We start from the raw sequence: 57,671 nt of genomic DNA, 5'->3' as shown, positions 1-57,671 counted from the left end.
CTATTGATTTAATGAAGCTATCTATAAATATCGCCCTTGAAACTAGAGATGAGTTTTGGGAAAATTATGAAGAAAAAGATAAAAGAATAAAACCACTTGTCGCTGCTTCAATAGGTCCTTATGGTGCATATTTAGCAGATGGTTCTGAATATACAGGGAAATATGGTATTAGTGATGAAGAATTAAGTGATTTTCACAGAAAAAGACTTGAAATTTTAATTTCAACATCTCCAGATATCTTAGCAATTGAAACTATGCCTTTATTAAGTGAAGTTAAGATTATTGTAAAACTTTTAAAAGAGTTTAATAAAATACCAACATGGGTTACATTTAGTGCAAAAAATGAAAGTACTACAAATGCAAATGACGATATAAAAGAATGCATGAGTTTTTTAGAAAATGAAGATTGTATAAGTGCTGTTGGAATAAACTGTACTGCTCCTCAATATATTCCAAAACTTATTGAAAATATTAAATTAGTTAGCACGAAACCAATAGTAGTTTATCCAAATGGTGGGTCAAAATATAATCCTATATTAAAAGTGTGGGAAAAAGGTGAGATAAGTGCACTTGAGTATTCAAAGCTTTCTCATTTATGGTTTCAAAAAGGTGCACAAATAATTGGGGGATGTTGTGAAACAACTCCTAAAGAGATTTTAAATATTAGGGAAAGATTATTATAAAGAAACCACTTGGTTTCTTCCCCCATTTTTTGCTTTATATAAGGCTTCATCTGCACGATTTATAACAAGCTCTATATTTTTATCGTTTATAAAATCAATTTCTGAAACACCTATACTAATTGTAAATGTAATTGTTATTTTCTCATCGATTTCAACTGTAAGTTTTTCTATTTTTTTACGAATCTTTTCACTATAAGCACATGCACCTCGTAAAGAAGTATTTGGTAGTAACATTATAAATTCTTCACCGCCATATCTGCAAGTTATATCTGATTCTCTTTTAATTCTAATTAGAGTTTTGGCAAGTTTTATAATAACTCTATCCCCAATACTATGACCATAAGTATCATTTATATTTTTAAATTTGTCAATATCAAGCATAAGAATTGATAAAGGCTTAAAATCTCTATGGGAGATTTTAAATAGATTATTTGAAACTTCTGAAAAATATCTTCTGTTATATAGTTTTGTTAGAGGGTCTGTTTGATTTTGGAATTCAAGTTTATTTTGCAAAATATCAAGTTCTTTTGTTGAAACATTTATTAAATGGGAAAGTGCTTGTAAAGTCAGTTTAGAGTGTTTCAAAGCTTGAAACTTAACTCTCTTTTGATTGCATATTGATGATTCACTCAATGCAAGTACAGTCATACTTTGATTTAAAAGTAGTTTACTTTTTCCACAACTAAAAAATTCTCCATATGTGTAAAATCCACTAGATGGTGCAATCTCATTATAAACTAGTGTTTCAGCCTCAATAACTTCAGGAATAAATCTACGTCTTGCCATACAAGAATAGATAAAAATTGATTCAACACAATTACCAAAAAGCTTATCCACATGTTTTTGAGTTTCATTAAATATAGAATCAAAATCTGCACAACCAAATCTAACTTCGTCACCAATTTTTAAATTTCCTGCAAAAATCAATGAACCATCATCTCTTTTACCAATAGCAGCTCTTGCTATTTCTATATCATTATCTTGAATAATAAGTGGGAATTCTATCCCCACTTTTGGAAGTTTTTCACTAACGGCGCCTCCTAGATAATAGTTATATGCTTCAACAGCAGTTCTATCTTCAATTGTAAAAACTCTATTTCCAATTGCATGGGTAATTGTTAGTTTTTTCCCAATTGCTTGCCAATCGAAACTATAATCTGTAAAGATTCTAAGATCATTAGAATTTAGTGCTACACCAACAATACCATCTAGTAAAATTGCATCTTTTGTAAAAACATAGGTTTTATCAAATATACTATTGTCTCCTGATAAACCACCACATACGATAATGTCGTTTTTTATACAATTAATACCATTTAAAAAATCTTCGCCATTACCAGTTAATCCGTCAATAAAGGATATAATAACTTTTGTATCTTTTTTGATAAGTGAGGTTGCTAAGTTTTTGCCTCCTTCAAAATAGTCATTAAAATTATTGCAAATATATATTTCAAGAGTTGTTTTTTCAAAGGTAGTAAAACTTATAACTGTTTTTTTTGTGGATACTTTTCCCTCACAAATTTCTCCATCTGTTGTAGAGCCTATTAATTTTGATTTTGGAAAATGCTCTGTAACTATAGATAATAATTTTTTAATAAATTTAAAATTATTATTGCCAGTAAAAATTTGAATTAATAGTTTTTCATCATCACAAATGTTCTCTTTTTTTACAAATTCTAAAAGCTCATGCTCTGAATTAAAGTATGTATTTGTTGTTTTCATGATTAATACTTTAAATTAAAATTTGTTTCATTAATTAGCTTATGAAACTTGTACAATCTTATCTTTACCATTTTGTTTGGCTTCATAAAGTGCATCATCAACATTTTTTATAAGTTGTGATAGACTTATACCTTTTTTTGAAACACCAACTCCAATACTTGCTGTTAGATTATAGTTTTTAAGTTTTTGTGATTCTTTTATTGCAAGACGAATTTTTTCCGCAAGTAAAATGGCATTTTCTAAATCACTATTTGGATATATTATCATAAATTCTTCACCACCCCATCTACCAACTGTATCTGTGTTTCTTGATGATTCTTTTAATATTTTTGCAACAATTTTTAAAACTTCATCCCCTTGTTGGTGTCCATATTTATCATTAACCTCCTTGAAATAATCAAGGTCAAGTAAAAGTAGAACAAAAGGGATATCATTCTCATTGAAGTTATTAAATTGTAGAGTTAATTCATTGTCTATTTTATATCTATTATATAGTTGTGTTAAAGGGTCAGTTATTGATTTTTTTGATTGGTCAACATAAAGCTTATGTACCTCTTGATATTCTTTTTGTTTTCTTTTCATCATCGAAATATATGTTATTACCATTGGTATAATTGCAATTAAAAATAGTAAAAATGAAAGTAATGTTTGAATAGTATTTTTCTTTAAAATAGCATTTACATAAGTAATATCAATATCAACACCTACTACATAAAGATTTCCTTCAATACTTCTAATAGGAAGGAAAATAGAACGATATGTACCCCATTTATCACTAAATTCAGGTACAAAAAGTGGTTTATATATCTTATTTGGGCTGATGAAATTTATGCTAGGATTATCAAAACTTTTTTTCAATATTTCACTTACATCGGGATAGGCAGTAAAATAGTGTACTTCTTCATTCTTTTCTATCTCAGAGGCTAAAGCACTAGAGCTGCTAAGTCTGTATGTTCCATCTTTGTCTTTTATAACAGTATAAAGAAACTTTGTTCCTAGAAGATTATTCAATTTTGTAAGGTTTTTAATATTTTGATTGTCTTCTTCAAGGGTAACAGATGTTTTAAAAATAGCTCTATCATGAAAATCATTTTTTAATACAAAAGGTACTGCAACAGCAGCAGAATACAATTGTTTATCAATTTGTGCTATTAAACGGTTTTTTTCATAATAATAATTCCAAACAGAATAGATTGTTAGAATTAAGATAGTAAAGCCTAAAGCTGCTATCATTTTTTTTGTTTCAAGTTTCATTTTATATTTTCCAAAAATGTTTAAGTAAACAGTTTTGCATATTTTGTCTTTCAACTAAATTAAAGTATTAATACAAAACTGGAAACATTAATGGATTATTATATGTATATTTAAATCCATATTCTGTGATTTTATCTCCATCAATAATTCTTTTTTTAGTATATTCATTTAAAAATATGGGACTAATAAAATCATATTTTATACTATTTTGTTTATATAGTTCTTTTTTTGTTGGATGAATTGCAGCACAAAGGTTAAATACTCCATTTATGTTTTTTTCTATAACAAACTTTGTGGCATTTATAATATCATCTCTATGAACATGGTTTATTTTTGAATTACTATCTTTCACCTCTTTTTGCGATAACCTTTTACCTGCAATTCTATTTCCTCCAATTAAACCAGAGCACCTAAAAATTACATCTGTTTTATCTTTTATTAACTCTTCTGCCTCAAAAACCTTTTGTGAACTTGGTATATTTATGTCGTAATCTTCTTTGTAAATTCCATCATCTTTAGGGTAAATTGAAGTTGAACTAATAAAAATGATTTTCTTAATTGAAGTAATTTTTTCTTGGGAATATATTTTATTTAAAAAGTTTAAATAATTTTCAAATTTAGATGGAGGGAAGTTTATAAATAGATAATCACAGTCTAAAATTTCAGGTAAATATTTTAGTTCATTTTCATTTAATAAATATGGCATTAAGCCTAACTCTTCATAAAACGATAGTTTATCTATGGTTCTTGAAGATACTTTTATCTTATAACTATTTTGTAAAGAAAGGGCAAGTTCAAGACCTAACCAACCAGTTCCTAGTATGGATATTTTTTTCATATATTTTATTAAGCTCTTTGTTATTTTGATTTATTATACTTATTTTGAAATTGAAAATATATAAAAATAGGTAATTATATGAATTTAGAAAGATTCAAAGACTTAGAAGCTGAGTTTTTATACCAATATCCAAAGGGTTTTGAAGATTCCCATTTTTTCCCAACAATGAAAAAGTTTAATCCAGAAAAATTACAACTTTTTATTGAAGAAAATCTTAGAAAAGAAGATTTCTCAAATCCAAATTTAGTTTTAGCAAACTACTTTAAGGTTATACAAAAATCAGTTTTAGTTTCACTCTTTGATAAACTAAAATTTAAAGACATGTTATCTTCATTAAATTCTTATGAAAAAGATATGTTAAGTATTGAAGTTTATGAATTATTATATGGTAACAAAAAAGAAGGATTTGAAGGTTTAGTAGAGTTTTTGTCTCAATATAATCTTGCCAAATGGACAATTGTTTCAGTTGTACCTTATTATATGAATAGACAAAAAAACTATTTTATCAAACCAACAACAACAAAAAAGATTATCAAATATCTTGAAATTAGTGATATATTTTATAAGCCAAAACCAAGTTATGAGTTTTATAAAGTTTATAGTGATTATTTAGATAATATGAAAAAAAATGTTGATAAGTCATTGAGTTTTGATAATGCAGCGTTTACAGGCTTTTTAAAAATAGCTATTGAAATTTGTAGTGAAGATTAATAAAAGAGCCTAAGCTCTTTTATTATCTATTAAGACATAATCTCTTCAATTGTTATATAATCACCAACTCTACCAGTCATTTGCTCAACATCTGTGTTTACAGGAAGTGTTTTCTTACCTGGAACCCATCCTGCAGGACAAACTTCACCAGTTTTTTCTGCATGTTGCCAAGCTCTAACTTGTCTCAAAAATTCATGTACATTTCTTCCAACCATTGGTGCTTGTACTTCTTGAGCTACAACAGTTCCTTCTGGATTAATTAAAAATCTTCCTCTTAGTGCAATACCTTCTTCTTCAATCATTACCCCATAAGCTCTTGATACAACACCTGTCGGATCAGCTGCAATTGTAAGTTTTAATCCTTCTAAAATTGGCTCTGTTTCAACAAATCTTTTGTGAGAAAACTTTGTATCTGTTGATACAGCTGTAATTTCAACTCCTAATTCTTGAAATTCATCATATTTTGCATTCATCGCTGCAATTTCTGTAGGACATACAAAAGTAAAATCTGCTGGATAAAAACATACAACATGCCATTTTCCTTTCATATCTTCACTATTAACTTCTGTATAGTGACCTGTTTTTGAATCATATGCTTCCATTTTAAACTCTGGTGCTTTTCTTAATACTAAACTTGAACTCATTTTTTCTTCCTTTTTTTCTATTTTATTTTCTTCTGCTGAAACCTCTTTTGTTTCAATTGGTTTTGCTCCTGTATCGCAAGCCATTTTTTAATCCTTTTTAATAAGATATTTTATATCAAAGGATAATTTTTATCCTTTGTATACTGAAAGTATAATCCTTCTTTGATTAAAATTTGCTTAAAATATTATTAGTTTATCTTATGTATCTAGTATAATTATAGATTATGAAAATAAAATTCTTAAATTATTGTTTTATTGACAAAAAACTATTAAAAAGTATTTTTTATATATAATATGTTTAATATTATTTAAAAGGAATTTAATGGAACAATTACCAAATTGCCCAAAATGTGGAAGTGAGTATACTTATGAAGATGGAGAATTATATATTTGTCCTGAGTGCGCTCATGAATGGTCACAAGACTCTTCTCTTGAAGTTGATGAAGATACCTTAATTGTGAAAGATTCAAATGGCACAATATTACAAGATGGTGATGATGTTACAGTTATAAAAGACTTAAAGGTTAAAGGTAGTCAATCAGGTATAAAAGTTGGTACAAAAATCAAAGGTATTAGACTTGTTGATGGAAATGACGGGCATAATATTGATTGTAAGATTTCTGGTGTGGGAGCAATTAAATTAAAACAAGAGTTTGTTAAAAAATCTTAGTACGACTCAAAATTAAAATGGGGAAGTCCCCATTTTAAAAAGTTATACTTATTTATAATATATCTATCTTTCCCATTAGATCTTCTGGTTTTGCATAGTAAAACCCTTGTCCATAATCAATACCCAAATCTTTTACTACATTGTGAACTTTTTCACTATCAATAAACTCTGCAACTGTTTTGATTTGGGATTTCTTTGTAAGGCTTAATATTGACTCTACAATATTTCTTGAGTTAATATCTTTATCAATATTTTTTATTAAGCTACCATCAATTTTTACAATATCAGGTTTCATATTTAAAAGTTGTGTATAGTTTGAATAACCACTTCCAAAATCATCAATTGCGATTTTGCAGTTATATTTTCTTACTAGATTTATAAATGAATTGATTTGTTCATAGTCTTTTATCTCAGAGCTTTCAAGTATCTCAAATGTTATTAGACCTGCAATATCTTCATTGCATTGTAATAAAATTGCAATATAGTTTAGTACATCATTGTTAATTATGTCTTCAAATGAGATATTAATAGATATAGGAATATTTGTTGATTTTAAAAATCCAATCGATTTTCTTAATACATTTTTTGTTATATCAGAATACATTTTTGATTTTTTTGAGATTTCAAGAAATTCATAGGGAGATATTACTTTGTTTTCTTTTTCATCAATAAGTCTTACTAGGGATTCGTATTTTACTACTTCTTTTGTTTCTAAAGAAACAATTGCTTGGAAATAGGGTAGAATCCTATCATTTTCTAAAGCATCTTTTATCTTTAGCAACATATCAAAGTTTTTTAGATCACTTGTTTTTTTATTTATATCATGATTATAAGTAGCTATTTTATTATAACTTTTTTTATTTTTTGAGATTGTTTCTTCTGCCGTTAATATATATGGCACAGAATCAGAAACTCCTATATTTATTGAAACGGGTACTTCAAAATTATCATATATAAATTTATGGGATTCAAATTTTAACATCAAATCAATTGCTTTTGTATTTACATGCTCAATTGTTTCATTTTCATAAAAAATTGCAAAAATGTCACCATAAAGTCTATATGCAAATTTAGATTCTTCTTTTAATAAATTGGCAACTGATTTTAATATTTCATCTGCTCCTTCATAAGTAAGCAATGAATTTAATTTTTTAAAATCAATTATATCTATTAATAAAAGAGTTCCTTTTTTATCTTTTAAATCATTATTTAAAGTATTTCTACCTTTTAGTTTAGTAAGTTCATCATAAGATAGAAAAAATTCTTTTTCTTCTTGGTATTGAATAACTTTTGTAATGTCAACCCTAATAACCATAAATTCTAATATATTATTATTCTTATCTTTTAGTGGAACGACAGTTGTTATAAAGTGTTTTATCTCGCCATTTTTGCATAAGCCTTTAAGTTGACCTTTCCAAACCCCTTTGTCTTCTATAATTTTAACTCCATTTAATATATATTCTTTTTTTATTTCACTTGGGAATAAAATTTGATGATCTCTTCCTATTAATTCCTCTTTTGCGTATCCAAATGTTTGACAAAAAAGCTCGTTTACGTGAAGTATTTTTAAATCTTTAGACAATCTTAATATAATGGTTGTTTTATCCAATGTCTCTTCATATAGTTTTGAGATATTATTTATATCTTCAAGTTTGTCATAGGTTATATTAAATTGTTTTTTTAAAAACTCTTTTCTTTTCTCAAGTTCAGTAATATCTGTTCTTAAAGCAATATATTCAATAATTTCACCATTGGAATCTAAAATAGGATTAATAATAGTATATACCCAATAATAATCCCCATCTTTTTTTTTATTTTTAATCTTTCCTTTCCAAACTTGCTTTAAATCTTTTATTATATGCCACATTGTTTTAAAAGTTTGAGAACTCATATCTGGATGTCTAATTATCTTGTGAGGTTTACCTAATAATTCATTACTACTATAGCCAGAGATTTTACAAAATTTATCATTTACATAAGTTATGATACCTTTGCTGTCTGTTTTAGAAACAATTGAATATTTATCTATAGTCTCTTTATATTGATTTAGTAATTTGTGCTTGGATGCAGTTATCTTTAACTTATTTAGAATCTCAAAACAGTTATCAATCTTGTAAACTATCTCTTCCATTGTAATAGGCTCTTTTACAAAATCAAAAAAATCAAAATTTAAATCTTTTTTTATATTTAAAAATTGATTTGAGGTTTTTTTTACAACAACAATTACAAATAAATTTGGTTTAATTTTTAATAATGATTTTAAAAGTTTTAAATAATCTTCGTTCATATCAATTATGAGTAAACTAATATCTAAACTATTAAATAAAAAATTTATTTTTTCTATTTCTTCTAAGACAAATGAATTATAGTTTTTAGTAGATGATAATGATTTAAATTTTTTGTAATTATTATTAATGTTTATAATATTACTTGAGATTAAAATATTTTTATTATTAATTGTTCCTTCAACTAAAAAATGATTTATATCTTGCATGTATTGACCTCAAAAAATATTATTTTAAACTTATCGATTTTAAACAACCCCTTTACAAAACAATCTAAAAGTTTATAATAGTAATTATTTTATCAAGAAAATAATCATTATTAACTTAAGTTAAATATATATAGAAAAATTAATTTGATATTTTAAATAATTATCCTCAATATTTTTATTAAATATAAAAATTCTAAACCTTTTATATTGGTTTTTATCAAAATTTATGGTTAGAATATAAATAAAAAGAAAAGGAAAAAAATTGAGTTTTTTTATTAGCAAAGAGAATATAAATATCCCAAATATGATATATGGTACTGCATGGAAAAAAGATAAAACTTCAAATTTAGTTTATGAAGCATTAAAAGAAGGTTTTAAAGGAATTGATACTGCAGGACAACCAAGACACTACAATGAAAAAGGTGTAGGTGAGGGAATAAGTAAATCTATTAAAGATGAAATTATAACAAGGGATGATCTATATATTCAAACAAAATTTACTCCCATAGATGGTCAAGATAAAAATAATATGCCATATGAAATAACAGATGATTTGAAAATGCAGATTAGAAAATCTTTTGAAAACTCAAAAACAAATCTCCAACTTGAATATATAGATTCATATATCTTACATTCTCCTATTTTTCCTGGGAAAAAACTAATTGAAGCTTGGCTTACTATGGAAGAGTTCTATTTTTCAAAAGAAGTTGGACAATTAGGAATTAGTAATTGTTACGATTTGGATGTTTTAAAATATTTATATAAAAATAGCAATATTAAGCCTGCAATTTTACAAAATAGATTTTATGCTCAAAGTGGGTTTGACAAAGATATTAGAGTTTGGTGTAAGCAAGAGGGTATTGTATATGAAAGTTTTTGGTCCTTAACTGCTAATCCAGAGATTGTGAATTCATCACTAATTAATCAATTGTCAAAGAAATATAATAAAACTAAAGAACAGATATTTTATAAATTTTTAAATGAGCTTGAAATAATTCCTCTAAATGGAACAACATCAAATGAACATATGAAATTAGATTTAAACATAAAAGATTTTAATTTAGAAAAGAGTGAGATAGAAACTATAAATAGTTTGTTATAGGGTAAAGGTTATTGAACCTTTACACCATATTTTTGAAGCATCTCTACCCAAGATACTTTATTACCTTTTGTATCAAATACAGAAGGTGTTCCTCTAACGCCCAATTTATTTGCAATTTCCATTTGTTCTTGAAGAGTTTTTTCTAATTTTGCTAACTCTTTTTCGTCAATTTTTCTATTTACAAATGCAGGTGTGTCAGCTTTTGTCGTTGTCATAGCTTTTACTTTATCTTCATAAGATTTTTGACTCATAATATAAAGTGAAATATCTTTTGCATTTGCATGACTTGGTAAAGGATAGAAAAATACTCTAATTTTTACTTTATCTTCAATTTGAGAAAAGTATGATTCAAATTTTTTACAATATGGACACTCAGGGTCTGTAAATAATACATACTCATCAGTACCTTTCCCAAAAGTAAAGGCTTCTTTGTCTAATGTAAGTTTTATATCAACTGGTAAATCAGGAATAGCAAGTGCTCTTCCAGAGTCTGTATTTACAACATCCCCAGCAATTAAATATTTTTTATCTTTAGTTAAGTAGATTTTACTTTGTTGACCTCTCACATTTACATTTAAAAGATACATATCTCCCGAATCAAAACCTCTAAGAACTTTTACTTGAGCACCTTGAAAAAGATTTAATGATTCAATCTCTTTAACTAATTTATCTGAAATTTGATCCATTGCATTTGCAAATGATGTTAATGCAAAAAGAACTAAAACGGTTTTCATAAGTTTTAACATTTTTTTTCCTAATTTTAAAAATAGCCAATATAATACACTTTTTATGTTTAGAAATTGTGAAGTTTTTTCTATAAAATCAATTTTGCAATAATATAAGTGGTGATAAATGAAAATAAAATACCATATCCCACAATTGCAGAACTTAATCTTGGTGCTAGTCCTGCCATCGATGCAATTGCACCAGCAGTTATCATAGGTGCCATTCCAGCTTCAAATATTGAAACTAGTGCAGATGTTGAGTTCCATCCAAAAAGCTTGATTATAAAGAATGCAATTATTGGTGCAATTACTAATTTAATAAATAAAGACACACTAAATGGCTTTATTTCATGCCCTGGAAGTTTCAGTTGTAATTGAAGACCTACAGCTACAAGGGCCACTGGTACAATAGTACTTGCAAAAGAGCTTAGCACTGAGCTTATTATAGGATTATATTCAATGCCCATTAAAAATAATGATAAAACCAAGGCAATAAATGGAGGGAAAGTTATAACCTTAAAACCAATTATTCTTAATGTTAAGTTTTCTTTACTTGAATAAAATGAGGCGATAAAAGTCCCATATGTAGCTAGGGCAATAAATGTTCCTAATTGGTCATAAACTAAGACATAGGGTAAGGCTTCTTCTCCCATATATGCATTTACTATTGGTATCCCCATAAATGAAGAGTTTGTTAAAATAGTTACCAATAAAAGAGAACCTGTAATCTCCTTAGAAAAAGAGAATAGTTTTGAAACTATCAACGTTAAAACAGCAGTTATAATCATAACAAGCCATGAGATAATAACTGGGATCATCATATCCATTGAAAAGTGAAGTTTTGGTATTTGTAATAAAATCATCGCAGGTAAGGATATATAGATTAAAAACTGATTTAATACTACAGGGGCATCTTTAGGTAAAACCTTTAAATACTTTAATAAATATCCTGCAATAATTGCAAGTAGGATTAATGCAAAGTTTTCCATTCTTGTTTAATTACTTAATTAAATTTGTATCGCAATTATCTTCATAGGTTGTTTTTCCATACTCTTCAACATAATCTATTCCCCATTTATACATTTCGTCTAAAATTGGTCTTAGTCTATTACCTGCATCACTTAAAGAATAAACTACTTTAGGTGGGACTTCTGCAAAAACTTCTCTTATAATTATATTTTTTTCTTCTAATTCTTTAAGTTTTACGGTTAATGTTTTTTGTGTAATTTCAGAAATCTCTTCATGAAGCTCTTTAAATCTTTTATTTCCATCTAAAAGATGCCAAATAATTGCAAGTTTCCATCTATCATTAAAAATATCAAGAGTTACAGATACTGAACACTTATATTCTTTATTATTAATTAAATACATAATATTTCCTTTTCTTGAATAATTATAACATAAAAGAATTAAATCTCTATTACTTACCTAAAGTAAAGTAAGATACATTTAAGTTTGTAAGGTATATAATTTTCAAAATGAAAGGATTTATATGAGGAATGTATTAATTATAAATGGACACCAGCATTATGATAATGTTGCTGAAGGTAATTTAACTAATGATTTAATTAAGTGTGCTAAAACTTTTTTTGAGAAAAATGATTTTGAAGTAAAATCTACACATATAGATAAAGCTTATGATGTAGAAGAGGAGAAAGAAAAATTGGTATGGGCAGATTATGTATTCTTTCAATATCCTGTTTATTGGATGGGCTTACCTTGGATTACAAAAAAATATTTTGATGAAGTTTTAACTGCTGGAATTCATTATGCAAACGATGGACGAAGTAGGGAAGATGCATCAAAAAAATATGGGAGTGGTGGATTATTAAGTGGTAAATATATGCTTAGTTTAACATATAATTGTCCCACATCAGAGTTTTCAAATAAAGATGGATATTTTGAAGGTTTATCTTTAGATGAAGCAAATTTAAGTACTCATAAGATTTTTCAATTCTTAGGTTTAAATCCTCTAAAAACTTATTCTGTTCATGATATTTTTAAAGGTGATTTAGATTTAGATTTAGAAAAAGAAAAATTAAACAATATACTAAAAGAAAATTTTCTTTAAAAACAAATAGGTAAGATAATATGAATCAAACAATAGAACAATTAACTTCTAGAAAATCTATTAGAGAGTTTACCGGTCAAAGTGTTGAAGAAGAAGATTTAGAACTTATTATGAAAACAGCACAAAGATGTCCCACTTCAGTAAATGGACAACAAATATCTTTAGTGTATACAAGAAATAAAGAAACTATAAACAAGATTGCTAAATTAGCAGGTGGACAAAAACAAGTTGAAAATGCAGATGTTTTTATAACTGTTGTTGTTGACTTTAATAGGACTAGTTTTGCAGTATCCCAAACAAATGAGATTCAAAATATTGATAAATCAGCAGAAGGTATTTTAGTTGGTGCAGTTGATGCTGGGATTATGTTAAGTGCCCTACAAGTTGCTGCTGAATCTTTAGGTTATGGAACTACAGCAATTGGCGGAATTAGAAATAATCCAGATGAGATGATTGAACTTCTAAATCTACCAAAAAAGACTTATCCTATTGTTGGAACAACTATAGGTGTAGCTACAAAAGAATCTAAAGAGTCGCCTCTTAAGCCTAGAATTCCTTTTGAAAGTTTTGCACTTAAAGAGGTTTATGATAATGAAAAAATAAAGGAAGGTGTACTAAAATATGAAGTTCAATTAAAAGATTTTAGAGTTAAAAACAATATGAATTATATGCAATCATATTGTGAACAAATGTCAAATTATTATAAAAAAATATATAATAGAAAAGTTGCAAAAAGTTACCAAAACCAAGGTTTTGAGTTTATAGACTAATTTGTAGAACAACTAGTTGTTCTCTTTAGAGTTTGCTACTTTAGTAATTTTTTATAAATTACGTTAAAAGTAGTTAATATTAATTTGGTCCCTGAAAAAATGGGACATTTTTTAAGGAAGATATATGGAAAAAACATTTATGGAAGCTATGGACTTTAGACATGCTTGTAAGATATTTGATGAGAATAAAAAGGTTTCTGATGAGGACATGAATTTTATTTTAGAGGTTGGTAGAAAATCACCATCTTCTTTTGGTATGGAAGCTTGGAAGTTTTTAGTTATAACAAATGAAGAATTAAAAGCAAAATTAAGACCTTTTTGTTGGGATCAACCTCAAATTACTACTTGTTCTCATTTAGTAATTGTCTTAGCAGGAATTGAAGGTGTTAAACCAGAAAGTGGAATCCCTGAAAAAAGATTTGCTAGACGTGAAATGCCAAAAGAAAAATTAGATTTTTATTTAGATCTATATGCAAATCATTTAAAAGATGTATTAAGTAGTGATGAAAATATTTACTCTTGGACAGCGAGACAATCATATATTGCAATGGGTAATATGATGACAGCCGCAGCAGTAAGAGGAATTGATTCTTGTCCTATTGAAGGTTTTGATAAAGAGGGTGTTGAAAAAGTTTTAGATTTAGATACAACAAAATATCAATTATCTTGTGTCTTACCTTTTGGATATAGAATTAATCCTCAATCTGAACAGCTAAGGGTAAAACTAGAAGATGTAGTTGAATTTATAAACTAGCTTTTAATAGCTAGTTTATAAACCATTATGATGAAAATTATAATAAATAAGCTAGCTCCAATTATCTCAAAAAAAGTTTGTACCCCAAAATTTGATACTAATGGATGAAAAACAATTGGTGAACAAAATTGTCCAAGAAACATAGAACTTGTCATATACCCAGAAGATTTAACCCTTCTTTCAAAGGTGGTTCGACTTAACATCCAAGCAGTTACATTTGTCATCATTACTCCACCACCAAAACCTAAAATAGCACTTGTAAAGAAAAATAGTTTTAGATTATTTACTAATCCAATACCAATAAAACCAATAGCAATAATTGTTAATGCTATGATATAAATTGAAAAAAAGTCAAATCTTTTTTTTAGTTTAGAAAAGCTTATTGCACCTAAGGCATTAGCAAAAAATGCCAAACCTATAATAAAACCTGCAACTTTTCCTGAAGCTTCGAATGTATCTATTATTAAAAATGGAATTTGTGTTGGTAGAATAAAAAATATTAACATATAAAAAAAGCCTAAAAAATATATTCCAATTAGTTTTCTAGGTACAGTAATTTCTTCTTCTGAAGAGAATAACTCATCTTTTCTTTTTTCAACTAAGAACATATATGCAATAGGTATAAGTAAAAACCCCATTAGATATATACCAAAGGGAAATCTCCAGTTTATATCTGATAAAATTCCACCTCCTATGACAAAGGTGATACCTCCAATTGCCATAAAAGCACTTTGGAAGCCCATAAACTTGTGTCTTGCTTCACCTTGAAAATAATCACCTACTAAAGAGGTTGAAACTATCATTAATATGGCAACAGAAATACCAAACATTGCCCTTGATAATAAAAATGCTTCAATATGGTCTAAAAATAGTCCTGCACTTCCTGTCATTGCAAAGATAAATAAAGCAACTAAGGCTGAATTCTTTTTACCAAATCTAAAAACAAAATGGCCTAGAAATGGTGCAAGTAAAGCAATAGAAAGGGAAGGTAAAGTCAATATTAATCTTGAATAAAATTCTATATTTTTAATATCACTGAAATAATCTTGTAATCTTGGTAGGGCAGTTACAATAGCAACATTGGACATCATTGTTGTCATTGAAATTAGAAGTAAGGTGAAGATTGCTGTTTTTTTTATTTTTTTGCCTTTTATGGTCATATGTTCTATTTGTGAAACTTTACTACTCTTATGCTATAATTTCCCTTACAAAAAATCAAAGGTATAGTAATAATGGATAAAATTGAGGTTAAAACTCAAAAATTTATAATTAAGTTTTTCCCAGAGATAATGGTTAAGGGTACAAAAGCTAAAAGACAAATGATAGATCAACTTCTAGGAAACCTTAGAAAGTTAGTTGGAAGAATAGATGAAACGGCAAGCTTCAAAAAGTTTTTTGATAAGATTGAAGTTGTTTGTAGTATTGAATATGTAACTGAAATTAGATTGAAGTTACAAGAAACACCAGGTATAGAAGTTGTTCAAGAAGCTATACAAATTGATAATATGCATTCTTTAGATGATATAAAAATTGTTGTAAATGAATATCTGTATAAAGAGATTATTGGGAAGACATTTGTTGTAAGGGCAAAAAGAACAGGGACTCAAGAGTTTAAATCAATTGATATAGAACAAACTGTTGGCGGTTATATGCTTGCAAAAAACCCTGATACAAAAGGAGTCAAGCTAAAAGGTGCTGAAGTTACCATAAATGTAGAACTTGTTCATTCTCAATTAAATATCATTACCAATAAGTTTAAAGGACTTTCAGGTTTTCCTTTAGGGACTCAAGGGGATATTTTATCTTTAATGTCAGGTGGTTTTGACTCAACAATTGCTAGTTATCTTATGATGAAAAGGGGTGTGAAAACACACTTTATTTTCTTTAATCTTGGTGGAACTGCACATGAAATTGGCGTTAAACAAGTGGCATATTATTTATGGAATAAATTTGGCTCTTCACATAAAGTATCATTTATTACAGTTCCTTTTGAAGATGTTGTAACTGAAATATTTAATTCTACAAGTGAATCTTATATGGGTGTTACCTTAAAAAGATTAATGCTAATGGCAGCTGAAAGATTAGCAGATGAGAGAAAAATAGATGCTTTAGTTACAGGTGAAAGTGTTGCTCAAGTTTCTTCTCAAACTCTTAGAAATCTTGCTTTAATTGATAAAGTTACTAATAAATTAGTTTTAAGACCTCTTGCAACTATGAATAAACCTGAAATTATGGAAATGGCTGCAAAAATTGGTACAAGAAGATTTGCTGAAGCTATGCCTGAGTATTGTGGAGTTATATCAAAAAACCCAGTTACCCATGGTTCTTACGATAGAATGGAAAAAGAGGCTAAGAAATTTGATTATTCTGTTTTAGACAAAGCAGTAGAGAATGCAATTGAAACAAATGTGGATGAAGTTGTAAATCAAATTGAAGATATAGGTCAAATTGAAATTATAAATGATTTAAGTGGCGCAGATTATACAGTTATAGATATTAGGCAAGGTGATGCTTGTATTCAATGTGATTGTGAAACTCTAAAAATTCCATTTTATAATTTAAAAAATGAGTTTAAAAAATTACCTCAAAATAAACAGTATCTATTTTATTGTGATAAAGGGATATTAAGTCAATTACATGCACAATATTTAATTGATTCTGAAAATTATAATAATATTAAAGTTTATAGACCTATAAAATAGAAAAAAAGAGTATATTTACTCTTTTTGACTGTGTGTTCTCACTTTAATATGATAAAATATTTTTGAATTTTCTTAGGAGTTATTTTATGATAAAAGTAAATGAACACAAAACAAATAATAGTCCACGTTTTTTAATGGTTTTATCAGTACCATTGATTCTTTTTTTAATATTGCTATTGGGGTACAATAGTTTTATTCCTTTAAAAGTTGAAATACATTCAATAATCATAATCTTTTTTATACTTGTAATATTTATTTCATTTATTACACACAATGCCTGGTATTCTTTTGCACAATATAAAAATACAATTTATGATGTTATTGAAGAGGTTGATACTTATCTTAATCAAAACCAATTAGTTTTAGCAGGGAAGAAAAAGGCCTTAGCCAATATAGAACCATTTTTTCAAAGACATTTTGAAGAGATTAGGAATGACAATTTCGCAAGTATAGCAACATCAATTTTTCCTACACTTGGTATTTTGGGAACTTTTTTAGCAATAGCAATCTCAATGCCAGATTTTACTGTTGAATCAAAAGAGGCTTTAGAAAGTGAAATTACAGTTTTATTAAGTGGAGTTGGAACTGCTTTTTATGCTTCTATTTATGGTATTTTCTTATCAATATGGTGGGTTTTTTTTGAAAAAAGGGGATTAACAAAAATTGAAAATGAGATGAATGAGATTAAATTACAATATAAAGAGTTAATTTGGGAAAAAGAGGAGATTGAGTTATACAAAATTTTAGAAGCTCAAGATCAAAATCAAAAGTTTATTGAAAAAATTGAAAATGTTGTTACACCTGAATATATAACTAAGCTTGATAAAATTGCTCAAGAAAAAATTGACAAAATAAATGCCTTAGATGATGAGTATAAAGTTAGTGAACAAAGGTTAACAAAAAATTTAGCATCTTTAGGAAAAGTATTTGAATTAACCTCAGTAAAACAAAATGAACTATTAGAAAGTTTTGAAAAGATAGAAAACTCATTAAATAAGTCAAGTGAGGTTTTTGATAAAAGTGTAAATGAACAAAAGTCTAATTCTAAAGCTTTAAATAATGAAATTTATTCTGTTTTATCATCTTTTGAATTAGTTTCAAGGGATTTGAAAACTTTAGGGAAAGAATTAATTGATGCAAAATAAAAACAATAATACTAATTTTTGGATATCTTATGCTGATTTAATGGCAGGACTTCTTTTTGTTTTTATCCTTTTAATTGGTGCAATTATTGTTAAATATTCTTTACTACAAAGTGAATCAAAACAGTTGGAACAAAATCTTCATAAAGAAAAACTTGCCTTGGAAAAAAATAAAGAAGAACTAGAGAAAAATAAACAAGAGTTAAATAAAAAAGAGGAAAGAATCAAAAATGTTTTGACTAATTTATCTTTATTGGAAATAAAATATAAAAAAACAAAAGAGGACTTAAAAGATTCACTTATATTAAATGAAGAGTATAAAACACAAATAAAAAACAAAGAAGAGTTACTAGTAAAAAGTCAAAAAAATATTGATGATTTAAAAGATAATATAAATGAAACTAAATTAAAGTTAGACATAAGTTTAAAAGAAAAAGAGCAATTAGCTTTATCTGTACAAGAGCTAAAAGAGCTTTCAAAACAAAAAGATCAAAAACTAGATGAACTACTAGAAGAGGTTTTAGCAAAAAGAAGTTTGATTGAGTCTTTTGAAGATAAAACAAAAACGTTAAATGATGAAATTGCTTTAATGACTCAAAAACTTAAAACTTCGGAAAAATTGCATGATGAATTATCTTCTCAATTACAAAACACAAAAGAGAAAATCAAAAGTTTTACAGGTATAAAAGTAAAAGTAATCACTTTACTTAAAAAAAGTTTAGGTGAAAAGATACAAATTGATCCAAAAAATGGAAGTTTAAGATTATCATCAAAGGTTTTATTTGATGAGGGTGAATATGTATTAAAAGAGGATTCAAAAAGTGCCTTAAAGAGTGCCTTATATGACTATTTTCAAACAATCTTAGATAATAATGAGATAAATAAACATATTGATAAAATAGTAATTGAAGGGCATACAAATTCAAAAGGTACATACCTTTATAATTTAGAATTGTCTCAAAAAAGAGCATTTTCAGTTATGGACTTTTTATTAACCCTTGATTTTAATAATCATGAAAATCTAAAAGAGTTAATACTTGCAAGTGGTAGGTCATTTTTGGACCCAATTTATAAAGAGGATGGAACAGAAGATAGTGATGCTTCAAGAAGAATTGAGATAAAACTTAGGCTTAAAAATGAAGATGCAATTAAAGAGATTGGTAAACTTTTACAATAAACTTGTTTAACCTTTCATATATTTTTTTTTGATATAATCGCGATAGATTAAGATAACGGAGTTTAGAAATATGGTTCAAGTAGTAAACTTAAAAAAAGCATTCGGACCAAGAGTGCTTTTTCAAGATATAAATTTAAAACTAGATGTTGGGAAAAGATATGGTCTTATTGGTGCTAATGGTGCTGGTAAATCAACTTTTTTAAAGATTCTTTGTGGTGAAGATGATGCAACTGAAGGTGAAGTTCAAGTCCAAAATGGCAAAAAAGTTGGTACATTAAGCCAAAACCAATTTGCATTTGAAGAGTACAGCTTATTTGATACTGTTCTTTTAGGAAATAAAAGACTATACGATGCAATAAAAGAAAAAGAGGAACTTTATATGAGTCCTGAGTTTACTGATGAAGTAAATAGTAGACTTGCAGAATTAGAGATTGTCTCTGTTGAAGAGGATCCAACATACGAATATGATGTAAAAATTACAAAAATTTTAGAAGACTTAGGTTTCCCATCATCAATGCATCAAGATTTAATGAGTTCATTAACAGGTGGAGATAAATTTAAGGTATTATTAGCGCAAGTTTTATATCCAAAACCAGATGTTTTATTTCTTGATGAGCCTACGAATAACCTTGATATTAAAACAATTGGATGGTTAGAAAATCAATTACAACACCATAATGGTACAATGGTTGTTATCTCTCACGATAGACACTTCTTAAATGCAGTTTGTACACATATTCTTGATGTTGACTTTAAACAAATTAGAGAGTTTACAGGGAATTATGATGATTGGTATATTGCCTCAACAGTATTAGCAAAACAACAACAAGCTGATATGAATAAAAAACAAAAAGAGAAAGATGAATTAGAAAAATTCATCGCTAGATTCTCTGCAAATGCTTCAAAAGCAAAACAAGCTACTTCTAGACAAAAACAACTTGACAAACTTGATTTAGGTTCAATTCAAATTTCAAGTAGAAGAGACCCTTCAATTATCTTTAGACAAAAAAGAGAAGTTGGTAAAGAATTACTTTTTGTTAATAACATTACAAAATCATATGATGGTAACTTAGTATTAAATGATATCTCTTTCTCATTGGAAAAAGGTGATAAAATTGCATTAATTGGACCAAATGGTATTGGTAAAACTACTTTATGTGAGATTTTAGTTGGAAATGTTGAAGCTGATTCTGGTGATGTTCACTGGGGAGCAACAATTCAAAATGGATATTTCCCACAAAATGCAACTGATATAATCAAGGGTGAAATGACACTATATGACTGGTTAAGAGGTTTTGATAGAGATGCCGATATTGCAGAGATTAGAAACTGTTTAGGTAGAATGTTATTTAACGGTCAAGAGCAAGAAAAACAAGTAAAAGCTTGTTCAGGTGGAGAAAAACACAGAATGATGCTTTCAAAAATCATGTTAGAACAACCAAATTTTATGGTTTTAGATGAGCCAACAAACCATCTAGACCTAGAAGCAATTATTGCACTTGGTGAAGGATTATTAGAATATCCTGGTTCTGTTATTTGTGTATCACACGATAGGGAATTATTAGATGCCTTTGCAAATAGAATTATTGAGATTCAAGAAGATGGTTCAATTATCGATTTTAAAGGTTCTTACGAAGAATTTATCGAGAGTAAAGAAGAGGCTTAAGCCTTTTCTTTAATGAAAATGTACCGCATGCCTAGAAGACATTCTTTGTTCTCTTCTTTTTATGGCATCTTGATATCTTCTCTTTTCATCCTCTGTTTTAGGTTCTAACTTAGGAACTGATACTGGTTCACCTTCTTCATCTACTGCAACCATTGTAAAGTAGCAAACATTTGTATTTTTTATTGTATGGTCTTTGATATCTTCTGAAATCACTTTAATACCAATCTCCATTGAGGTTCTTCCGCTATAATTTACCGATGCATGAAAAGTTACAAGTGAGCCAATTTTTATAGGGTCTTTAAATAGTACCATGTCAACAGATAATGTTACCGCATAAGTTTCAGTATATCTAGCAGCACATGCATATGCCACTTGGTCTAACATTTTAAGAATCTCACCACCATGTACATTTTTACCAGTAAAGTTTGCTTTTTCTGGTGTCATTAACATAGTCATAGTTAATGATTTTTCTCTTTTCTTTTCATTCATTTTTTTACCTTTTTAGATAATTAATCTATTATAAAACAATTGGCTATAAAAAAAGATGATTTTATAGTAATTATTTTATAATTTTTCAAAACTATATAAAAAGGTAACATCGCAACTTATCATATAATTGTAGCTTCTAATTATAATTTTTGTAATATTGATACTTTATTGATACACTTCTTTGTTATTATAAAATTATAAATGATTAATTAAGGATTTATTATGAAGTTAAAAAGCCTACAGAAAATATTATCAGTTCATTTTTTTAGATATTCTTTAATACCAATTTTTATTGTTGAAATCACATTATTAGTTATGTACTTTTCTATAAATGCTTATATTTCATCAAAAAATACTGATCTATTATTAACTGAAGCACAATCTCATACACAAGAGGTTTTAAAAAGTGAATCTATTATTATAAGTGATAAATTAGAAGAAGTCAGCAGATTAGCTAAAATCTTACAATTTGAACATCAAGAGTTATTTAAAAAACCATATAACTTTACATTGCCAAATGAATTACCTACTTTTAATGTAGCCAAAAATGGAGTTTTTTACAAAACAAATAAAATAGGTTCGTCATTATATTATTCTTCAAAAACTAATATTACACAAGTTCAAAAAGATAAAGCAACTTTTACAGAATCTATGGATACTAATTTTAAAAGTATGGTTGATACAAACCCAAATATCGTTGCAGCATATTTTAACTCATGGGATGATATGAATAGACTTTATCCTTTTATTGATGAAGTGTATACTCAGTATGGTCCCCATATTCATATGGAAGATTATAATTTTTATTTTCTAGCAGATAAAAAACACAATCCTAAGAAGCAACCAGTTTGGACTGGAGCATATTTAGACCCTGCAGGAAATGGTTGGATGTTATCTTGTATAGTCCCTATTTATAATGGTGATTTTTTAGAGGGGGTTACAGGGATTGATATTACAATTGATAGTTTTGTAAAAAATATTTTAGATAGAAAATTACCTTATAATGCAAATATTTTCATGGTTGATAAAGAGGGTATGATTATTGCGATGAATGAAAAGATAGAAAATCTATTGGGATTAAAAGAGTTGAAAGAGCATTTATATACCGATGCAATATTAAAAACAATAGAAAAACCAGAAGAGTTTAGTATCTTAAAAAATAAAAGTCCATTTGCTTCACACTTTAAAAAACTTATTGAAAATGATGGAGAAATTTCTTCTTTAAAAATTGAAGATAGTGAATATTTAACACTACAACAAAATGTTGATGAAACTGAGTGGAAACTAATGATTTTAGTGGATAAAAACGAAATCTTTAAATCAATTAATGAATTAAAAAATCTATCTGATAAAATAGGTTATTATGCAATAGGTTTATTGCTTTTATTTTATGTTATATTCTTCTATTTACTATTAAGAAGAATAACTATCTTTTCAAAAACTATTACAGAACCAGTTGCAAAACTTTCTGAACAAACATCTAAGATAAAAGATGCAACTAAGATAAAAGTTGAACTTGTAGAAACTGATGTCTTAGAGATGCAACAGCTAAATGATAACTTTTCAAAGATGATAAATGAGTTAAGTATTAAAACAAAAGAGTTATACAAAGCGGTTAATATAGCAGAAGAGCTATCTAAAGCAAAAGATGAGTTTTTAGCAAATATGAGTCATGAATTAAAAACCCCTTTAAACTCAATTAATTTAATCAGTTCTATTATGCTTAAAAATAAAAAAGGGAACTTAGAAGGTAAAGACTTAGATAGCTTAAAGGTTATTAATAACTCTGGTAATGACTTACTATTTTTGATAAATGATGTTCTAGATATCTCAAAACTTGAAGCTGGTGAAATAAAATTAAAATATGTAGATATAAAATTATGTGAATTTATTAGTGAAATATATAATGGTTTTAAAGTACAAATGGAAGAGAAAAACTTAGAATTTACTGTTAATTGTGATAACTCAATTGGGTATATATATTCAGATGAAGACAGAATTAAACAGATAGTAAAAAACCTACTTAGTAATGCCCTTAAATTTACTGAAAGTGGTCAAATTAGTATTAATGTAACATTAGATAATGATATATTAACTATTGAAGTAAAAGATACAGGTATAGGAATATCACAAGATAAATTAGAGTTTATCTTTGATAGATTTAAACAAGCTGATGCTAGTACAACAAGAAAATATGGAGGAACTGGTTTAGGGCTTTCAATCTCGAAACAACTTGCAAATTTACTTGGTGGAGATATTAGTGTTGAAAGTGAAGAAGGCGTTGGTTCAATATTCAAAGTCACACTACAAGCTAATAAATATAAGATAAATGAAGAATTGTTAGAACAAAATAGAGATTTACATATAAGAAGAAAAGAAAAATTGATTGTTTTCAATAATGATCCAGTAAATTTTATAACCTTAGTTGTTAGTCTTAAAAAAGATTATGAAGTTGAAAATTTAAATAGTTTTAATGAGTTTTTATATAAATTAGAATATGAAAAATATAAATATATAATTGTTGATGCCTCAGATTTAAAACATTTTGAACTTTTAAAATTAAAAGATTTTAAAAACAAAACTTTAGTTGTATATACGGATGGACAAAGTAACCAATCACAAATTCAAGAAGAGTTTAATTTTAGCTATAAAAAGCCAGATGAATTAAAGTTAATCTCTGATTTTATTGAAAAGGAAAAATAATGGATAAATTCAATATTTTAATTGTTGATGATATAGAAGCAAATCTATTTTCTTTGAACTTGTTGTTAGAAAGTAGTTTTGATAATTTAAACATTATAGAAGCAACAAGTGTAAAAGATTCAATTAAACAAATTATGAAACACAATGTTGATTTAGTTTTAACTGATATCCAAATGCCAGAAGCAAGTGGTTATGATTTGGCTGAATATTTGCTAAGTATTGAAGAGACAAAAGATATCCCTATTATTATGATTTCAGGGATATATGAAGATGATATTTATAAAAAGAAAGCTTTTAATAGCTCTAAAAATGTAGTTGATTTTATAACAAAACCAATAGATGATGAATTATTAGTTCAAAAATTAAAAGCATTTATGAACATAATAAATTCTATGAAGGAAAATAAAATTAAGTTAAAGCAAAAAGAATTAGAACTAAAAAGAGATAAAAAAATCACTAATATGCTTGGTACAATAGAGCAACATTTTGATAATAAAATAGAAATTAATGAAGAAGAGGTTTATGAGTATCTAATTAAAGAAGATGATTTAATCAATCTTGATGATATTATTAAGAAATAAGTTTTCTTATCTCTTCTTCGTTAAAAGGTTTTTCAAAAAAAGAATTAAAATTTGTTGAGATAATATTTTTTGAAGTAGAGTTTTTATCTGTAATTGCAATTATCTTCTTTTCATATTCTTTTAGTTTTAGTATATCTACCGTTTCTAAATTACTAAAGTCAACTATAATATAATCAAAATTATCATTAGCGATATTTTCAAACAATTCCTGTGAAGTTGATACTGAATTAACAATATAATCATTTTTTAACTTGATAATTAAATTGATGAAATTTAAAGGGTCATGGTTAAGAACTAATATTTTTTTATCTTTAATTTTATTTTGGTTTTTTATCTTTTCAATTAGCTTATGGTCTAATTTATTTTCATTTATAAGAATTGAAAATTTAAATGTAGAACCAAGATTTTTACTACTTTCAACACTAATATCTCCACCAAGTAGATTTGCAAGTTGTTTCGAAATTGCTAAGCCAAGACCAGTTCCCCCAAATTTTCTAGTGGTACTTCCATCTGCTTGTTTAAATCTATCAAAAATCTTTCCAAGCTTTTCTTGAGGAATACCAATCCCTGTATCTGTTACAGTTACATCTAAAAATTTATTATTTTTTTCAACAGAAATTTTTATAAAACCTTCATGTGTAAATTTAAATGAGTTACTAATGAGGTTTTTTACAATTTGCTTTAATCTTAATTCATCGGAATGAATAAATCCAATATCCTTATCACATATTAATTCAAAATCAAAAGACTTAAGATTGGCCTGCATTTTAAAGCCATCATATATTTCTGTAAAAAAGTTAAAAACATCAATATCGACATTATTAATATTAATCTCACCCGCTTCAAGTTTTGATATATCTAAAACATCATTTATAAGTTCCAATAAGTCTTTACCTGCTTTATTTACTATATTAATGTTTTGTATATCTTTTTGGCTTAGATTCCTATTTTTGTTTTTTGACATAACTGAGCTTATTACATTAATAGAGTTTAAAGGGGTTTTTAATTCATGACTCATATTTGCTAAAAAATCATCTTTTTCTTTGTTTGCCAATTCTAACTCTTTTTTTTGTGATTCAAGTTTATTGGTTAAATCTTTAAGTTTTTTTGTTCTATTTAAAAGATTTTCTTGCATATAAACAAAAGATTTAGATAAAGAACCAATTTCATCATCGGTATTTGTATATGGTATTTGGGGAGATTTGTTTTTACCAATATCTATTGCTATATTAGATAGTCTAGTTAGTTTTTTTGTTAGTTTTGAACCAATAAGATAAGATAAAATTGTTGAAATTAATATTTCAATAAATATGATTATCAAAGTTTTTTCTTTATTGTTTTGAATGAATTGATTAGTTTCAGAAAGGTCAAAAACTAAGTACATTGAACCTAAAGTTGTATCTTCTTCTTTGATACTAATATGTTTAACCTTATAAACTTTATCTTCAAAATTCAAGGTTTTATCTTGTTTTATTCTTATTAATTTTTCAACATTCAAATTTTCAAGTTTGTAATAAGTTGATACTATTTTTTCTTGGGCATTTAATATAATTATTGAGTTGAGTATTGTATCATCTTGAGCTTTTTCAATTATATTATCTAAGGTTGCTAAATCATATATACTTAAGGGTACTTTTACTAAATCCTTTAAAAATCTTGTTTTTGAGTCTATATTATCATTTATTAGTTTATTTGATGAATCAACAATGGCTATAAAGTTTATTGAAACAATTAAGGTAATAAAAAATATCTCAAGTAAAACAAAAGATATAATAAACCTATATTTAAATGACATTTTATCTCTTTATAGTGATTTTACAGATTTTATAATTTCATACTCATCTGAACTTGTTTTTATAAATTTTTTAATACTTAAAGTTTTAGTTAAATCCTTAGGCATTGATAAAAAGGCATCTTTTATTTTTTTTACAATATCTTTATTTAATCTTGGATGAAAAGCAATTGGATGACTTGGATATTCATTTGTTTTATAGATAATATTTAGCTTATCTTTATCATTCTTATCTATAAAGTTATTAAAGGTTCTAATAATTCCTCCACCTATATATCCAATATCTCTAGAGATTCCTTTATAAACAGAATCATGGGAATTTACATACAAAACTTTTGCTTCCTTATCAATATCAAAGTTAAATTGATTTTTTAATTCAAACTTTGTTAGAAGTGTTGCTGCAAAGGCATTTGGAGCAGGGAATAAAAAAGTTTTTCCTTGTAGATTTTCTTTCGTAAAAGGTATACTTTTTTCTTTTGCTAATAAAATACCAACGATATTTTTATTTGCTCTTGTAAAAGCTTCATAATTTTGTTTCTGATTTGCCACTATAAAATGGTAAGGGTTCATATAAGCTATATCATATTCACCACTATATAGTTTTTTTTCAAAGGTTGGTATCGATTTTTCAGTTTTAAAAACTATATCATAAGCAGTTTTTTCTTTTAAATATTTTGTTACCTTTGACCATTTTTTAGCTAATTTTAAAGGACTTTGTTGGGGTACTACACCTAATGTTATAGTTTGTGCAAACATTAAAGTTGAGACACTTAAAATTAAAATTAATTTCTTCATAAAAAAGTTCCTTAGTAAAACAATTAATATAATTTAGCTAAAAAATGTATCATAATAATATCATTATAACTTAAATCATTGAATTCATTTGTTCTTCAGTTAAAGTCTTAACCCCCAAATCAATTGCCTTATCATATTTACTTCCCGCGTCTTCACCGAAAATCAGATAATCTGTTTTTTTAGAAACAGACGAACTAACCTTTGCTCCTAATTCTTCAAGTTGTTTTTTAATTATTCCTCTACTAACGCTCATAGTCCCTGTTAAAACTATTGTTGTACCTTTAAATGCATTTTCACTAATTTCTTTTTTTTCTTCAACTTCAGGGTTGATTATCTCAATTAATTTTAGAACTAAGTCATGATTTACTCTCATAAACTCTACATATGAATTAGCCATCTGTTCACCAATTCCATCAAGGGCTATTAATGAATCAATATCTATATCAATAACTTTTAGACCAAACTCTAGACAGATTTGTTTAGATGCTACTTCTCCAATATGTTCAATTCCTAAAGCATTTATTACTCTATGAAGAGCAGTGCCTTTTGTCTTTTCTATTGCATTTAAAAGGTTATTGATTTTTTTCTCTTTAAACCCCTCAAGGTTTTCTAAATCTTCATATTTTAAAGAGTATAAATCTAAAATATCTTTTATTTTTTCTTGTCGTACTAGTAGTTCAACTATTTTATTTCCAAGGCCATCAATATTCATACAGTTTTTACTTGCAAAGTAAATGATTGAATTAACTACAATAGAGGGACAATCTAGATTTTGACACTTAATCATAGTCCCTTCATCAAGTAGTTCACTAGTACATTGTGGACATTGTGTTGGTCTTGAAATAGGGTGTTCATCGCCACTTCTTCTGTCAGTAAATACTTTTGTGATTTTAGGAATAATATCACCACTTTTTATAATAATTACTTCATCATTGATTCTTAAATCTAGTCTTTCAATCTCATCAAAATTATGTAGTGTGGCACGGCTTACTGTACTTCCATCTATAAGCGTTGGTTCAACTGAAGCCACAGGAGTTATAACACCAGTACGTCCTACTTGTAAGATAATATCTTTTATCTTTGTAGTTTTTTCAACAGCTGGAAATTTATAGGCACAAGACCATCTAGGGAATTTAACTGTATAACCTAACTCTTCACAAGTTTCGATGTCATTTATCTTTACAACCATACCATCAAGCATCATTGTAATTTCATCTCTAGAAGCTATGATTTTATGATAAACCTCTTCTATTTGCTCTACATCTGAAACTAGTGTTTGAAGTGGGGGTTTAACAAATCCCAATGAATAAATGTAATCCATTTTGTCTTTTAATTTTGTATGTTCTAGTGAATTTTCTCCAATTCCCCATACATTAAAAAATAGTTTTCTTTGAGCTGTTATATTTGGGTCTAGCTGTCTTAAACTTCCTGATGCTGCATTTCTTGGGTTTGCAAATAAAGCTTCATTGTTTGCCAATCTTTGTTCATTTATCTTTTCAAAATCTTTTTTTCTAATAACAATCTCACCTCTAATTTCTATTAAAGATTTCTCTTTAATTTCTAAAGGAATAGAGTGTATTGTTTTTACATTATTAGTAACATCTTCTCCGATACTACCATCACCTCTGGTGATAGCTTGTTTTAATAAACCATTTTCATAAATAAGATTTAAACTTGCTCCATCAAATTTTGGTTCACAATAAAACTCTAAATTATTATTTACTTTTTTAGCTCTTTTGATCCAGTCTTCTAACTCTTGTGTATTAAAGACGTCTTCTTGTGACCACATTCGTGATAGGTGCGATGCTTTTTCAAATCCATCTAAAACAAAACCACCAACTCTTTTGTTTGGCGAATTTTGATGTGATAAAGTAGGGTTTTCTTGCTCAAAAGCAAGGCAAGTCCGTGAAAGCTTATCATATTCTTCATCCGTTGCAATAGGGTTGTCTTCCACATAATATGCATGTGCCCAACTAATTAAAATTTCTATTTGTTTATCATATTCTTCTTTAGTCATTATATTCCTAGATTATATATTTTCTTCAATTGATTTAATTATTTTCTTTTATGAAAACTAGATTATACAAAAACTAAGATATAATTAACTTTTGGAGGGGAAATGACTTACGAAGAGATATTTATACTTGGTTGGAATTTGAATTTATTTATGTTTTTTTTAAATTTTTCAATTGCAATTGGAACCATGAGTAAAAGAAGTAAAGATCAACTTTACAGAGAAAATCAAATACTTAGTAACTTAAAAGAGGAGTTTGATAAATACTATCCTTATAGAAAATATGAAACATTTGTAACATATCTTATTCCCTTTACAGCTTTTTTTAGAATGTCTTATAGACTTTTAGAAATGGGAGCTTTTTTTAATAGAAATAAAGGATGTACAATATTTGATTATATGGTTTACAAATATGAATCAGATATTACATTGGCAAAAAATAAATTAAGATAATGTCATCTATTTTTATAAAGAGTAATCCCTTTGATAATGACTCTTTAATTAAAGAGGTTCAAGGGCTTAATCTAATAAAAGAAAGTCTACTAAAAACTAACAACAATTATCTAAAAATACCTGAGATTATTAGTGTAAACAAAGATGAAATTCAAATGAAGAATATTCAAACTTCATTGACAAATGAATACTTGGTTGAAAAACTAGCCCTTGGATTAGCAAAACTACATGAACAAAAAAATAGATCATATGGTTTAGAGTATGATAATTATATTGGTTTAAATCCTCAAAAAAATATTATTATTGATAATTGGGGTGAATTTTTTACTAAATTTAGATTAGCCTATCAAATAAATTTAATAAAAGACAAACAAATAAAACAAGATTTTAAAACTTTTTTAGATGAAAACTTTAAAAAAATAGTAAACTTTTTAAATGATACTACAAGCTATGCATCACTAGTTCATGGTGATTTATGGTCAGGAAATGTTCTTTTTTCAAAAAATGATGTTTATCTTATTGATCCAGCTGTTTATTATGCAGATAGAGAACTAGATATTGCTATGACAGAACTTTTTGGTGGTTTTAGTAATTCTTTTTATGAAATCTATAACAGTTATTTACCATTAAGTAAGAGTTATAATATTAAAAAAATAATATATAACCTATATCACTATTTAAATCATTATAATCTATTTGGCAGTTCATATTTAAATAGTTGTTTATCTAGTATAAAATTTATAAATGAAAAAATATGAATAATATTCTAAAACAATTTTTAGGCTTTTATGAAACAAATTATTTATTTAAAGATTTAGATGGTCTTAAACAATTTGATTTTGAATCAATAGATTTAGCAACTATTCAAATTGATAAATTAAAAATAAATCAAAAACTTCCTTTAGGTAAAAGGGTAGAACTTTTTTTTGAATACTATTTATTTTTATCAAAAAGGTATGAACTTTTTAGGAAAAATATTCAAATAATTGATAATAAAAAAACATTAGGTGAAATAGATTTTATAATTTTTGACAATAAAGAAAAATGTTTCAAACATATTGAACTTGTATATAAATATTACCTATATGATATTAGTTTTGAAAAAGAATTAGATAGATATATTGGACCAAATAGAGATGATACATTAGTTAAAAAATTAGATAAATTAAAACATAAACAACTTCCCTTACTTTTCAATGAAAAAACGAAACCTTATTTAGAGGAAATTGATTTAAATAATATTAAACAAGAGGTTTGTTTTAAGGCAAATATTTATATGCCTTTTTATGAAAAAATTTTAAATATTCAATTTAATGAAAATATCCGAGGTTTTTACGTTAGTTTTGATGATTTTAAAAGGGATGAATATTTTAGAAAATGTGAGTATATAATGCCCCATAGGTATGATTGGGTTGATTTTACAATATCTCAATGTTCTTTTGAAACATTTAATGAAACATTAGCTCAAGTGGAGTTTTTTATAAATTATAAAAAATCTCCACTTTTGTGGTTAAAAAATAAGAACAAAATTTTTCAAGTGTTTATTTTATCTTCTTGAATATATACTTCACTACCCATTTCTTTAAAAGTCATTGACATCTCTTCCATTCCTTTTTTCTTAGCAGTTTCAACATCTTCTCCGATTGATTCTGCATAGTCTCTTACTTCTGCAGAGATTTTCATAGAGCAAAACTTTGGTCCACACATAGAACAAAAATGTGCTACTTTTGCAGAATCTTTTGGTAAAGTTTCATCGTGATAATCTCTTGCTCTTTCTGGGTCTAAACCTATATTAAACTGATCTACCCAACGAAACTCAAATCTTGCTTTACTCATAGCATCATCTCTTGCTCTAGCACCTGGATGTCCCTTTGCAATATCTCCAGCATGGGCTGCTATTTTATATGTAATAAGACCTTCTTTAACATCTTCTTTATTTGGTAACCCTAAGTGCTCTTTTGGAGTTACATAACATAACATTGCACAACCATACCAAGCAATCATAGCTGCACCAATTCCAGATGTAAAATGATCATATCCAGGAGCAATATCAGTTGTAAGTGGTCCTAAAGTATAAAATGGAGCTTCATGACACCATTCAAGTTGTTTTTCCATATTTTCTTTGATTAGATGCATAGGAACATGTCCCGGACCCTCAATAATTGTTTGAACATCATGTTTCCAAGCTATTTTTGTTAATCTTCCAAGCTCTTTAAGTTCTGCAAATTGTGCTTCATCATTAGCATCTGCTGCACTTCCTGGTCTTAAACCATCTCCTAGAGAAAATGTAACATCATATGTTTTCATAATCTCACAAATCTCTTCAAAATGAGTATTTAAAAAATTTTCTTTGTGGTGATGAATCATCCATTTAGCCATAATAGAACCACCTCTTGAAACAATTCCTGTAACTCTTTTTGCCGTCATTGGTACATGATGAAGTAACAATCCAGCATGAATAGTAAAGTAATCAACTCCTTGCTCTGCCTGTTCAATCAAGGTATCTCTAAATACTTCCCATGTTAAATCTTCTGCAATTCCATTTACTTTTTCAAGTGCTTGATATAAAGGAACTGTTCCAATTGGAACTGGCGAATTCCTTAAAATCCAATCTCTCGTTGTATGGATATCTTTTCCTGTTGATAAATCCATAACAGTATCTGCACCCCATCTAGTAGACCAAACCATTTTTTCAACTTCTTCTTCTATAGATGAAGTAAGAGCTGAATTACCAATATTTGCATTTACTTTTACTAAAAAGTTTCTTCCTATAATCATAGGCTCAACTTCTGGGTGGTTGATATTACAGGGAATTACAGCTCTTCCAGCAGCAACCTCACTTCTTACAAACTCAGGAGTAATAGCTTCAGGAAGGTTTGCCCCAAAGTTTTTACCTTTTAACCTTTTTTCTCTTTCTTCATCATTTAAATACTCTTTACCCATAGAAAGATTTTGATTTTCTCTTAAAGCTATAAATTCCATTTCAGCAGTTATGATACCTTGTCTTGCGTACCATAATTGAGATACATTTTTATCTTTTTTTGCTCTTTTAGGAGTTCTTGCAAGTCCTTTTGAACCTGCTACAACTTTATTTAACATGGTCTCTGAAGTATAGCCATTGTCATTGGGAACTAAGATTCTTCCTTCATATTCTTCTGTATCACATCTGCTTTCAATCCAAGTTTTTCTGATTTGGGGGATACCTTTTGTCACGTCTATTTCTATACTTGAGTCTGTATATGGTCCAGAAGTATCATAAACACCTAAAGTTGTTTTGTTTGTTAGTTCAATTTCCCTAATAGGAACTTTTATATCTTTATAGATATTACCTGTTAAGTATATTTTCCTAGAAGCTGGTAGAGGCTCTCTTGTTAAAATACTATTTGAAGCCGTTTGTAAAGTTTCTTTTTTTGTCATTTTTTTTCTTTCATTTTTTATTTTTCCATGAAAGAAGAGAGAAGTTATTATAATATAAAAGAATTGCCAATATAAAATTGACAAAATAATAGTATAAAACTTTTACAATCTCTTCCTTACGCTAGTATTAACTAGTTCAAGTTCAATGGGACAAGCAGTATGCAATCTCAGCCATTAAGGCACCCCAAGAGTTGATGAAAAATTATAATTCAATGAGTCTAAAGTTTCACTTAAGCTTAAAAATAAAAATTTATATATCTTGCTTTTTAAAATAAAGTAATTTTTTATTTTTTCTAGTAACCCCAATGTAATTATGTTTTAGTATGATTCCCTAGAAAAAATAATCTTAGGAAAATATATGAATTTTTTAAACAATATCACTTTACGAAATAAAATACTTTTTACTTTAGCAATACCAATTCTTTTAGTTATACTGCTTTCTTATACACTTTTAATAGAAAAAATAGAAAAACAAAATTCAATTAATCATACAAAAGAGTATCTAGGTTTTACTATTAGTTCAGCAAAATTATCACTTAACCTACAAAAAGAAAGTGAATATAGTATTGCTTTTACTGACTCATATGGTAAGGGGAGTGCAGATAAGTTAAAAACAATTCAAGGTGAAGTTGATAAAAATATTTTAACTTTACAAAATAGTATTAAATTAATAGAAAATGATGAAGAGCATTTTAATAAGAAAATAACTCAATTAAAAAAACTACTTGAAGAGAAAAGCAATATTCGAAAACAAATAAATGAGCTTTCAATTAGTAGTGAGGAATTGAATAAATATTATAAAAATTTTGTAGAGATATTGTTGTCTTTTATGGATGATGTTGTGACTTATAGTAATGATGGTGAATTATCAAAGAAGTTACAGTCTTATATATTTTTAGTACATTTTTTAATTAATGCTGAAGAGGAAAGAATGTTGGTTAAAAATATTTTTGATAAAGGAGTTTTATTAAATAAAGAAAATATTGAGTTTAATAAACTTGTTACAAATCAAAATATATTTTTAGGACAATTTAAAAAAATTGCTTCAGTAGATAGTGTTAAATATAGTGAAGATGAAAAAAAATGTGAAAAGTGTAAAGAACTAACAAGGTTTAGAACAATACTTCTTGATAAAAGTTTAAAAGACCAAATTATAAGTAATATCTATGCAAATGCTGGATTTGGTGGCCTTATTCATAATTATAAAAACTATTTAGTTAGAAATGATAATAAATCCTTAAATAATGTTCAAAAATACCATACTGCCATAAAAAGAAGTGTTAACAAATATAGAAGATTAAAAGGTATAACAAAAGAAGAAAAGAGACTATTAAAAGTTATTAAAAATAGTTTTGATTCTTATATGGGAAATATATTAGATATTTCAGATGGATTAGCACAAGGTAAAACGATTAAAGAAATTGATGGAATTGTTAAACTTGATACTAGTAAAACAGTACAATCTTTAAAAAAGTTAAATCAAAATATTTTTGGAGCACAAAAAGAGAAATGGATTGAAGTATCTACTTCTAGAATCAATTATTATGAAAAGTTAGTGGATAGATTAACCTTAAATATTAGTAAGTATATAGAAATGAAAAATGCTCAACTAAATACTGAATTTATCTTCTTTGGAATATTTTTGATTGTTATGTTTGTAATTATCTTTATCATTAGTACACTTATGACTAAAAAAATTGTTTCAAGCCTCAAAGTATTCAAATTAGGACTTGAATATTTCTTCCAATATGTAATTAGGGAAAAAGATTATTTAAAACCAATGGAGGTAAAAGGAAATGATGAATTTGCCCAAATGACACATGATATGAATGTTCAAATTGAAAAGATTCAAAAGATTATTGAGCAAGATAAAAAAGTAGTAAATGAGATTACTGATGTAATTGTGAAGGTTTCTAATGGATTTTTAGAATATAGTTTACATGAGAAAGGTGCAACACATGAGGTTGAATCTTTAAGGTTAATTATTAACAAAATGATATCTTATACAAAAAATAAAGTTGATAATATAAATCTTTTGCTTGATAACTATGCTCTTGGTAAATACAATTTTAGACTAAGCGATGAACAAAGAGTAGGAATGTATGGTAATTTTGGTACCCTTTCAACTAGAACTGTTTTATTAGGACAATCTATTTCTCAATTAATTGCAATGATTACAAATGCAGGAAATGAATTAAAAAATAATACTCAAACACTTACAGATTCATCTCAAATGTTATCAAATAGTTCAAATGAACAAGCAAGTTCATTAGAACAAACAGCAGCTTCAATTGAACAAATTACTTCAAATATGAAAAGTAGCTCAAAGGATGTTACTGAGATGTTAAGAATTGCAGATGATTTAAGTACTAGTGCAGATTTAGGAAATGAGTTGGCTTCAAAAACTTCTAGTTCTATGGATGAAATAAATGAAAAAGTAAGTGCTATTAGTGAAGCTATTGCAGTGATTGATCAAATTGCATTTCAAACAAATATACTCTCACTTAATGCAGCAGTTGAAGCAGCAACTGCAGGGGAAGCAGGAAAAGGTTTTGCAGTTGTTGCACAAGAGGTAAGAAATCTAGCAAATAGAAGTGCTAATGCAGCAAATGAGATTAAAAAGCTTGTAGAAGATGCAACTGTAAAGTCTAATGAAGGTAAAAATATTGCCAATGATATGATAAATGGATATGATAACCTTTCTTCAAAAATTATTGATACAAGAAAAATAATTGATAATGTAACAATTGCTATAAAAGAGCAAGAAAGTGGTATGATTCAAGTAAATGATGCTATTAATTTAATAGATCAAATGACACAAAAAAATGCACAAACTTCACATGAAATAGATTTATTATCACAAGAAGTTTCTAAGTTATCAAATAGACTATTAGGAATAACAAAACAAACAAATATTAATGATAAGTATTATGATATGGTTGATGATATACAAATTATTTCAGATGTTTCAAAATATAAAAATGATCACATCAATTTTAAAAGAAGATATTTTAAAGAATTAGATTCATACTCTTCAACGAAGGTAGTTGATTGTAAATCTTGTAACTTAGGTAAGTGGATTGTAGATAATGAAAATATGCAAAAAGAGTTTGTATTTTCTAATGAATGGAAAAAATTAAAAAATCACCATGAAACATTACATAATGAGGTTCAAAATTATATAAACTTAAATCATGAAAAAGTAGATAACAAACAGTTAAAGAACTCAGCTTCATTAATTGAAAAATATACAGAAGAGATATTTCAAAGTTTGAATGAGATACTTCATATAAATACTATAAATATAAGAAATAAAGCTAGTTGAAAAAAGTAATTAGGTTCTTTTTCTTTTCTTAATTAACAAATAAAGAAATTTTTAAGAAAAGAATAGTAAAATAATTTTGTAACTAATTAAGGTTTAAAATGACTATTTTCCCAGTAGACTCAGTAAGTGAAAACTCAATAATTTCTACTTCACTAGAAAAATCAAAATATTTTGTAATTTATGATAAAAATAGTATAAAAATCGAGCCAAATCCGAATACATATGGAGTGGAATTACTTCAATGGCTTAATGATAAAGGTGTAAGCTCAATTATAATTAAAGAGATGGAAATAAATCCATATAATAAATTAAAAAATTCTCGTATAAAAATATATCATGTGGGTGATGAACTTAAAAAAATAAATGAAATAATCCACAGTTATAACAATAAAAAGCTAGAACTTTTAAATAATGATAAAATGCTAGAGATAGTAAAACTTCATGAGAATAGGGTTTAAAATTTTGGCATATTGATTTTTAAAATAAGCGCTATTTAGTATTATTTTGAACAAATCATATTTTTAGGGTTTATATATTTGTCAAACTCTTCATTTGTAAGAAAACCTAAACTTACAGCTTCTTGTTTTAAAGATGTTCCATTTTTATGGGCAGTTTTTGCTATAAGTGCAGCATTTTCATATCCAATATATGGGTTTAGTGCAGTTACTAACATCAAAGAGTTATTCAGATATTTTTCTATATTTTGCATATTTGCATCTATACCTATTGCACATTTGTTATTAAATGAGATCATTGAATCACTAAGCAGTCTTATTGATTGTAAAATATTATAAGCAATTACTGGTTTAAATACATTTAGTTCAAAGTTCCCTTGACTAGCTGCTATTGAGATAGTTGTATGATTTCCCATAACTTGAACTGCAACCATAGTTATAGCTTCGCTTTGTGTTGGATTTACTTTCCCTGGCATTATAGAACTTCCTGGTTCATTTTCAGGAATATTTAGTTCTCCTATACCACATCTAGGACCAGAGGCTAACCATCTTATATCATTTGCAATTTTCATTAAATTTGAGGCTAGGGCATTCAAAACTCCACTTAACATAACCTCTGCATCATGTGAAGTTAGAGCATGAAACTTATTTGGATGGGAAACAAATGGATGTCTTGTTTTAGTTAGATTATTTAAAGTGTCACATACAAGCTTTGAAAAATCTTTATTGCAATTTAGCCCAGTACCAACAGCTGTTCCTCCAATTGCAAGTTCAACTAAATATTTCATACAATCATCTATTTGATTTAAAGCTTTATTTAACATCTCAACATATGCAGAAATCTCTTGACCTAAAGTTAATGGCGTTGCATCTTGAAGATGTGTTCTACCAATTTTTACAAGATCATTAAATTTTATACTTTTTTGTTCAAGTGTATATTTTAATTTATTAATAGAAGGGATTAAATCTTTTTGAACTGCTAAAACAAATGCAACTCTCATAGCTGAGGGAAAGGTATCATTTGAACTTTGTGATTTATTTACATCATCATTTGGATGGATTAGTTTTTCAATTCTAAAATCTTTTCCTAATATTTCAGTAGCTTTGTTTGCTATAACTTCATTTAGATTCATATTTGATTGGGTTCCTGAGCCTGTTTGCCAAACAACTAAAGGAAAGTTATCATCAAGCTTTTTTGAAATAATCTCATCACAAGCTTCACATATTGCATCTGCTTTTGTTTTATCTAATTGATTTAGTCGATTATTTGTCATAGCACAAGCTTTTTTTAAATATGCAAAAGATTCTATTATTTCTTGGGGCATTTTTTCTTCACCAATAGGAAAATTTTCCAAGCTTCTTTGAGTTTGAGCTGACCAATACTTATTATTAGGAACCTCTATCTTACCCATAGTGTCTTTTTCAATTCTTGTTTTCATGAGGTACCCTTTTAAAATAATGCTTTAGATATGAAGATTATAACATAGATAAAAAAGAAGTAAAATAATTTTGATTTTAGTTTATAAGTGAAAGTTTAAAACAAAGGTTTTCACCTTTGTTTTAAGGTCTAAATACTAAATTGATCTCCATTTTTGTGGACCAGTAGTATGAATAGAAACACCTTCTGTGTCAACAGCCACAGTAACAGGCATGTCTTTAACTTCAAACTCATATATAGCTTCCATTCCCATCTCTTCAAATGCTAACACTTTTGCATCTTTAATCGATTGTGAAATTAAATAAGCTGCTCCACCTGTAGCAATTAAATACATAGATTTGTACTCTTTGATTAAATCAATAGTTGGTTGCTTCCTTTCAGCCTTACCAATCATTCCCATAATCCCAATTTCCATCATATCTTTTGTAAATTTATCCATTCTAGTTGATGTTGTTGGTCCTGCAGGTCCAACTTTTTCATCTCTAACTGGATCAACTGGTCCAACATAATAAATAAATCTGTCTTTTAAATCTACTCCATTTGGAAGTGGCTTACCTGCATTTTTGTACTCAACTATTTTTTTATGAGCTGCATCTCTTGCAGTTAAGATTTTTCCAGATAATAGTAAAGTATCTCCTGATTTAAATTGAGATAAATTCTCTTTTGTCAAATCTTCAATATTTACTTTTTTAATTGTATCCATTGGTAATTCTAAATCTGGCCAAAGGTCTAAATCTGGTTTTTCAAATTTAGCTGGACCATTTCCATCTAATTCAAAATGAATATGTCTAGTTGCTGCACAGTTTGGAATCATAGCAACTGGAAGTGATGCTGCATGACATGGATAATCTAAGATTTTAACATCTAATACTGTTGTTAATCCACCAAGTCCTTGTGCTCCAATACCAATTTTATTAATATCTTCATATAATCTTAGTCTTAACTCTTCTAATGCGTTTTGAGGACCTCTTTCTTTAAGTTCATGAATATCAACATGACCCATTAAAGACTCTTTAGCTAATAGCATTGATTTTTCTGGATTTCCACCAATACCAATACCTAAGATTCCTGGAGGACACCATCCTGCTCCCATTTGCTCTACATTTGACATAACCCAATCATATACACTATCACTTGGGTTTAATACAGCAAATTTAGATTTGTTTTCAGATCCACCACCTTTAGCAGCAACTGTAATATCTAATTTATCAGAGTTTGCATCAACTGAAAAGTGAATAACTGCTGGTGTATTATTTTTAGTATTTGTTCTAGTACCTGCTGGGTCTGCAACAACAGAATATCTTAAAGTATTATCAGGATCAGTATAACCTTTAGCTACACCTTCATTTAATACATCTTCTAACTCTTTTGAAATATCTAAATCAGCTTTTAAACCAACTTTTATAAAGATATTTACACTTCCTGTATCTTGACATAAAGGTCTATGTCCCATTGCACACATTTTAGAGTTAATTAAAATTTGTCCAATAGCATTTTTTGCTGATTCTGATTTTTCATTTTCATAAGCTTCTACCATCCCTTTTACGAAATCTTCAGGGTGATAAAAAGATATATATTGACATGCATCTGCTATACTTTGTACTATATCTTGTTCTGTGATTTTTCCCATTCTCCAAGTCCTTTTATAAATTTTAAATTTCAATGATTATATCAAATATGAGATTATTAAAAAGAATGAGAATCATTAAAAGAATAGGAACAATTTCTCTTAGTTACGCAACTTCTCATTTAAACTAAAATTAATTTTATTATAATCTTAGCACCTATGAATTTTTTATTGTTATAATAATATTCATGGTTTTGTATATCTATTGTACCATTTAAATGTTTTGTAATAATCTCTTCTGTCATATAAAGTCCAATTCCTGTCCCTTGAGATTGGTGTTTGGTTGTAAAGTATGGTTCAAAAACATGTTCAATAATCTCTTCTGGAACTCCCCCTGCATTATCCAAAATAGTTAATATGATCTCTTTATTTTCAAGATATGAATCAATAAAAATATATTTCTCCTCTTGGTTTATTTTTTCTAATTCATCTTTAGCATTATTTATAAGATTTATAACAACTTGAATAAGTTCATTTTTCAATCCATAGGTTTCAAAATCTTTTGTATTATTTACAACTATGATATTTTTATCTTTTAGTTGAGGGCTTACTATATTTAAGGTAGCTTCAATAACATCTTTTATGGAAAACTCTACTTTTTCTTTGTTTTTTGAGAAGTAAGTTCTAAAATCTTCAATTGTATTAGATAAGTATTTTGTTGCATCATTAATATGTTTTATACTTTTTTTAAAATCATCATCACTTAGAACTCCAATCTCTTTTTTCAGTTCCATTCCTGTGGAAGTACTAAGTATGATTGAAAGTGGTTGTCTCCATTGATGTGCTATATTATTTATCATAGAGCCAATCGCAGCCATCTTTGATTGGTGTGCTAAGGTTTCATTTTGTTTTGTAATATACTCAAGACTATCATCTATCTCTTTTTTATATCTATCAAATTTACTTTTTAAAATTCTAGAAAGATTAATAGAAAGAATAAGTAAAAATAAAGAGAAAATAATAGTTGTTATAAAAATTTGTTCTAAGTCATCATGAAATTTCTTTTTTAGTAAATTTTTTTCTTTTTGTACTTTTTCTTTGATATCATCTTCATAAAAACCTTTACCTATTAACATATCCCATTTATCAATACCTCTTACATAACTTGTCTTTTTGACAGGCATATTGATACCAGGCTTTTTATTTTGTATATAACTTATATAACCACTTCTATTGTTTTTTGAAGTATTAATAGCATCTATAATTGTTTGTTTATTTTTTGTATCTTTTTCTTCAATGGCATTTAAACCAATAATATCTTTTTTTATATGACTTAAATAATTGCCATTATAGTCAAGTGCAAAAATATATCCATTATTTGGAAATTTTAAATCACTAATGAAATTTAATATTTTTGTTTTTTGGTCATTTTCAAAATCTTTAATATATTCACCTGTACCAATAACCCAGTTAAAAGGTTCAAAGTGTTTGTTGTAACCAATTTTTTTGTATTGTTTTTTCTTATCAGAGGGTTTATAATATTTCCATTGAAAAAACCCTTCTTTATTTGATTTAACAATATTAATAATACTTCTAATAACATATACTCCATTTGCATCTTGATAATTATAAAAATTTGTTCCTTCAAGTTCTTTTGCTAAGGGAAGTAAAATACACTCATAATCAAAGTTATAAATAAAAAAATATCCTCTTTTATTGTTGAATCTAATCTCCCTTAAAGCATCTGAAATCATTTTTTTGAGTATATTATTATCAAGTTCTTTGTTTTCATTATATATATTCATTGCAATAGAGTATGCCTCATTAACCCTATGTTTGAGAGATGTTTTTAAGTTATTTTCTGTGGAGTGTTGCTCATTTTGAATAAGATGATAAATTCTATCAACTTGGCTTTTAGTAATTTCTTTGTTGTTTTTTATATATTCTTGTTCAATAAATTTTTCTTGATTTTTAAAATTAACTTCATTATTTATATATAAAGATAGAGATAGAAGAATAGAAATTGTTATAGCTAAGATAGGAGGAGTATATTTGATAATCCTAATTATCTTATCTTCATTTTTTGTATTCATATTGTATTTCTTAATTGATTAGTTAATTATACAATAATTTGATTAAAAACCATTTTCAAGTTTTGAAGAAATAAAAATATTTAAATCTTTTAGAAATGTAGAAACTAATTTGTTTTGGGCTTTAACAAAACCAATAGCATCTATAGTTTTAGATTTCTCTTTATAATTGAAATTTTTATAAGAAATTTTTTTATTCATGTTATTGATTAGATAAACTCTTATTGAAAGTTTTGCAAATGATTGATTGTTTTCTATACTTTGATTAAATTCAAATAATTCACTATGTAAAGTATAGTCACTTGCAAGTTTTATTTTCGATGTCGTTATATATTTGAATCTGTTTTTTGAATTTAGATATGAAGCAATACTTTGTTGAACAAGTTTGGTTGGTTTATCACTCCAACGACTTAATACATATGAGTCACTAATAAATCCATCTTTTTGATAACTAATTGCCTTACTATTTAAACTCTCTAGGGTTCTTGGCTCTAAAATCATAATACTTTTATCAAAAAAACTTTGTTTCTCTTGTTTTATATCAAGGTTAAGATTATAAGTTTTATAAGCTGGTAATTCCTTTGTAATACTGATACATCCTGTAAATAGTATTGAAATAAATAAAATGGATAAAAATTTAAACATTATTCTAGTTCTCCTGGTCCAAAGTTTTTTTCTCTTGTATTAAAAATCATATCTCCTCCATTTGAGTTAAAATCTTCAATTGTAGAATCAATTTTCTCTATGGTTTGTTCTAAATCCCCTAACACTTTTTCTATACTTTGAGATGATTTTGCTGTATTACTAAAATCATTAATTAAGTTTTTAACATCATTTTTTAATACTTCATCAATATTTTTACTTAATAAACTTAGATTTTTAGAAAGCTTTTCTATCTCTTTTATGGTTTTTGATACATCATTTTTTACTACATTATCGATTGTTTTAGTCATCTTATTTACATTGTTAAAAGTTGTTTTAACATCATTTTTTAAAAGATTATTTGAATTTGTAATTAGTTGATTAAAGTTTTCCGATGATTTATTTAAATTCGCCAATAATTTTTCAATATTTTCAATATTTTTGTCATTAAGTAGTAGTTCAAATCTTTTTAAAACCACTTCAATTTGAGAGCTTATATTTCCTGCACTAGAAGTAAGTTTATCAATAAAAGATTTTTTTAAAGGTAAAATTGCAAATGAGTTTTCTTTTACTTCTACTTGTTTTGCTTCTTGAGTTCCACCCTCTATCTCTATTAGTTTATTCCCTGTAACCCCTTGAGACTGAATTATTGCATAAGAGTTTGTTTTTATGATTTTTGGTTTAGTGATTTTTAAGATTATCTCTATTTGTTCAACATTATTAGGGTTGATTCTAATATTATCAACTAAACCTATATCTAGACCTTTGTATTCAACAATTGAGTTTTTATTTAAACCAGCTATAGAAGTTTTACTATAAATTCTAAACTCTTTTGCATTTAATTCTTCAACATCATATCTTGCAAGCCATAATATAAAAATTATCATTGCAATTGTAAATGTAAGAACAAATATCCCCACAACTGTGTATTTAGCTTTATTTTCCAAACTCTTCCTTTTGAATTTTTAAAAACTTTTTTATTGTATCATCATTTGAATTTAATGCATCCTCATAGGTTCCAAGCATTGATAGTTTACCATTTGAGAGAATTAAAAATCTATCTAAAACATTTTTTATAGTATTTAATTCATGGGTAATCATCACAACTGTTAATCCTAACATATCCCTAAGTTGAGCTATTAGTGTATCAAAAGCTTTTGCGCTTGCAGGATCTAGTCCTGAAGTTGGTTCATCTAAAAAAACTATCTCAGGGTCTAAAGCTAAACTTCTAGCTAAGGCTACTCTTTTTTTCATCCCTCCACTTAATTCTTGGGGATAAAGTTTACCAACTCTTGAATCAAGACCAACCATTTTTAATTTTGTATAGGCAATATCATTAATTAATTCTTTAGGTAAATTAGTGTTTTCTTTTAACATAATACCAATATTCTCAATTACATTTAAAGATGAAAATAAAGCTCCAAATTGAAACAAAACACCCCAATTCCTTTTTATATTATTCCTATCTTTCATATTTAAATTTTTTATATTTTTACCAAAAATTTCAATATCACCTTTTTGTATGGCATCCAACATTATTATTTGTCGAAGCATTACCGTTTTTCCACTACCGCTTCCACCTAAGATACCAAATATTTCACCTTTTTTTATATTAAAAGAGATATTATCATGAACAATTTTTTCTTTAAATGAGGTTGAAATATTTTTAACTTTTATCATCTTAAAATCCTAATTGTATTGAAAGTAAAGATATTATTGCATTGATTATAATTAACCAAAAAATTGAATCAACAACTGCTTTTGTAGTATATTTCCCAATATCAGTTCCACTTTTAACTTGTAAACCTCTATAACATCCAATTACAGCAATTAAAATACCAAATAATGGAGCTTTGAAAATTCCAAGTAAAATATGTCTAATCTCTACATATTCATAAATTCTTTCTATAAATTGGGTATATGAAATGCCAAGATGAATCTTAACTATAACCATTTCTCCAATAAGCGAAGCCATATCAGCAAAAAATACAATTAAGGGTAAAACAATAATTAATGCAATGATTCTTGGAATTATTAAAAAGATATCAATATCAAATCCCATTGTTCTCATGGCACTTATCTCTTCAGTTATTTTCATTGTTCCAATTTGAGCAGTATATGATGAAGCACTTCGTCCTGCAATTATAACAGCAGCTAAAAAAGGGGCAATTTCTCTAAACATACTCATTGTGGACATCTCAATAACTATTATTGCTGCACCAAATCTATTTAATTGTTCTGCACCTTGATAAGCTGTAACAAAACCAACTAAAAATAAAGCCAAAGCAATAATTGGTAAGATAGGAATTGCTGCAATTTCAATTTGATGAATAATAGATTTGAATCTAATTTTAGAAGGATGTTTTAAGAGATAAAAAATGTAAACTATTAACTTTCCTATAAAGTATAAAAAGTTTTTAAAAGAATTTGATGAATGAAATACCTCTTTCCCTATTTTTTCTAAAAATGGGGATTCTTTTGAGATAATCTCATCTTTGTGTACATAATTACTTTTATATAAATCAAACATTTTTTTATGTTTTGATGAGATGTTTTCAATTAAAACTTCTATATTGTTCTTCTCAAAATTTATTACATATTTTATTAATAAAATAATTCCCGATGAATCAATCTGTTCAAGTTTTTGAAAATCAAAACTTACAGTTTTTGAAGTGATGTTTTTTTTGAAAAAATTATCCAACTCTTTTATTTTAGGTGTTAGTGTAGTATATTCCCAATCTTCTTTAACTGTAAATTTATTAATCAAAAATTCCCTTTAAAAAGTATTAGCTATATCTTTTACAATTTTACCAATATTTAGTATCGATTTGATTTCAACTTTTTCTCTTGTTGAGTGTGGGTTAAATATATTTGGACCAATTGAAGCGATTTTCATATGTGGAAATTTGTCTTTAAATATTGCACACTCTAAGCCTGCATGTATGGCCTCTAATGATGCTTCTGGATTGTGTTTTTTATAAATATCTAAAATCATATTAGTAAACTCATTTACATCAGGTTTCCATGCTGGATATTTGCCATCTGTTCTAACTTCAAAACCAAAAGATTCCAATAATAAAATTGTTTCTTTTTTTAGCTGTTCAAGGTTTGAATTTGACATCGACCTAGCACTTAGTTCAATCTCAATTTCATCTATTTTTGTTGATATTTTAGCTAGATTAATAGAATCTAAAACTACATTTAAATCTTTATCATATCCTCTAACACCATTTGCAAATGTATAAATGAAATCACAAATATCACTTGACCAAACATTTAAATGTTCAGCTTTAGTATCAATTTCACTTATACAAATATTTTCATTTGGTATTAACTTTGGGTCCTCTTTAAAAGCAACAATTGCTTTTACATTAACTGGAATTGAGTTGATTCTCTCTCCTCCATTTATGTCAAGAATTAAGCCATTGTTTTCTTTTATAGTTTGTGCAATTAGTTTAATACCATTTGGTACATTTAAGTGGATATCAACACCACTATGACCACCAGGTAATTTAGAGATTTCTATTTCATAAAGTTTATAATTTTCATTGTTTTCAATTATTTGTTTTGAAGAGTTTTTTGCAAAGAAATCTACTCCTCCAGCACAACCAATGCAGATTTCTCCTTCTGCTTCGCTATCAATATTTAACATATATTGTGCATCTAATTTATGCTCTAAATTATTTGCTCCAATTAGTCCTATCTCTTCATCACTTGTAAAAAGAAACTCACAATCATAAGCTTGAGTCATTAGTGAAAGCATATAAGAACATCCAATCCCATTATCCGCTCCTAATGTTGAGTTTTCAGCCTTTAAAAACTTTTCTTCTTCAACAATTTTAGGAATACAATTATCACTTAAACAAACAATATCATAATGGTTTTGTAAACATAAATTTGCCTTTGAGTTCTCTTTTTTACATAAAATATTATTAAAGTTATCAACTAAACAAAGGTATCCATTTTTTGAAGCAAATTTTTTCATATAATTTATAAATGGTTCATGATTCCCACTACATCTAGGAATAGTTGTGATTTCTTTGAAAATATCTAAAATATTATTCACAAATAGCCTTTTTTAGGCAATATTATAACGAAGAATATAAAAACTTTCCTTATGTTTTTAAGCTTTGTTAAAAAATATTATATTAATATAAATAAATTAAAATTCAGGGAAGATAAATGATTATAGATTATAAAGATGTAAATGATTTAAATAGATATAAAATAATGTCTGATACAGTTGTTCCAAGACCAATCGCATGGATTGTTACAGAAGATGACGGTGTTATAAATGCTGCGCCTTTTTCATATTTTGTACCATTATCAAGTAATCCTGCTGTTGTTATTGTTTCTATTGGGGTAAAAGAAGAGGGTGTACCAAAGGATTCTTTACACAATATTTTGAAACATAAAAAAGCAACTATTTGTTTTGTAAATAAAGACAATACAGAGCAAGTAAAACTTTGTGCAAATATGCTTGATAAAGAAGAAAGTGAAATCGAAAAGTTTGAAATTGATGTTCAAAAACCTTTAGATGATTTTCCTCCAATGATAAGTTCGACTCAAACTGCTTTGTTTTGTGAATTTTATCAAAAAGTAGATATCCCAGGGAAAACTACACCAATTATTTTAGAAGTAAAAAAACAATACATTGAGGATGGAAGATTAGATGAAAGATCACATGTTCATGTGGAAAATATTGGAAGAAGTGGAGCTTTCTTTAAAGCAATGGTAGACTTATAAAACTAAGAGATTAACTCTTAGTTTTATTAAAATTTATTTTCAGATACTTTCTTAACAACATTTTGTGCAATATTATTAGTTTTTATTGCAATTGTATTTGTTATTTCAGCAATAGCTGCATTTTCTTGTGTAAATTTATCTAATTGACCAACCGCATCAGCTATTTGATTCATTCCTACACTTTGTTCTTTTGCAGCATTTGCAACATCACTTATAAGATTACTTGTATCATGAATTTTTGATTCTAATTCATTAAAACCTTCAATCATTTGATTACTAATATTTTTACCATTATCAGCTTTTGTTGTTGCATTTTCAACTAAATCTTTAATCTCTTTTGCTGCTTCTGCACTTCTTGCTGCAAGATTTCTTACTTCTTGTGCAACTACAGCAAAACCTTTTCCTGCTTCACCAGCTGTAGCAGCTTCTACCGCTGCATTTAGTGACAAAATATTTGTTTGGAATGCAATTTGGTCAATTACTGAAATTGCTTCATTTATATTCATAACTGTGATGTTAATATCTTCCATAGCATTTACAGTATTTGTTGCTAAGTTTTTACCTTCTGTAGCGGAACTTCTAGTTTCGTTTGAGATAATAAGCATCTCTTGAGCTTTTTGACTTGTACTATCAATATTACTTGTAATTTCATCAATTGATGCAGCAGTTTCTTCTAAAGAAGCAGCTTGAGAAGTTGCATTATTTGATAAAGTATTTACATTCGATGTTAATTCATTTGCATCATTTTGAAGTTGCATTCCATCACTATGATTTGTTTTAAGCATCTCAGTAATCATGTCGTTCATATTTGATATTTCATTTCCAATTTTACCTGAAGAAGATTTATCTAGTTTTGCGGTAAAGTCTCTTTTTGAATAATTTTCTAATACCATACTTATAGTATTTAAATCTTTTCCTAAAATTGATTGAAGATTATCAAGCATTTGATTAAGTAAATCTTTTAATTCATTTAGGGAATCGGTAGATGTAGTTTTGTTGATACGTTTACTTAAATAACCTTGGCTTACATTATTGGCTACTGTTTTTACCTCTTCAATAATTATGTTATCTTCAGTCATTGAAGTTTTTATATTTTTTACATTTTCATTAATGTTTTTAGCCATTTGTCCAAACTCATCATTTGAAGATATATTTATAGTATCAACATCAGAAGATTGTTTATTTAAAAATTTAAAAAATGATTCCATTCCACTTGAGATAGAAGAAAGATTAGATTTTAATACTTTTATAGAAAAGTAAATTACAATAGCTATGATTATTATTCCAACCAATGAGAAAATAATTGAAATATTTCTAATAAAATTTGCGTCTGCTAAATATTCATTTTTAGGAGCATTTACAAAAATTGACCAATTAGTATCTTCATCTACTTTAAAAGGTTTTACAACATAGTGTGAATTAAATCCACTTCCAAAAGATTCTTTTTCAAAAGAGTATGATTTTAATTCTTTCACATTTTTTAAGGCTTTTATGTAATCGGGGTCATTTTTAGTAACTTCTAAAAGTTTTTTGTTAACAACATCCTTTTTTGGATGTCCTAAAATAATTCCATGATTATCAACAATAAAAAAATAACCATTATCATATATTTTAGTTTTTATTGTCATTTCTAAAAATGTATTTAAATCGATTTCAGCTCCAACTGCACCTGCAAATTCACCATTTTTTTTATACAATGGCATTGCAATTGTTGTCATTAGTGTATCAACTCCAGCTACAGGATAAACGTAAGGTTTTGTAATAAAAAGTTTCCCAGCATCTTTAGGTCCCTTAATCCAACCATTTTCTTCATTATAAGATGAGCCAGGGTCAACTACAATACCATCTTTCCCCCTTGTTATATATGGAGAGAAACTACCATCTTTTGCATACCAGTTTTTTGGATACATACCATCTTTTACTGTAGTTTCGTATAAGATATTAGCTTCTTTTGTAGACCACCAGATACCAAGTAATTGTTCATTGTCTTTTAGCATAGCCTTGAACATTTGGATTGATTCTTTTTCTTTAAGAATAGTATCGTGATTTATAGCTTCTTGAAATTTAGCCCATATTGTCTTAACTAAACTTATTGATAAGTTAACATCACCTTGCACTTTTGATGTATTATTGTTGGAAACTTCATTAAGATAGGTTTCTGCACCTTTTTGTGCTGTCTGGGAAGAGTATTTTTCTAAAATAAACATAGTTAAAGCAAACACAATTGTAGTCGCACCTAATACTCTAAACAATAACTTATTACCAAAACTAGAATTTTTCATAGTATACCTTTTTGTTATTTTTTATATATTATATAATAAAAAAGTACTAGTATAGTATTATTTTTTAACTAGTTTTCAAAATTTTCATCTTGTCTTGGGTCCATTTCCGGTAATTCAGCCCCTGATGCAACAGGTATATTTACAAAAACACTCATATCTTTTGCTGGGACTTTATCTTTAGTAAGAGCATAAATACTTAAAAATAAACCTAAAACTGCAAAACTTAAAAATAAAAAATTAGGTTTATAATAACTAATACCAAAACCTATAAGTAATGGTGAGATAAATGAACCAATCCCATATGTAAAAAGAAGTGTTCTACTAATTTCAATAACATCTTTATTTTCATCAACTACATCATTTGCTCTAGCTACAGATAATGGATACATAGAAAATATTGTTAATCCTAATAGAAAACCTAAAATATATAAATACTCATTAATATCGGAAAATATAATAAATAAAACAGAGGTTATTGCAGTTAAAAAAGCAGTAATTGATATAAGTTTTCTTCTACCATATTTATCTGATAGTAAACCTATTGGCCATTGAGCTAATAATCCACCAACTAATCCTACAATCATAAAATTAGAAACTATTTCAAGGGAATCACTTTTTAATAAAATATAAACTGGAATCATAGCAAAAAATCCACCAACAAAATATCCACTAATAAAACTTGATACGGTTGCAAGTGGTACCACCGAATAAATTTTTGGGAAACTATACCTTTCAAAGGGTTTTAAAACAGGCTCTTTTATTTTTGTTAAAGATATAAATATAACTGAAAATAGAACTAAAACAGAACCAATTGCAAATATAAATTGCTTAAAATGCTCATCAATATTTAAAAATAATTGTCCAATTGCTGTCGAAAGATAAAAGATGATTGTATAAATTGCTAAAATTTTACTCCTATCCTCTTCGCTACTTTTTTCATTTAGCCAGCTTTCTATTATTATTAATAGTGCATAAAAAGAAAATCCAGAGATTACTCTAAGTATTGTCCATAAAATAACATCAAAAAATAAGGAATGAATTAAAAATGTTATAACCATAAGTGAAGTAAAGGCAGAAAAACTTCTTATATGTCCAACTGTTGAGATAATTTTTTGACTAAAAATTGAAGATAAAACTGCACCTAGAAAAAAAGAACCATTAATTAATCCAATTAAGGAACTACTAATACCCATCTCTTTTAAATATACACCTATAAAGGTAAGTATCATTCCATAACCAATTGCCAAAAAAGCAATTGCAAAAAACATAGAAGAGATAGGGAAAACAATTTTTTTTAAACTCATGTTGTTACTCATTGTAGAAAATATTTAATTTAGTAATAAATTTTCGTATTATAAAACAATAGAGATTAAACTCTATTATTTTTGTTCAACATTTTTTTTAAGTTTGTGTAATTACTTAAAAAAGTATTTATATTTAATGGATTTTTTAGGTGATATTTTATTTCATATTGTTATAACAATTTGAACCAATTTTAAGTTTATTAATGTATAATCCTTCTCCCAAATCACTACAGAGGAGATAAATGCGAATTACAATTACAGAAGCTGAGTTTGAGGCTATTCAAAAAATATTAGTTCAAAATGATACAATGTTATATAATAGGTTTAATGAGGAGTTTAAAAAATCAATTTTATCATGTACTCCAAAAAAAATAAAAGCAACAACAAAAGCTAATAATGTAAAAAGAAAGAGAAGTAGAACAGCGATAACTAATGCTGTTAATATGTTAAGATTTGAAAATAAAAAAATTACTATATATAATGTAGCGAAAACAGCAGAAATTAGTTATAACACTGCAAAACAATATAAAGACTTTATACTAGCTCAATCAGCATAAACTCAAATACTTTATAATATTCATTTTGATAGTTTCTTCAAAATGATAAAACAAAATGAAACAAGAACATCCTTTTTTCTTATAAAGAAATTAAAATATATAAGTTCTATTTATTTCAAAATGATATATCGTAATTGAAAAAAGAAAAAAATCTTTATCTAAGCCATTATGGACTAGTTTTATCTTTTTTTCAAAATGTTTTATCAAAGTGAAAGAGTATTGTGAAGTTAAATTAATGCAAAAGAATAATGGTTTTAAGAAATTGAAAGCTAATTATTTCAAAATGATAAAATGTTTTATCATGTTAAGTAAGGCATTTAGCCTTACTCTACAATTTGATGTAATTTAGAACATCTACTTAAAAAAGTATCCATCCCACACATATCATTGTACATATCATCAAAAGAATGAAAGTGTGCATCATATATGTATACAAAGATTTCATCATCTTTTTCTAAAAAGTGTTTTTTACCAAATTCTGCATATGCTGTTGCCCCAGCCGCAATTAATAAGCCTTTTGCATCTTTTGCTTTTTTTGTAAATTGTGTTAACTCTTCTAATGGTCCCATATCATCTTGGGTATTTAGTTTTTCAATCATCCAATCTTTTAATTGTGTGAAAAAATAGCTATATGAATTAACTGCAGAAGTGGTACCATAATCATGAACAACACCATTTCTTTTTATAAAAGAAGCAATATGGTATCTATTTAATATTCCTTCTTCTGTGAAATTATCAATTTTTATTGCATCTCTAGAGATACCCTTTGTATTTTTTCCCCAGTTTTTTTTAGTACTTAATTTATTTCCATCTTGTACTCGTATTGAAAAATCATTAAAAGCTGAAAAATATTTTGGAATAATATCAACAACTTTTTCATTTTCATAAATAAAGTCACATATTAATGCAACTTCAGCTTCAACTTGTAAATTGTCCTCTTCTCTTCCATGGGTTTTGATAGTCTCATCACATATTGGAAATGTACCTAAAAATGACTCATGACCTGGAATATAAAAAGGGAACATACCCTTTGGAGCATCTTTTTCTTTTGTTTGTATAACTGCAAATTCATCAGCTTCTCCAGCTTCTCCTAAATGATTTGCAAAGTTTCCTGCAACACCAAACCCTAAATAATCTTTTAATTCTTCTAAATCTATATATATTTTTTCCATTTTATTACCTTTAATATTTTTTCTTTTAACAGTGAATTTTTTGATTGTGATTATTTAAAATTGTGAGGTTTGTGGTTAGTTTACGTTAGATTATTTTATTTTATCTTTGACGTGTATAGCGACTCTCACAATTTTTTACTTTTGCTTTCTTGACTTCAACGAGCCCAAGGGCAATAGCAAGTTTTGTTGTGACAGTGACAATTAAGTTTTTCATTATAAATCCTTTTAATAAATATAGATAAGAAGTTTAACTTCTTATCTATAACATAATCTTAATTTTAAATATTAAGAGAAAAATCTAGTGTTTACTTCATCCATTAATTTTGCACCAGAGAAATGTGCTCTTTGAACTAATTCCCAGAAATATCTATATGTAGCTCTATCATGTAATTCACCATCATACTGAATTGGTCCCCACTCAGAATCTTGTGCTGCTAATAAAATATTTTGAGCCGCTGCTAATTCCGTAAAGTCTGGTTTCATAGCATCAACGATTGCTTGTACTTGTGTTGGGTAAATTGACCACATTCTCATAAATCCAAACTCATTTCTTGCTCTTTCCGCATCTTTATATGTTTGGTATGGATTTTTAAGGTCAAGTGTAACATTATGACAAGGGATTACATGGTTTTGAATAGCTGCTTGACAAACTTTTGCTTTAGCTGCACCAATTAATCTATGATCAAATTGACCAGGACTTCTCATATTAGATGCAGGGATTGCACCTTGGTAACCAGAAACAAAGTCCATTAAACCAAAGTCTAAAACTTGAAGCCATGGTAAAGTTGCGATTTTTTCAACATCTTGTAAAGCTCCATGAGTTTCAATTAAGATATGAATTGGAATCTCTCTTGTGATACCAGATTTTTTAGCTACTTCTTGAATATACTCAATTTGAGTTTTAACATCTTCATAAGAAGTAGATTTTGGTAATGTAATATATGCTAATTTTTCTCCAGCTCCTGGAACTAAAATATCAACATCTTGTCTCCAATCTGGATGTGAAAAATCGTGGATTCTTGTTCCAGCCATTGCATATGGATTATCTTCAGAGTTTACAACTCTAACTATCATCTCTGCATGTTCTACTTCTTTTCCAGTCTCTGCTCCATCTTCGCAGTCACAAGTAATATCAAATACTGGTCCTAGTTTTCTTTGCATATCAAAACCTTTTTTGATAAGCTTCTCACTACCTGCAAAGTGTTCACAAGTTGGGATAATTGGTAAAGATTTACCAGATTCAAATAATGCTTCGTTTGGATGTGTCATAATAATTTCCTCTCTTTAAATTAAATTTATTTTTTATATTTTTATTTCTTCTTTAGAGCTCTCATTGAGAAAACCCTAAAGAAGGCAATGAATTGCCTTATAAAGTCTATTGCTTCTTAGTCTTTTTCTTTGGAACGATTACAGTGTAATCTAAATCAAGTACTACATTTTTTAAGTACTTACCATCTTCACCTTTTGGATTTTCAATTTCAGAAGATGCTTGGTTTTTAATTGCAACTGTTCTTAATCTTAATAATCCTAAATCATCTCTTTTATGGTCAATTACATCAATAATCTCAGTATATGCATAGATTGTATCACCTGCATATGTCGGATTACAATGAGCACCTGAGTTAATTGCATAAACCCATTGAGCATTTTGTAAACCATTAAAAGAGATTGCTCTAGCAATTGAGATAACAATTCCACCATACATCAATCTTTCTCCCATAGGAGTAGATTTCATCATATGGTCGTTAAAGTGAACTTTTGCATTGTTTTGATACAACTTAGTTGCTAGTGTATGGTCACTATCATCAATTGTTATACCTTCAGGATGATTAAGTCTTTCTCCAATTTCATAATCTTCAAAGAAATACTCTCCACCTGTTGCATTAGTATCAACCATATCAATCTCAGGGATATTGATATCATCATCAATAGGAGTTGACTCTTCAAAAGTTGGTATCTCTTTAATCCCAGTTGTTGTAGTTTTGTCCTTTTTATGAACCATAACCCATCTTTTGAAATTTAATACCTCTTTGTTTAGTTCGTTATATCCAATTGAATGAACATAAACAACTCCAGATTTACCATTTGAATTCTCTTTTAATCCAATAACAGTTGATTCCATTCTAACTGTATCCCCAATAAAAACAGGGTTTGGAAAAGAGATTTCAGCATAACCTAAATTTGCAATTGCATTTAAAGATATATCTTGAACTGATTTACCAAATGTTAAATGGAACATTAGAATATCATCAACTGGTCTTTCGTTGTATCCAATCTCTTGAGCTAATTCATCAGATGAATGTAAAGCAAATCTAGAACCAGTGAAGGCGATGTATAAAGATACTTCACCTTCGGTTATTGTTCTTGGAAGAGGGTGGATAATCTTTTGCCCAATTGAAAAATCTTCAAAAAAGTTACCAATATTTATTTTTGTACTAATTTTAGACATCTATTTTCCTTATTTTCCAAATAGGTTTTGACCTAAAGATTTATATGTATCATAAAGTGTAATCATTTTCTTAGCCCACTTAATTCTACATTTATCAACAAGTTTATCTTTATATTGGATAACCTCTTTACCATCTTTTTCAGCTTCTTCGTATTTAGAAATCATCTCTTCAAACTCTTGAACTTCTTTTTGAGTTGGAGTAAAGATATCATTGATATATTCAACTTGAACTGGATGGATTAATGCTTTACCATCAAATCCTAAGTTAAATGCATCTTTTGTTGAATCTTCACAAGCAAACTCATCATGTACATCATTATGTGGTCCATCAATTACAGTTTTACCATATGCTTTTGCAGATAATGCAATACGTGCTAGGTAGTTAAACATAGCTTTAGAACCTTTTTTAATATCAATTTGAAGTCTATTTGCTAAACTATTTGAACCAACAACGATAACTTCAGTTTTTTTAGAAGCTTCACAAATATCAGGTGAATTTAAAATTGCTAATGGAGTTTCAATCATTACCATCATTGTTAACTCAGGGTTTACTTCATTTAACAATTTTTCAGCTTCTAAAACTTGCTCAACTGTTTCAATTTGTGAAAATAAAATTGCATCAATCTCAATCTCACGTGCAAGTTCTAAATCTTTTGTTAATTCTTCAGTTCCAATATTATTAACTCTTAAAACTCTTTCAGATTCACCAAATTTTGGTCCCTCTTCAGCATAAACTTCTCTAAGTACAGTTCTTGCAATCTCTTTTTGTTCATGTAAAATAGCTTCAATATCAAATGCAACTGAGTCTGCTAAAACAGTTTTTGCTTTTTTTACATATTTTTTATTATAAGCTGGAACAAACATCATAGATCTTCTAGCTTTGTATTCAATAATCTCTTCACCTGTTTCTTGTGAATGATATTGTTCATGTAATTGTTTTACAAGTTGCTTTCTTAATACTTTTCCATTTTTAGTTCTTGGATAATCTTTCATTCCAAAAATAACTTTTGGAGCTTTATACTTAGCAAGATTTGCTTGAGAAAATGCAAGAATCTCTTGCTCTTGTTCTTCAGTCAAATTTTCATGTCCAATAACAGCAATAGCAACTAAAGTTTTATCTTTTTCTAAATCAAGACCAAAGGCAACACAATCAGCTACTAAATCGTGAGTTTTTACAACTCTTTCAATTTCATGAGGAGATACTCTAAATCCAAATGTATTAATGATGTCATCTTTTCTACCAATAAACCAGATATATCCATCTTTATCTCTTTTAGCATAATCACCTGTAAAGAAATACCCGTCATGTCTAGCTTTAGCTGTTTCTTCTTCTAATTGCCAATATTCTAAGAATAAACCTGGATCATCTTCACCGATACAAATCATTCCTTCTTCTTCTAATCCAACTTCTTCTAAAGTTTCTGGATCAATTAATTTTACAATATGTCCTGGTTGAATAAATCCTGCACTTCCAGGTCTAATTGGATTGTTTTTAGAATGAGAAATATAATATGAACACTCAGACATACCAATTGCTTCAAAAATATCTTGATCAAATCTATCTCTCCATAAACCTAACATTTCGTCAGATAAGTGTTCACCAGCAGACATACAATATCTTAATGATGGACAATCTTTGATCGAGAAATCAGTTTTTTGGATGATTTGTCTATAAATTGTTGGAACTCCAATAAAAATTGTACATTGGTGTTTCTTAATTAAATTAATCCATGTTGAAGCATCGTTTGCCCCTTCATATGCAATCACAGTATGACCATTAAATAATGGATCCATTAGTGCAGAACCTAATACATAAGTCCAGTTAAATTTACCAGAGTGCATGATTCTATCATTTTCTTTAAAATCAAACCAATATTCAGTTGCAGGAGTTCTACCAACTAATGATCTATGAGAGTGTAATACTCCCTTTGGATAACCAGTTGTTCCTGATGTATATACTAAATATGCAGGCTCACCAGATTTTGATGGGTAATGATTAGGCGTTTTATCAGTATTTGCTAAAATTTCATTTAAAGCATATACTTTCATACCCTTTGGTACTTTATAATCTGCAACACTATTTACACCAGCAACAATAATTGTTTTTAGATTATCAACATTTTCTAAATATGGAACTAGATTTTCAAACATAGTTGCACTCATAACAATTGCACTAGCTTGAGAATCTTCAGCAAGATATTTAACTTCTGAACCACTTAAAAGTGTAGACGTTGGTACTGCAATAATTCCAGCTTTAATCGCACCAAAAAATGAT

At 27.4% G+C, this 57,671-nt stretch carries 48 protein-coding genes and 1 riboswitch (2 of these 49 only partly in view); of the genes, 20 read left to right on the top strand and 28 right to left on the bottom strand.

Annotation, left to right across the window (positions count from 1 at the left end; all coding sequences use genetic code 11):
- On the top strand, window positions 1–683 hold the 3' portion of the coding sequence (gene mmuM, locus AC2TY9_RS12275) for a homocysteine S-methyltransferase (protein WP_489777795.1). Its footprint begins 253 nt before the window's first position; only the last 683 of its 936 coding nucleotides appear in the window; its start codon lies off the left edge, out of view; the stop codon is at window positions 681–683.
- Here mmuM and AC2TY9_RS12270 read toward each other — a convergent pair.
- From AC2TY9_RS12270 to AC2TY9_RS12260, 3 genes are all read right to left on the bottom strand, one after another.
- Complete coding sequence (locus AC2TY9_RS12270) at window positions 678–2,405, bottom strand: sensor domain-containing diguanylate cyclase (RefSeq protein WP_489777794.1); 1,728 nt, start codon at window positions 2,403–2,405, stop codon at window positions 678–680. The two genes, mmuM and AC2TY9_RS12270, sit on opposite strands and share 6 nt — an antisense overlap.
- 39 nt (window positions 2,406–2,444) lie before the next feature.
- Entirely contained in the window at window positions 2,445–3,659 is a 1,215-nt protein-coding gene (locus AC2TY9_RS12265; RefSeq protein ID WP_489777793.1) for a GGDEF domain-containing protein, read from the bottom strand.
- Between the two features lie 67 nt (window positions 3,660–3,726).
- Window positions 3,727–4,497 carry a Rossmann-fold NAD(P)-binding domain-containing protein gene (locus tag AC2TY9_RS12260; protein ID WP_489777792.1) on the bottom strand — a complete coding sequence of 257 codons (771 nt, stop codon included), beginning with the start codon at window positions 4,495–4,497 and terminating at the stop codon, window positions 3,727–3,729.
- A 78-nt stretch (window positions 4,498–4,575) separates the two neighbouring features.
- Here AC2TY9_RS12260 and AC2TY9_RS12255 point away from each other — a divergent pair, with 78 nt between their 5' ends.
- Window positions 4,576–5,208, top strand: coding sequence for a hypothetical protein (locus tag AC2TY9_RS12255; RefSeq protein ID WP_489777791.1), 633 nt, complete (start codon window positions 4,576–4,578; stop codon window positions 5,206–5,208).
- Between the two features lie 29 nt (window positions 5,209–5,237).
- Here AC2TY9_RS12255 and AC2TY9_RS12250 read toward each other — a convergent pair whose 3' ends face one another.
- Window positions 5,238–5,936 carry a peroxiredoxin gene (locus tag AC2TY9_RS12250; protein WP_489777790.1) on the bottom strand — a complete coding sequence of 233 codons (699 nt, stop codon included), beginning with the start codon at window positions 5,934–5,936 and terminating at the stop codon, window positions 5,238–5,240.
- A 238-nt stretch (window positions 5,937–6,174) separates the two neighbouring features.
- Between AC2TY9_RS12250 and AC2TY9_RS12245 the strand changes: the two genes are divergently transcribed.
- Entirely contained in the window at window positions 6,175–6,522 is a 348-nt protein-coding gene (locus AC2TY9_RS12245; RefSeq protein WP_489777789.1) for a zinc ribbon domain-containing protein YjdM, read from the top strand.
- 52 nt (window positions 6,523–6,574) lie between these two features.
- Here AC2TY9_RS12245 and AC2TY9_RS12240 read toward each other — a convergent pair whose 3' ends face one another.
- Entirely contained in the window at window positions 6,575–9,016 is a 2,442-nt protein-coding gene (locus AC2TY9_RS12240) for a bifunctional diguanylate cyclase/phosphodiesterase (protein ID WP_489777788.1), read from the bottom strand.
- Between the two features lie 262 nt (window positions 9,017–9,278).
- Between AC2TY9_RS12240 and AC2TY9_RS12235 the strand changes: the two genes are divergently transcribed.
- Window positions 9,279–10,118 carry an aldo/keto reductase family protein gene (locus tag AC2TY9_RS12235; protein WP_489777787.1) on the top strand — a complete coding sequence of 280 codons (840 nt, stop codon included), beginning with the start codon at window positions 9,279–9,281 and terminating at the stop codon, window positions 10,116–10,118.
- An 8-nt stretch (window positions 10,119–10,126) separates the two neighbouring features.
- On the opposite strand, the gene AC2TY9_RS12230 is transcribed toward AC2TY9_RS12235, so the two are convergent.
- The 3 genes from AC2TY9_RS12230 to AC2TY9_RS12220 form a co-directional block, all read right to left on the bottom strand.
- Window positions 10,127–10,864 (bottom strand): DsbC family protein, encoded by a 738-nt coding sequence (locus tag AC2TY9_RS12230; protein ID WP_489777786.1) that lies wholly within the window; start codon window positions 10,862–10,864, stop codon window positions 10,127–10,129.
- A 68-nt stretch (window positions 10,865–10,932) separates the two neighbouring features.
- Window positions 10,933–11,832 carry an AEC family transporter gene (locus AC2TY9_RS12225; protein ID WP_489777784.1) on the bottom strand — a complete coding sequence of 300 codons (900 nt, stop codon included), beginning with the start codon at window positions 11,830–11,832 and terminating at the stop codon, window positions 10,933–10,935.
- A 10-nt stretch (window positions 11,833–11,842) separates the two neighbouring features.
- Window positions 11,843–12,214: a winged helix-turn-helix transcriptional regulator gene (locus tag AC2TY9_RS12220; RefSeq protein ID WP_489777783.1), complete on the bottom strand. Its 372-nt coding sequence runs from the start codon at window positions 12,212–12,214 to the stop codon at window positions 11,843–11,845.
- A gap of 121 nt (window positions 12,215–12,335) precedes the next feature.
- Here AC2TY9_RS12220 and AC2TY9_RS12215 point away from each other — a divergent pair, with 121 nt between their 5' ends.
- From AC2TY9_RS12215 to AC2TY9_RS12205, 3 genes are all read left to right on the top strand, one after another.
- Window positions 12,336–12,914 carry an NAD(P)H-dependent oxidoreductase gene (locus tag AC2TY9_RS12215; RefSeq protein ID WP_489777782.1) on the top strand — a complete coding sequence of 193 codons (579 nt, stop codon included), beginning with the start codon at window positions 12,336–12,338 and terminating at the stop codon, window positions 12,912–12,914.
- Between the two features lie 20 nt (window positions 12,915–12,934).
- Window positions 12,935–13,684 (top strand): nitroreductase family protein, encoded by a 750-nt coding sequence (locus tag AC2TY9_RS12210; RefSeq protein WP_489777781.1) that lies wholly within the window; start codon window positions 12,935–12,937, stop codon window positions 13,682–13,684.
- Between the two features lie 124 nt (window positions 13,685–13,808).
- Entirely contained in the window at window positions 13,809–14,438 is a 630-nt protein-coding gene (locus AC2TY9_RS12205) for an NAD(P)H-dependent oxidoreductase (protein WP_489777780.1), read from the top strand.
- Here AC2TY9_RS12205 and AC2TY9_RS12200 read toward each other — a convergent pair.
- A complete protein-coding gene (locus AC2TY9_RS12200) occupies window positions 14,435–15,598 on the bottom strand; it encodes an MFS transporter (protein WP_489777779.1) in 1,164 nt (387 codons plus the stop codon). The two genes, AC2TY9_RS12205 and AC2TY9_RS12200, sit on opposite strands and share 4 nt — an antisense overlap.
- A gap of 72 nt (window positions 15,599–15,670) precedes the next feature.
- On the opposite strand from AC2TY9_RS12200, the gene thiI reads away from it, so the two are divergent.
- The 4 genes from thiI to AC2TY9_RS12180 all read left to right on the top strand — a co-directional run bounded on the left by thiI (window position 15,671) and on the right by AC2TY9_RS12180 (window position 21,125).
- On the top strand, window positions 15,671–17,140 hold the full coding sequence (gene thiI / locus AC2TY9_RS12195; RefSeq protein WP_489777778.1) for a tRNA uracil 4-sulfurtransferase ThiI: 1,470 nt from the start codon (window positions 15,671–15,673) through the stop codon (window positions 17,138–17,140).
- An 86-nt stretch (window positions 17,141–17,226) separates the two neighbouring features.
- Complete coding sequence (locus AC2TY9_RS12190) at window positions 17,227–18,285, top strand: MotA/TolQ/ExbB proton channel family protein (RefSeq protein ID WP_489777776.1); 1,059 nt, start codon at window positions 17,227–17,229, stop codon at window positions 18,283–18,285.
- A complete protein-coding gene (locus tag AC2TY9_RS12185) occupies window positions 18,275–19,459 on the top strand; it encodes an OmpA family protein (protein WP_489777775.1) in 1,185 nt (394 codons plus the stop codon). The genes AC2TY9_RS12190 and AC2TY9_RS12185 overlap by 11 nt, the downstream gene beginning before the upstream one ends.
- Window positions 19,460–19,529: 70 nt before the next feature.
- Entirely contained in the window at window positions 19,530–21,125 is a 1,596-nt protein-coding gene (locus tag AC2TY9_RS12180; protein WP_489777774.1) for an ABC-F family ATP-binding cassette domain-containing protein, read from the top strand.
- A 9-nt stretch (window positions 21,126–21,134) separates the two neighbouring features.
- Here the strand turns inward: AC2TY9_RS12180 and AC2TY9_RS12175 are convergent, their stop codons facing one another.
- Window positions 21,135–21,614: an acyl-CoA thioesterase gene (locus AC2TY9_RS12175; RefSeq protein WP_489777773.1), complete on the bottom strand. Its 480-nt coding sequence runs from the start codon at window positions 21,612–21,614 to the stop codon at window positions 21,135–21,137.
- 222 nt (window positions 21,615–21,836) lie between these two features.
- Here AC2TY9_RS12175 and AC2TY9_RS12170 point away from each other — a divergent pair, with 222 nt between their 5' ends.
- On the top strand, window positions 21,837–24,317 hold the full coding sequence (locus tag AC2TY9_RS12170) for a sensor histidine kinase (RefSeq protein WP_489777772.1): 2,481 nt from the start codon (window positions 21,837–21,839) through the stop codon (window positions 24,315–24,317).
- Window positions 24,317–24,898, top strand: a complete 582-nt coding sequence (locus AC2TY9_RS12165) for a response regulator (protein WP_489777771.1) — start codon at window positions 24,317–24,319, stop codon at window positions 24,896–24,898. The genes AC2TY9_RS12170 and AC2TY9_RS12165 overlap by 1 nt, the downstream gene beginning before the upstream one ends.
- Here AC2TY9_RS12165 and AC2TY9_RS12160 read toward each other — a convergent pair.
- The 3 genes from AC2TY9_RS12160 to ligA form a co-directional block, all read right to left on the bottom strand.
- Window positions 24,888–26,693: an ATP-binding protein gene (locus tag AC2TY9_RS12160; protein ID WP_489777770.1), complete on the bottom strand. Its 1,806-nt coding sequence runs from the start codon at window positions 26,691–26,693 to the stop codon at window positions 24,888–24,890. The two genes, AC2TY9_RS12165 and AC2TY9_RS12160, sit on opposite strands and share 11 nt — an antisense overlap.
- Window positions 26,694–26,702: 9 nt before the next feature.
- Window positions 26,703–27,485 carry a phosphate/phosphite/phosphonate ABC transporter substrate-binding protein gene (locus AC2TY9_RS12155; RefSeq protein WP_489777769.1) on the bottom strand — a complete coding sequence of 261 codons (783 nt, stop codon included), beginning with the start codon at window positions 27,483–27,485 and terminating at the stop codon, window positions 26,703–26,705.
- Window positions 27,486–27,555: 70 nt separating this feature from the next.
- Window positions 27,556–29,502, bottom strand: coding sequence for an NAD-dependent DNA ligase LigA (ligA, locus tag AC2TY9_RS12150; protein ID WP_489777768.1), 1,947 nt, complete (start codon window positions 29,500–29,502; stop codon window positions 27,556–27,558).
- 102 nt (window positions 29,503–29,604) lie between these two features.
- On the opposite strand from ligA, the gene AC2TY9_RS12145 reads away from it, so the two are divergent.
- Genes AC2TY9_RS12145 through AC2TY9_RS12135 form a run of 3 tightly spaced genes read left to right on the top strand, consistent with a single transcriptional unit; the run spans window position 29,605 to window position 31,510 of the window.
- Window positions 29,605–29,952 (top strand): hypothetical protein, encoded by a 348-nt coding sequence (locus tag AC2TY9_RS12145; protein WP_489777767.1) that lies wholly within the window; start codon window positions 29,605–29,607, stop codon window positions 29,950–29,952.
- Window positions 29,952–30,710, top strand: coding sequence for a fructosamine kinase family protein (locus AC2TY9_RS12140; protein ID WP_489777765.1), 759 nt, complete (start codon window positions 29,952–29,954; stop codon window positions 30,708–30,710). The genes AC2TY9_RS12145 and AC2TY9_RS12140 overlap by 1 nt, the downstream gene beginning before the upstream one ends.
- Window positions 30,707–31,510, top strand: a complete 804-nt coding sequence (locus tag AC2TY9_RS12135) for a DUF1853 family protein (protein WP_489777764.1) — start codon at window positions 30,707–30,709, stop codon at window positions 31,508–31,510. The genes AC2TY9_RS12140 and AC2TY9_RS12135 overlap by 4 nt, the downstream gene beginning before the upstream one ends.
- On the opposite strand, the gene thiC is transcribed toward AC2TY9_RS12135, so the two are convergent.
- On the bottom strand, window positions 31,486–33,369 hold the full coding sequence (thiC, locus tag AC2TY9_RS12130; RefSeq protein ID WP_489777763.1) for a phosphomethylpyrimidine synthase ThiC: 1,884 nt from the start codon (window positions 33,367–33,369) through the stop codon (window positions 31,486–31,488). The genes AC2TY9_RS12135 and thiC overlap by 25 nt on opposite strands.
- Window positions 33,370–33,465: 96 nt before the next feature.
- A riboswitch (TPP riboswitch) is annotated at window positions 33,466–33,566 on the bottom strand.
- Between the two features lie 161 nt (window positions 33,567–33,727).
- Between thiC and AC2TY9_RS12125 the strand changes: the two genes are divergently transcribed.
- Both AC2TY9_RS12125 and AC2TY9_RS12120 read left to right on the top strand, forming a co-directional pair.
- Window positions 33,728–36,694, top strand: coding sequence for a methyl-accepting chemotaxis protein (locus AC2TY9_RS12125; RefSeq protein WP_489777762.1), 2,967 nt, complete (start codon window positions 33,728–33,730; stop codon window positions 36,692–36,694).
- A gap of 98 nt (window positions 36,695–36,792) precedes the next feature.
- Window positions 36,793–37,152, top strand: a complete 360-nt coding sequence (locus tag AC2TY9_RS12120) for a NifB/NifX family molybdenum-iron cluster-binding protein (protein WP_489777761.1) — start codon at window positions 36,793–36,795, stop codon at window positions 37,150–37,152.
- 41 nt (window positions 37,153–37,193) lie between these two features.
- On the opposite strand, the gene fumC is transcribed toward AC2TY9_RS12120, so the two are convergent.
- From fumC to AC2TY9_RS12080, 8 genes are all read right to left on the bottom strand, one after another.
- The gene (gene fumC / locus AC2TY9_RS12115) at window positions 37,194–38,588 is read right to left on the bottom strand and encodes a class II fumarate hydratase (protein ID WP_489777759.1); all 1,395 of its coding nucleotides are present in this window, start codon (window positions 38,586–38,588) and stop codon (window positions 37,194–37,196) included.
- A 135-nt stretch (window positions 38,589–38,723) separates the two neighbouring features.
- A complete protein-coding gene (locus tag AC2TY9_RS12110) occupies window positions 38,724–40,217 on the bottom strand; it encodes a fumarate hydratase (protein WP_489777758.1) in 1,494 nt (497 codons plus the stop codon).
- Between the two features lie 119 nt (window positions 40,218–40,336).
- A complete protein-coding gene (locus AC2TY9_RS12105; protein ID WP_489777757.1) occupies window positions 40,337–42,247 on the bottom strand; it encodes a sensor histidine kinase in 1,911 nt (636 codons plus the stop codon).
- Window positions 42,248–42,289: 42 nt separating this feature from the next.
- Window positions 42,290–42,889, bottom strand: coding sequence for an ABC-type transport auxiliary lipoprotein family protein (locus tag AC2TY9_RS12100; RefSeq protein WP_489777756.1), 600 nt, complete (start codon window positions 42,887–42,889; stop codon window positions 42,290–42,292).
- Window positions 42,889–43,833 (bottom strand): MlaD family protein, encoded by a 945-nt coding sequence (locus AC2TY9_RS12095; RefSeq protein WP_489777755.1) that lies wholly within the window; start codon window positions 43,831–43,833, stop codon window positions 42,889–42,891. Before AC2TY9_RS12095 ends, AC2TY9_RS12100 begins: the two co-directional genes overlap by 1 nt.
- Window positions 43,823–44,566, bottom strand: a complete 744-nt coding sequence (locus tag AC2TY9_RS12090) for an ABC transporter ATP-binding protein (RefSeq protein ID WP_489777754.1) — start codon at window positions 44,564–44,566, stop codon at window positions 43,823–43,825. The genes AC2TY9_RS12095 and AC2TY9_RS12090 overlap by 11 nt, the downstream gene beginning before the upstream one ends.
- A gap of 1 nt (window position 44,567) precedes the next feature.
- Window positions 44,568–45,653 (bottom strand): ABC transporter permease, encoded by a 1,086-nt coding sequence (locus AC2TY9_RS12085; protein WP_489777753.1) that lies wholly within the window; start codon window positions 45,651–45,653, stop codon window positions 44,568–44,570.
- A gap of 9 nt (window positions 45,654–45,662) precedes the next feature.
- A complete protein-coding gene (locus tag AC2TY9_RS12080; RefSeq protein ID WP_489777752.1) occupies window positions 45,663–46,952 on the bottom strand; it encodes a M20/M25/M40 family metallo-hydrolase in 1,290 nt (429 codons plus the stop codon).
- Between the two features lie 116 nt (window positions 46,953–47,068).
- Here AC2TY9_RS12080 and AC2TY9_RS12075 point away from each other — a divergent pair, with 116 nt between their 5' ends.
- Window positions 47,069–47,632, top strand: coding sequence for a flavin reductase family protein (locus AC2TY9_RS12075; RefSeq protein WP_489777751.1), 564 nt, complete (start codon window positions 47,069–47,071; stop codon window positions 47,630–47,632).
- Window positions 47,633–47,658: 26 nt separating this feature from the next.
- Here AC2TY9_RS12075 and AC2TY9_RS12070 read toward each other — a convergent pair whose 3' ends face one another.
- Complete coding sequence (locus tag AC2TY9_RS12070) at window positions 47,659–49,914, bottom strand: methyl-accepting chemotaxis protein (RefSeq protein WP_489777750.1); 2,256 nt, start codon at window positions 49,912–49,914, stop codon at window positions 47,659–47,661.
- Between the two features lie 68 nt (window positions 49,915–49,982).
- On the bottom strand, window positions 49,983–51,218 hold the full coding sequence (locus AC2TY9_RS12065) for an MFS transporter (RefSeq protein ID WP_489777748.1): 1,236 nt from the start codon (window positions 51,216–51,218) through the stop codon (window positions 49,983–49,985).
- 242 nt (window positions 51,219–51,460) lie between these two features.
- Here AC2TY9_RS12065 and AC2TY9_RS12060 point away from each other — a divergent pair, with 242 nt between their 5' ends.
- The gene (locus tag AC2TY9_RS12060; protein WP_489777747.1) at window positions 51,461–51,775 is read left to right on the top strand and encodes a hypothetical protein; all 315 of its coding nucleotides are present in this window, start codon (window positions 51,461–51,463) and stop codon (window positions 51,773–51,775) included.
- A 323-nt stretch (window positions 51,776–52,098) separates the two neighbouring features.
- Here AC2TY9_RS12060 and AC2TY9_RS12055 read toward each other — a convergent pair whose 3' ends face one another.
- From AC2TY9_RS12055 to AC2TY9_RS12040, 4 genes are all read right to left on the bottom strand, one after another.
- Window positions 52,099–52,947: a DUF5718 family protein gene (locus AC2TY9_RS12055; protein WP_489777746.1), complete on the bottom strand. Its 849-nt coding sequence runs from the start codon at window positions 52,945–52,947 to the stop codon at window positions 52,099–52,101.
- A 285-nt stretch (window positions 52,948–53,232) separates the two neighbouring features.
- On the bottom strand, window positions 53,233–54,216 hold the full coding sequence (locus AC2TY9_RS12050; protein ID WP_489777745.1) for an HpcH/HpaI aldolase/citrate lyase family protein: 984 nt from the start codon (window positions 54,214–54,216) through the stop codon (window positions 53,233–53,235).
- 106 nt (window positions 54,217–54,322) lie between these two features.
- On the bottom strand, window positions 54,323–55,396 hold the full coding sequence (locus AC2TY9_RS12045) for a MaoC family dehydratase (protein WP_489777744.1): 1,074 nt from the start codon (window positions 55,394–55,396) through the stop codon (window positions 54,323–54,325).
- A gap of 9 nt (window positions 55,397–55,405) precedes the next feature.
- Window positions 55,406–57,671: the 3' portion of an aldolase/citrate lyase family protein gene (locus AC2TY9_RS12040; RefSeq protein ID WP_489777742.1), read on the bottom strand. The gene runs 254 nt beyond the window's last position; only the last 2,266 of its 2,520 coding nucleotides appear in the window; the start codon falls outside the window, past its right edge — the gene reads right to left on this strand; its stop codon occupies window positions 55,406–55,408.

The organism is Arcobacter sp. ISO1 (genome assembly GCF_058105185.1).
This window is presented reverse-complemented; position numbering and strand designations above follow the sequence as displayed.

Coding starts and splice junctions, on each gene's coding strand:
- AC2TY9_RS12175 (WP_489777773.1), bottom strand. CDS start 21,614: ATGAATGAAAAGAAAAGAGAAAAATCATTAACTATGACTATGTTAATG.
- AC2TY9_RS12090 (WP_489777754.1), bottom strand. CDS start 44,566: ATGATAAAAGTTAAAAATATTTCAACCTCATTTAAAGAAAAAATTGTT.
- AC2TY9_RS12240 (WP_489777788.1), bottom strand. CDS start 9,016: ATGCAAGATATAAATCATTTTTTAGTTGAAGGAACAATTAATAATAAA.
- AC2TY9_RS12055 (WP_489777746.1), bottom strand. CDS start 52,947: ATGGAAAAAATATATATAGATTTAGAAGAATTAAAAGATTATTTAGGG.
- AC2TY9_RS12140 (WP_489777765.1), top strand. CDS start 29,952: ATGTCATCTATTTTTATAAAGAGTAATCCCTTTGATAATGACTCTTTA.
- fumC (WP_489777759.1), bottom strand. CDS start 38,588: ATGAAAACAAGAATTGAAAAAGACACTATGGGTAAGATAGAGGTTCCT.
- AC2TY9_RS12050 (WP_489777745.1), bottom strand. CDS start 54,216: ATGACACATCCAAACGAAGCATTATTTGAATCTGGTAAATCTTTACCA.
- AC2TY9_RS12270 (WP_489777794.1), bottom strand. CDS start 2,405: ATGAAAACAACAAATACATACTTTAATTCAGAGCATGAGCTTTTAGAA.
- AC2TY9_RS12230 (WP_489777786.1), bottom strand. CDS start 10,864: ATGTTAAAACTTATGAAAACCGTTTTAGTTCTTTTTGCATTAACATCA.
- AC2TY9_RS12075 (WP_489777751.1), top strand. CDS start 47,069: ATGATTATAGATTATAAAGATGTAAATGATTTAAATAGATATAAAATA.
- AC2TY9_RS12180 (WP_489777774.1), top strand. CDS start 19,530: ATGGTTCAAGTAGTAAACTTAAAAAAAGCATTCGGACCAAGAGTGCTT.
- AC2TY9_RS12045 (WP_489777744.1), bottom strand. CDS start 55,396: ATGTCTAAAATTAGTACAAAAATAAATATTGGTAACTTTTTTGAAGAT.
- AC2TY9_RS12110 (WP_489777758.1), bottom strand. CDS start 40,217: ATGGGAAAAATCACAGAACAAGATATAGTACAAAGTATAGCAGATGCA.
- AC2TY9_RS12220 (WP_489777783.1), bottom strand. CDS start 12,214: ATGTATTTAATTAATAATAAAGAATATAAGTGTTCAGTATCTGTAACT.
- thiC (WP_489777763.1), bottom strand. CDS start 33,369: ATGACAAAAAAAGAAACTTTACAAACGGCTTCAAATAGTATTTTAACA.
- AC2TY9_RS12260 (WP_489777792.1), bottom strand. CDS start 4,497: ATGAAAAAAATATCCATACTAGGAACTGGTTGGTTAGGTCTTGAACTT.
- AC2TY9_RS12255 (WP_489777791.1), top strand. CDS start 4,576: ATGAATTTAGAAAGATTCAAAGACTTAGAAGCTGAGTTTTTATACCAA.
- AC2TY9_RS12245 (WP_489777789.1), top strand. CDS start 6,175: ATGGAACAATTACCAAATTGCCCAAAATGTGGAAGTGAGTATACTTAT.
- AC2TY9_RS12100 (WP_489777756.1), bottom strand. CDS start 42,889: ATGTTTAAATTTTTATCCATTTTATTTATTTCAATACTATTTACAGGA.
- AC2TY9_RS12165 (WP_489777771.1), top strand. CDS start 24,317: ATGGATAAATTCAATATTTTAATTGTTGATGATATAGAAGCAAATCTA.
- AC2TY9_RS12185 (WP_489777775.1), top strand. CDS start 18,275: ATGCAAAATAAAAACAATAATACTAATTTTTGGATATCTTATGCTGAT.
- AC2TY9_RS12215 (WP_489777782.1), top strand. CDS start 12,336: ATGAGGAATGTATTAATTATAAATGGACACCAGCATTATGATAATGTT.
- AC2TY9_RS12190 (WP_489777776.1), top strand. CDS start 17,227: ATGATAAAAGTAAATGAACACAAAACAAATAATAGTCCACGTTTTTTA.
- AC2TY9_RS12070 (WP_489777750.1), bottom strand. CDS start 49,914: ATGAAAAATTCTAGTTTTGGTAATAAGTTATTGTTTAGAGTATTAGGT.
- AC2TY9_RS12160 (WP_489777770.1), bottom strand. CDS start 26,693: ATGTCATTTAAATATAGGTTTATTATATCTTTTGTTTTACTTGAGATA.
- AC2TY9_RS12205 (WP_489777780.1), top strand. CDS start 13,809: ATGGAAAAAACATTTATGGAAGCTATGGACTTTAGACATGCTTGTAAG.
- AC2TY9_RS12170 (WP_489777772.1), top strand. CDS start 21,837: ATGAAGTTAAAAAGCCTACAGAAAATATTATCAGTTCATTTTTTTAGA.
- AC2TY9_RS12210 (WP_489777781.1), top strand. CDS start 12,935: ATGAATCAAACAATAGAACAATTAACTTCTAGAAAATCTATTAGAGAG.
- AC2TY9_RS12135 (WP_489777764.1), top strand. CDS start 30,707: ATGAATAATATTCTAAAACAATTTTTAGGCTTTTATGAAACAAATTAT.
- AC2TY9_RS12145 (WP_489777767.1), top strand. CDS start 29,605: ATGACTTACGAAGAGATATTTATACTTGGTTGGAATTTGAATTTATTT.
- AC2TY9_RS12105 (WP_489777757.1), bottom strand. CDS start 42,247: ATGAATACAAAAAATGAAGATAAGATAATTAGGATTATCAAATATACT.
- AC2TY9_RS12225 (WP_489777784.1), bottom strand. CDS start 11,832: ATGGAAAACTTTGCATTAATCCTACTTGCAATTATTGCAGGATATTTA.
- AC2TY9_RS12120 (WP_489777761.1), top strand. CDS start 36,793: ATGACTATTTTCCCAGTAGACTCAGTAAGTGAAAACTCAATAATTTCT.
- AC2TY9_RS12155 (WP_489777769.1), bottom strand. CDS start 27,485: ATGAAGAAATTAATTTTAATTTTAAGTGTCTCAACTTTAATGTTTGCA.
- AC2TY9_RS12125 (WP_489777762.1), top strand. CDS start 33,728: ATGAATTTTTTAAACAATATCACTTTACGAAATAAAATACTTTTTACT.
- AC2TY9_RS12200 (WP_489777779.1), bottom strand. CDS start 15,598: ATGACCATAAAAGGCAAAAAAATAAAAAAAACAGCAATCTTCACCTTA.
- AC2TY9_RS12060 (WP_489777747.1), top strand. CDS start 51,461: ATGCGAATTACAATTACAGAAGCTGAGTTTGAGGCTATTCAAAAAATA.
- AC2TY9_RS12065 (WP_489777748.1), bottom strand. CDS start 51,218: ATGAGTTTAAAAAAAATTGTTTTCCCTATCTCTTCTATGTTTTTTGCA.
- thiI (WP_489777778.1), top strand. CDS start 15,671: ATGGATAAAATTGAGGTTAAAACTCAAAAATTTATAATTAAGTTTTTC.
- AC2TY9_RS12250 (WP_489777790.1), bottom strand. CDS start 5,936: ATGGCTTGCGATACAGGAGCAAAACCAATTGAAACAAAAGAGGTTTCA.
- ligA (WP_489777768.1), bottom strand. CDS start 29,502: ATGACTAAAGAAGAATATGATAAACAAATAGAAATTTTAATTAGTTGG.
- AC2TY9_RS12265 (WP_489777793.1), bottom strand. CDS start 3,659: ATGAAACTTGAAACAAAAAAAATGATAGCAGCTTTAGGCTTTACTATC.